This is a genomic window from Megasphaera vaginalis (ex Srinivasan et al. 2021), from assembly GCF_000478965.1.
Taxonomy (GTDB): Bacteria; Bacillota; Negativicutes; order Veillonellales; family Megasphaeraceae; genus Megasphaera; species Megasphaera vaginalis.
Genome location: NZ_AWXA01000028.1, coordinates 1 through 57,671 on the forward strand (window position 1 = coordinate 1; position 57,671 = coordinate 57,671).

The window sequence follows — 57,671 nt, forward strand, 5'->3', positions numbered from 1 at the left end:
TTTTATTGGTTGTCATTTCTGAAAGCAAACAGCTCCATCGTGACAAAGTGGTATAGCCGCTTCGTCTCTTTATTGACAGCCACTCGCTTATTTACCGAATAGACACCTGTCGTACAGAAATTTTATCCCGTTAACGCCTTTGCCGCGACAGTTGACGGCGCAATTCATTTTATACTGTTTTTTACCCTATCGTCATACTATAAGACCTGAATTTATAGTATAACTTTGTATTACCTAATATTCTCTAACTGCGATAAAGGAGGTTTATCCGATGAATACGATACAGTCATCAAATCAAAGTTCCCATTCTGCCGAATTCGTTTCTCAGCTGTCGCCGGAAGAACAGGTGATTTTGGAAGAACACAAGCGATTATCGTCGCAAATTCTCTTCAAAATTATCCGTCAAGAAGGAGAAGAAGAATTGACGCGTTCGCTGCAGTCCCTTGCCTTTTCGGCGTTGGCTGCCGGTATTTTCGTTTCCTTTTCTTTTTTCTTTCGTTCCGTTTTTTATATGTATACTACACATACTGTCGTAACTAGCTTCGGTTACACCGTCGGCTTTATCATCGTCATTTTAGGGCGCATGCAGCTGTTTACAGAAAACCCGATCACAACGATGGTCCCGCTGTTAAGCGAATGGTCCTGGTCTCGTCTGCTGCAGGTTTTACGCCTTTGGACGATCGTCTTCCTCTTCAATGTTCTCGGGACGGCCCTTGCCGCCTACTTCCTGACCACGCATTACGCCGTGTCGCCGGATCTCGCGGCAGCCCTTCATGCCGTGGCGTCACACATAATGTCCGCTCCGGCTCCGGATAATATCATCCGCGGCATTCCTGCCGGTATTCTCATTGCCGCCATCGTCTGGGCCATGCCGCAAGCCGGTCATTTCAGCCTTTTCATGATCATGTTTTTCATCTACTTCATTTCACTGGGCGGCTTTGCGCACGTTATCGTCGGCTCCTGTGAGATGGCTTATGAAATCTTTCTCGGGCAAGCCACCTTATGTGACGGTCTCTTCCGCTTCCTTCTCCCTACAGGATTGGGAAATATTCTCGGCGGCACAGTTGTATTCACCTTGTTAATCTATGGCCAGATCAGTAAAGAAATACGGTCATAGCTGCCGGATATTCTCCTGTCAGGGCCGTTACCGCCGATAATGGCGCGTAACGGCTTTTTATTCATTAATCACAATTTTCAAAAAAAATACCGATGCGTCAACAAAACGACTAAAGAAAAACAGATTTTCCTGTCGTCGACGGCGGCACAGCCGTTTATCATGCCTTCCGTCACTACAGGACAGCCGTCATGGTACCACTCGGATCGCTCCTTCCGTCATCAGACCGTCTCTTTACGAATATAGTCACTGCCGGCAATTTCCTCTACGACATTCTTCATTTGCAACTGCAACAGCAGCCGCATTAATTCGGGAACGGGTAATGACGTTTCCGCCGCCAACTGTTCCGCCGTAACGCTCTCGTCGGGCCGTATCTTCTCCAGTAGCGCCTGCTCTGCAGAGGTAAGAGACGCCTGCATGCTGCGCGTCTCAGAACGCACACTATCCCATCCGTATTCAGCCAGAATATCCTGCCCGGCCGTCAAAGCGATCGCCCCTTTGCGCAACAGTTGATTCGTTCCCTTACTCATTTGTGAGTAAATACTGCCGGGTACGGCGAAAACATCACGCCCTTCTTCCAGCGCGAAATCCGCCGTAATCAGCGAGCCGCTGCGAAGATCGGCTTCAATGACGGCGACACCGCGCGACAATCCGGCAATAATACGGTTGCGAGCGGGAAAGTTTTGAGCCAACGGTTCCATACCAAACGTGTATTCGCTGATAACGGCGCCGCCTTGTGCCAGTATATCGGCAAAAAGGCGCTTATTTTCCGGCGGGTAACAGCGATCCAGGCCGTTGGCCGTAACGACGACGGTCTGTCCCTTGCCCTTCATCGCTCCGATATGCGCCTTGGTATCAATTCCTCTGGCGCCGCCGCTGACGATTACAACGCCGCTTCGCCCCAACTGCTCCGCCAGCGTTTGCGCCGTATTCAGTCCGTACGGCGTCGCTTTGCGGGCGCCGACGAAAGCCACGATTCGGTCCGTTTTGGGCAAATGCCCTTGGCAATAAAGAAGGAGCGGCGGATTATACGTCTCTTTGAGCAAGACCGGATAGGCTTCATCCCAAAGGGTAATCAGCTTGGCTCCGGCAGTCTCCAATTTTTCCTGAAATGTTTCCTTCGCAAAGGAAGCGCGCATTGCCTGCAGAGAATCGGCAGCTTTCGGCGGCAAAATTTTTGTTTTCCTGATTATCGAACCGTCGGCCTGCCATATCTGCGCCAAAGAGCCAAAACGGCGCAGCAGCTGCAGTAGCCGTTTGCCGCCCAGCTGCGGTACGGAGAGCAGTGCTGCCAGATAGATTTTGTCTTCCTCTGCACACGGTGCCACGGTTTCACATCCTCTGCAGCGTATCACGATAACTTACCGCTTCGGCAATGTCCTCTTCGCTGATAATTTCCCGCTCATGAAGATCCGCGATGGTACGGGATACTTTGATCAGTCTGTCGTAACTGCGCGGACTCAGTTTCAGCTTTTCGAACACGTCGGACAGCAGTTTTTCCGCTTTTCCCGCCAATGGGCACGTATCCTTGATTTCCCGGTGACCCATATGGGCGTTGCAGGATATGCCGTATGATTTCAGCCGCTCTTCCTGTACCCGGCGAGCGGTAATAACGCGATCGCGAATATCTTCCGACGCTTCTTGCGGCAACTCGGTCTTTAGCTCCGCATATTTCGGCCGCTCAATGCGAACATGCAGATCGATGCGATCCAACAAGGGGCCCGATATTTTTCGAATGTACCGTCTGATCTCACCAGATGTACAGGAACAAGCATGGTCCTTATCGTTCAAATAGCCGCACGGGCAGGGATTCATGGCGGCGATCAGCATAAACCGGGCCGGATAGGTCAAAGTAGCGTTGACACGCGATAAATTGACGATGCCGTCTTCCAATGGCTGCCGCAGCACTTCCAAAACATGTCGCGGAAATTCGGGGAATTCATCGAGGAAAAGAACGCCGTTATGGCTGAGCGTCACTTCCCCCGGCTTGGGAATCGTACCGCCGCCGACCAGCCCCGCCGGAGAGATCGTGTGGTGGGGACTGCGAAAAGGTCTCTCCGAAATCCGCTCATTTTCCTTAAACAACCCGGCAACACTGTATATCTTCGTCACTTCCAACGATTCCCGCAGATTCATTGGCGGCAGAATCGTCGGCAGTCGCTTTGCCAGCATGGTTTTCCCCGCTCCCGGAGGCCCTACCATAAGCGCATTGTGGCCGCCTGCCGCAGCTATCTCCAAGGCCCGTTTCGCCACAAACTGTCCTTGTACTTCCGCAAAGTCGACGGAGTAAGCCGCTTTTTTCCGCTCACTTTGCTGCCGGTGACGGCGCGGCACTTCCCGCACTTTCGCCAAATGCCGTACGACCTGACTCAGCGTCTCGACGCCATAGACTTCCACAGCATCGCAGAGAAGGGATTCCGCCACATTTTTCTCACTGATCAGGACCCGCTCAAATCCCGCTTCGGCAGCTTGGAGTACCATGGAAAGAATGCCGGAAACCGGCCGTATCGTTCCATCAAGAGCCAATTCACCGATAAAGACCATTTTAGCACAAGACTCCGGCAACACTTGCCCGCTCGATACCATGATGCCGGCAGCAATAGCCAGGTCAAGACCGGCACTGTCCTTTTTCAGATCGGCAGGTGCTAAGTTGACGGTAATGCGACGCATGGGAAACTCGTAACCGCTGTTTTTGACGGCAGCCCGCACGCGTTCTTTCGACTCCTTTACCGACGTCGCCGCCAAGCCGACGATTTCAAAGGCAGGCAGTCCATTGGCTATATCCGTTTCAACGGTAATGATATTGCCGTGAAGACCGAATACGGTAGCCCCGTAAATTCTTGCAAACATCATTCGCCTCCTACTCTATCCAAAACGCATTCACCACATGATGAACCAAAGGCTGTCGCGGCGGATGAGCGAAAACCTCGATGACATCAAAGCGGCAGGGACTCTGCCACATACCGCGCGCCGCCAGATACGCTTCCGCCGTATACCGCAGCTTTGCCTGTTTACGTCGGCTGACGGCTTCGCAAGGTCGGCCATAAGACAAGGACCGCCGTGATTTTACTTCAACAAAAACTACGGTTTCCCCATCCTTGGCAATAATGTCAATTTCACCGCAGGCGCAGCGAAAATTTCGTGTCAATAGCCGATATCTTTTTTTCTCTTGTAAATAAGCGGCAGCCAGATCTTCTCCCGATTTCCCCCACACTTTGTCAGTATCCATTCCTCCACTCCTTCCTTTTTATCCCTACTATAGCAAACGAAAATGAGAATAAGATTAGAATTCGATTAAAATTTGATGAGAAACGCAAGTTTTTCTGATAAATACGCCATTCGCGACGCATATTTTAATGCCCCATGCAACAAAATATCGATACACGTTTTCGAAGGAACGACGTCCATTTCCGTCCTCCCCAACGCCTTAACGAACTCAAAAAAAAGGTTGCAAGAGAATAACGAAAGGTCGTTATTCTCTTGCAACCTTTTATAAAGATAAATTTGCATTCAATTTTGGCAAAATGACGATTTTATCCTTGCTGAAAGCAGTCTTCGCTTTACTGCTTCATCCTTTATTTTTCGTGCTCTCCGCCGCTTCTGATCACAATAAACGATTCCTCCGTGTCTATGTTTTTACAGCTTTGTCGCCATCGAGAGATGCTTTTTCATATTCCGGATAAGAGACACGATTCCGAAGCCGCACCGGCCATCATCAAATCATAGAAAAAACCTTGCAACAATGTTCCCCGTACCAAATCCGTCAAGATGATATTGCTCACTAAAACAGTGATAAATCCGGTCATAATGAAAAGCGAAATCCCAAATCGTTTCATATAAACTCCTTTCTGAAAACCAATGCTTATCCTTCATTATCCTTACAATCAAATTATGACACAGCTTTTTTATCATTACCAATGCTCTTTGTTTTCGATAAAGTATACGTTCAAAGCATAAAAAAACCGCGTCCGGCCGATGCGGCGTACGACGCAGTTTCATTTGTTATCTCTCTTTATCATTCGCTGTACAGTTTTGTACGAAGTCGATAAATTTTTTTGTCGTAATACTGAATTTCTGCCTCCTCTTCCAGGCCAGCACACTCCGTTGTTCCAACATTGGAGATAAGGGCCGACTGCAAAACAGCTGATTGTCCAAATACGGGACGGCGCCTTCGATGGAAATGGAACGGCACATATGTCGTTTTACCATGATCATACTGATCATCTGAAAGTTATTGGTAAAGACAATATTCATTTCATTGATTTTATTGCCGAACCAGTTCATCAACTCTCCCTGCACCTTCAGCCGCCGTGGAACAGCAAGGGGTATGGGACCGATCAGATCATCTACACAGATATTCGCCTTGGCGGCTAAAGGATCATCCCGGCGCATAAACACAACCCACCGATCTGCTTCAGGCATGCGAATGTAATTAAACAGTTCGACATCAATCGGTTCCATCAAGAGACCGATATCGGTTAGGCCCTGCTCCATCCGCTTTTCCACGACATCGGCATTAGCTGTATAGAAATCAAATGTTACGTGCGGATATACTGTGCGGAACGACTGAATAAGCTGCACAAAGTATTCACACGATTTAAAAATACCGCAGCCAAATGTAATCGTTCCATTGATCAGCGAATCCTGTTCTGTCAATTCCCGTTCCGTCTTCTCAATTAACTCCGTTATTTCCTTCGCCCGCTGCTGTAGCAAAATGCCTTCTTCCGTCAAGGTTATTTTGCGTTTGCCGCGGCTGAACAAAACAACGCCCAACTCTTCTTCCAACTGACTCAATTGTCTGGACAACGTCGGTTGTGTAATATGTAAAGCATCGGCGGCTTTAGTAATCGTTTCTTCTCTGGCTACGGTCAGAAAATACTGCAATACACGAAGCTCCATTAGTCCCCTCCATATCTGAACACGTCCTTTATCAACTGTTCTCTCTTATGATATACCGTATCACACCTACTTCGCCTTGTCCAACGTTGCCGGGAAAATTTTCTCTGCATTTCGCATTTTCCCGGCAACGGGCATAACATAAGAGCACACAACCCAAACGCAAGGAAAAACGACAGCACTAACCGTCGCTTTTTAAGAAGACGTAAGCGACTACAAAAAAAACGACTCAATCACTCGAGTCGGTTTTTTATTCTCCTTAAAATTTACGGGAGTCCAAAAATCGGATAACCGTCGCCGGATTCCCTACAGCAACAGCGTAATCGGGAATATCGGCAGTAACTACGGAAGCAGCACCAATGACTGCATGCCGGCCGACACATGTGCCCGGCAAAATGGTGGCACCTGCCCCGATCCAAGCGCCTTCTCTGATTACGATCGGTTTACAAACCAACACTTGACGTTCATATGCATCATGATTATTGGAAAGCAACTGAACGTTTGCAGCAATCAGGACATCGTCTTCAATCGTGATTCCGCCTCTTGCCATGGCCAGGAGGTTACTGTTGATATACACGCCCTTTCCAATACGCATCTTGTGCAATGCCGTGCCATGCAGAGGAGCGACAAGACGACTTCCCTCGCCCAATCTGTTCCCAAACAATTGCTGCAGCAACCCGTCATACGCAGCCGTTAAGGGCATCGTATGATTCAGAGAAAACAACTGCTGTTCCTCTCGTTTCCGTTCTTCTTTTTCATCTGTCGTGTAGTTCCTCATGTCGACGTTTAATCCGGTACATTTCATTTCTCCCATCCCGTGCCTTTCAAGTATGATAATCCTTACTACATGCCGTTCATTATGGCATATAATTTCGAATCCAGCCAATACTTAGCAGCAGATGTAAACGCATACAGGAAAAGCATGGTGCACTTCGACGATACAACAGGCATCGTCCCTATCCATCACCGGGAGCCGTGATGACGGGCCCCACGCTCACGGCACACGTTATTTCGTCATCTCTTTATACGTCGGAAGCCATTTCACCTTGCCAATGCAATCGTCGGGATCCGTCACATCGACGGTATTGACCCCTTCCTCACCTGCTGCGGCCACAACATTGCGCGCAATCGTTTCAGAAAACGAGTGCAACTTGGACACAGGCGGCAACACAGCAGCCCCTGCGGCTGCCGGATCGACGATACCGCCCAGAGAATGAGCCGCGGCGGAGATCATCCGGTCCGTCAGCAGCCGCGCTCGCGCGGCAATAACACCAAGCCCGAGCCCGGGATAAATTAAGGCATTATTCGCCTGTCCAATTGTATACGTTATTCCTTGATAACGGACCGGCGGCGTCGGCACGCCGGTGGCAACCAACGCCCTCCCCTGCGTCCAGGCAAGCAGATCGGCAGCCTTGGCTTCAGCCAGCTCCGTCGGATTGCTCAGAGGGAAGATAATAGGCCGTTCCGCATAAGAAGCCATTTCTCTGACAATACCTTCCGTAAAGGCGCCGCCTTGTGTCGAAGTACCGACCAGAATCGTCGGCTGAACAGCTCGCACTGCCGCAGCCAGATCCGTTATCTCATCGGAATGGAGAAATTCATCACGCCGCCTTGCAAAAAGCCGTTGTTCCGGCGTCAAGTCAGCCATATCTTCAAATAAAAGCCCCTGCCGGTCAACGAGATAGAAGCGCTTTTTTGCTTCCTCTTCACCAAGTCCCTGCGCACACATTTCCTGGCAAATACGCTTGACAATGCCGCAGCCAGCCGTACCGGCGCCGAAACACAAATACCGTTGGGCCGCCAGCGTTTGCCGGGAAACACGGAGTGCGCCCAAAATACCGGCTAAAGTGACGATCCCGGTACCTTCGATATCATCATTAAAAACGGCATATCGTCCTTTGTACTGATAAAGGATCTTGGCGGCATGATCTCTGCCGAAATCTTCGAAATGAAGATAGAGATGCGGGAAGATTCGTTCCGCCGTTTCAACGAAGGTGTGGATAAACGCATCATAGGCCGCTCCTTTCACGCGACGTTCGTGCAGCCCCAGGTAAAGCGGATTATCGATCAGACTTTGCCGATTCGTCCCGGCATCGATAACGACCGGAAGGACCCGAGAAGGATCAAGTCCGGCAGCGGCCGTATAAACCATGAGTTTGCCGGTAGAAATGCTGACACCGTTTGTCCCCCAGTCGCCAATGCCGAGAATCGCTTCCGCGTCGGTAACGACAATCAAGTCGATAACTCTGCCGTCAGCCGCATTACACAACGCTTCTTCAATTTGTTCAGGATGCTTGATCGTCAAATAAGCCGCATTCTGCGGTGTAATAAAAAATTCGCTGTAGTTGCGAATGCTTTCGGCAATGCCCGGATCATAAACGATCGGCAGGAACTCTTCCAGATGATGGCTGAACAGGGCATAGAACAGCGTCCTGTTACGACTGAATAGATTCATCAGATAATGTCTCTTTTCACTCCTATCGGGTTTCATCAGGACATTATCATAAGCCTGCTTTTCTTGTTCGGCCAAAGTCTGGACCGTCGGCGGCAAAATGCCGACAAGCCCGTACGCATGTCGTTCTTCTTCCGTAAAAGCCGTTCCCTTATTTAAAAAGGGATCATTCAATAATTCGTACCCTTTTTTCCTCATCATACCCTCCTATAGTTACGAATAGCTGCGAAATTCTTCGCGCTCCACAAGGCTGTCTTCTTGCGAAGAGAATCCCTTTCCTGCAAAGAAAGAACTGTTCAAACAAAAATGAGATGGCCGATAAAAATAACCAAGGTCAGAGAAAATGCGCTCATAGCCGTTGTATTCATGACGACTTGCGTAGCATAATCAGGATAATTATCAAATTCCATCGCATACATTGCCGTATTAACGGCCGTCGGAACGGCGCAGTAAATCAGAAAAACGAGAGCGCCGACGGCAGTAAAGGTTCCCGGCAGCAGCCAATTGGCCCCAAAAATGATGCCGAGTCCGACAAGAGGCACCAGGAAAAATTTCAACAAACTTACGATCCAAACATCGGGATCAAGCCATTTTATTTTTGTCTGTGAAATCTGTACGCCAACGGCGAACATGGCAACAGGCGTAATCGCACCGCCGGCCATCTGCATAATCGGCCAGAAAGAAAAGCGGTCTGCCGGAATATTGAACAGTCGACAAAAAACGGCTGCGGCAAAGACATAAAGCATCGGTAGTCGTAACGTTGCTCGCAATGCATCTCTGGCGGAAAGCCGTCCGCGTCCGGCCTGATACAGTCCCAACGTATTCAATCCCACGCTTTGGATGACGAAGATGATGATCCAAATGACAAGCGCTTCAGACAAATAGGGCGTATCGCCGTTGACAACAAAGGGTTCGTGAGAAAAAACCAGAACGATCAGCGCCACGCCCAGATTGCCCGTATTGTTAAACATGAATGCGTTGCGGCACGATTGCAGCATCCCTTCATCATAATGGCGCCATTTGCTGACGCCGTCGGCAATGAACAGCGATAACAGCAACAGGAGAAAAACGCAGCCAATGATCCGCGGACTCGTCGTGGGAAAATCGGTTTTATATATATTCGTAAAAACGAAACACGGAATGATCAGATAAAAGAGCAGCTTAGATATGGATTTGACGGCAATATGGTACTTTCTATCCACTAAAAAACCGATTAAAACCAACAGAAACAACGGTAACATCGTATATTCAAGAATATAGAAAAAGACCATTTATACATCCCCTCATCCTTAGCATTCACCTGTAACCCCATTATTGTTTATCATAGGCGTTTTTCCGCAAGTTGTAAACTCCATATCGAAACAGTTCGCGCCTCCTTCCAAATCCCCTTGGTAACGCAAAATAAATGTCTCTCACGCCGGCGAGAGACATTTATTTTACAGTTTATAAATCATGAAATATATAAGGAGAAGCAGCAAGATGATGGAGACGATCCGAATCAACGTTCCCGTCGTAATAAAAAAAGAGATTTTCTTCCCCTTCGGATGCCCTTTCACCGTCTCCTCTCGTCTGTCATTTTCCATCGTTATACGCCTGGCCACGCCATTTCTTTGCCGCCCAGGATATGGGCATGAAGATGCCGGACTGTTTGCCCGGCCTTTTCACCGGTATTGAAAATGACGCGGTAGCCGTCTTCCGCCAATCCTAGCAAGGATGCGACTTTTTGAATAGCGAAAAGCATTTTTCCCGCAACAGCGGCATCCGCTTCCGTCAACGCCGCTATACTTTGCACATGCTTTTTGGGAATAACGAGGACATGTACCGGCGCCACCGGGGCAATATCCTTGAAAGCAAAGAAATCATCGTCTTCATAAACTTTCGTGCTGGGAATTTCCCCTTTACTGATTTTACAGAACAAACAATCTTCCATAACTATCTTTCCTCCTTTATAATGCCTGATAATATATCCTTTTCCACGCCCGTAAGAATTACGGGAACGACCGTCCCCTGCACATCGGTACGTAAATTCGTCAGTTGCACACGCTCATACTGCTCGGAAAACCCTTCTCCCCAATTCCCTGACTGCTTTTCGATCAGCACCTGTACCTCCCGGCCGACCAGCTTCTGTAACAATGCCGCTTTTTGGCGCCGCGACAATGCGTTTACGATCTCAACGCGCCTTTTTTTCACGGCATTTTCCACCTGATTCGGCATATCCGCCGCCGGCGTTCCCTGCCGCTGCGAATACGGAAACGCATGAATATGGGAAAAATGCAGACGCCCCAATGTTTCCAACGTCTCGGCAAAAAGCGCCTCCGTTTCGCCGGGAAATCCGAGAATCAGATCTGTTGAAACGGTCAGTCCGCCGATCCGATCTTGCAGCCCTTCGATAAGCGCAATATATCCGTTTTTTGTGTAGTGACGGCCCATGGCCCGCAAAATCGTATCCGATCCCGACTGAAGGGGCAAATGAAGATGAGGACAAATACGCTCGGACGAGTTCATCACGTCGATCAGGTCGTCACGGATTTCCACAGACTCGATCGATCCCATGCGTATCCTGGCAACATCCGTTTCTTCCAAGAGCCGCCGCAAGATGAGCGCCAGCGTCGGCCGCGCCGGCAAATCGATACCGTAAGCGCCGAGGTGGATCCCGGTCAAGACCAATTCCCTAAACCCGAACGCCGTCAATCGTTTGGCTTCGGCAATAACCGCATCAGGCTGACGCGATTTCAAGCTTCCCCGCGTGTACGGAATAATGCAGTAGGTACAGAAATTATTACATCCTTCCTGTATCTTCAAATCAGCCCGCGTATGCGCTACTGCCGACGGATATAAAGGAATTTCTTCGAAAACGTCACGTCCTGCCGCCCCCATAATATTGTGAACTGCCCTTACAGCAGCTCCTGAACGCCGCTCCAACAGAGAATCGACGATGCGAACGATCTCTTTCTTTTCATTGGTACCGACAACGGCGTCAACGTCAGGCATTGCCGCCAACACGTCGGGGCTCAGCTGAGCATAACAGCCGGTCACGACGATAAGCGCCGCCCGATTGAGCTTTTTGGCGCGACGAATCATTTGCCGCGATTTTTTTTCTCCCATCTGCGTGACGGAACAAGTGTTGATAACATATACATCGGCAACATCATGAAACGCCGCTTCCTGAAATCCCTTCGAAAGAAACAATCCTCTCATGCTGTCCGTATCATATTGATTTACTCTGCACCCCAAAGTAGCAAAGGCAATTGATGGCATTTTACGTAAATCCTCTTTCATACATAATAATGGAAACCGCTGTCAGCGCCGCTGTTTCCGCCCGCAATATCCGCGGCCCTAAAGAAACGGTATAGCAATGCGGCGCTGTATGGAGCAAGGAAATTTCAGATGGCGAAAAGCCGCCTTCCGGTCCGATACAAATGACGACATCACCGGTTTTGACAAGATTGCAGACCGTTTTAAAAGGCAGGACTTCTTTTTCGTACGGCACAACAAAAGAAGCCGCGCCGTACTGTCTTACCAACTCCTGCAACGTCAACACCGAGCCGACAACGGGCACATCCGTTCTGCCGCACTGTTTTGCCCCTTCTAAGGCGATGCGCTGCCACCTCACGACACGGTCGTGCCGGCGGTTTTCGCTTAATTTTACTACACAATGCTCCATTTGTACAGGAATCACCGTATCTGCACCCAGTTCCGATGCTTTTTGTACCAGCCAGTCGAATTTATCATTTTTTAAAATGGCGGTAGCAACGATAATCTTTCCGTCCTGCCGTCTGGGGGCTGCAATCTGTTTCTGCATCTTCATTTGCGCAAGGCTCCCGTCCCAAGCGGCAATAACGCAGGCGAACACGGCGCCGGTACTGTCGGCCACTTCAAGAATATCGCCGAGTTCATGACGCAACACGGTCATCGCATGGTGCGTATCTTCTGCCGACAAGGAAAATGTATCGGTAATCGGATGATTGATAAATATACGTCTCATTTCCTTCTCCTCAATAAGACGGCATACCAGCCGTCGCTCAATTCTGCACGGCACCACGCCAGGGATGCAGTCGCAGCCGCAGCCTTCACCTCGTCAATACGCTCATCGATAATGCCGCTGACAATCAGATAAGCACCGTCTTTCATATAGACGCCGACAGTCGGCAGAAGACGCAAAACGGCATCGGTCACCAAATTGGCAACAATGACGTCAGCCTTCATGCCGTCAGCCGGGATAGTCGACAGTAAATCGCCGGTTGACGCTTCCGCAACGGGCGAAACGTCGTTTAACCCGATATTGACGACAGCCTGCGCCACAGCCTGTTCGTCAAGATCAATTGCAGCTACATGAGCGGCGCCCAATTTGGCGGCGGCGATAGCCAAAATACCGGTACCTGTTCCGATGTCAAAGACCAGGTCGCCACCGTTGACTACCTCTTCAAGAAATCGTACGCAAAGCGCCGTCGTAGCATGAAGCCCGCTGCCGAAAGCCAAGCCGGGATCAATGCATATCGCCTCTTCTCCTGCAGGCAGGTTGACGGATTCCCAGGCGGGCACGCACCAGAAATGATCGGATATCTGCGTTGCCTCAAAATACGCTTGCCAACGATACAACCAGTCTTTGTCGTCGACAATCTGCGCCGTAAGTTGAAAACGATGCCAGTGCGGATTAATCGCCTCAATCCCATGCAAACGCTGCCGCAACTGCTGCAGTGCCGCCACATCGCCATCAGCAAAATATGCCGTTATCCCGACAGTCGGAGATACCCGCCCGTCTTCGTCAAAAACGCAGCCGCTGCCGCCACATTCGTCCAAGACCACGGCAATGAGATCCGCTGCCCGTCTGTCGGCTATGAGATGTATTTCATTCCACTTCATAGAAAATTCTCCTTGCAGTAAAAGATGCTGCAGAACCTGTCGGCCTGCAGCATCAGTATACCATGTATATTACATTCCAGGAACTATTTTCGGACGGCCCATCCACGTACGGATGGCTTTCTTCAACTTATCCCAGAAGCTTTCCTTTTTTTCTTTCCTTTCGTCCTTCGCATCGTTCTTACTGCTTCGTTTCGGCTTATCTCCATTATCCAGCCACGTTTCTCCGCAAGCGGCGGCAAACTGCTTCAAGAGCTCGCGTTGCCTGTCATTAAGCCGCTTCGGCGTTTCTACCGTAATGCGAACATGGTGATCGCCGCGCCGTTCCTTTACACCCAGGTACGGGACGCCATGCCCTTTGATTCGGAAAAGCGTACCGGTCTGCGTACCTGCAGGAATTTTCAAATCGATCTTGCCGTCAATGGTATCGACACGGATCGTCGTCCCCAACGCGGCTTGTGCAAAGGTAACCGTTTCTTCGGACAGCACATCATTGCCGCGCCGCACGAAAGCTGCATCTTTGCGGACAAAAATATATACATACAAATCACCATGACTGCCGCCGCGCGTCCCCGGCTCCCCTTCGCCGGCAACGCGAAGACGGGCTCCGTCATCAACGCCGGCAGGGATCTTGATCTTCAATTTCTTGCGAATCTTGACTGTTCCCGTGCCGTGGCACATTTTGCACTTGTCATGAATGATTTTACCGCTGCCGCCACAGTGAGAACACGTACGGACATTGACCATCTGGCCGAACGGCGTATTCTGTACGACCCGTTCCTGGCCCGTGCCATGGCAGACGGGGCAGGTTTCCACCTTGCTTCCCGGTTCGGCGCCGCTGCCGTGACAATGATCACACGTATCCTCTTTCGGAACTTGGATCTCCATCTCCGTACCGAAAGCCGCCTGACGGAACGATATATCTACGTCAAAGCGCAGATCGGCGCCTCGCTGCGGGCCATTGGATTGCCGCCGCCCCTGACCGCCAAAGAAAGAATCGAAAATATCGCCGAAGCCGCCGAAGTCGCCTTGACTGAAGCCGCCGAAGCCGCCTTGCCCGAACCCGCCAAAACCGCCTTGCCCGAAGCCGCCGGCAGCGCCGTTTTGAAAAGCGTCCATACCGAATTGATCGTATTGGGCCCGCTTTTCCTGATCGGACAACACACTGTAAGCCTCATTGACTTCTTTAAATTTTTCTTCCGCCGCTTTAGGGTCGTCCCGGTTCTTATCAGGATGATATTTGATGGCCAACTTTCGGAAAGCCTTTTTGATATCGGCATCGCTGGCATCTTTCGGTACGCCGAGAACTTCATAATAATCTCTTTTGCTCATTGGACAACCCCTCTTACATCATTATTATTTCTGATCATCGTCGACGACTTTATAATCGGCATCAACTACTTTTTCGCCGCCTTGCTGCGTCTGCTGTTCGTCGGCGGCATTGCCGGCCGCCTGTTGCGCCTGCTGTGCTTGCTGCTGCGCGCCTTCAGATTGTTTATACATTTCACTGGTCAGGTCGTAGAGAGGTTTCGTCAAGGCTTCGGAGGCCGCTTTAATTTTATCGACATCATCGGCTTTTATAGCTTCCTTCAAGGCGGCAATCTTATCCTTTATTTCAGAAACCTTACCTTGATCGGCTTTATCGCCGAAATCCTTGATCGTCTTTTCCGCCTGATAGATCAGAGAGTCGGCGTTATTCTTAGCTTCAATGCCTTCTTTCCGCTTCTTGTCTTCCGCTTCATGAGCTGCGGCTTCCTTGACCATACGGTCGATTTCACTCTGATCCAAGCCCGAAGAAGAAGTGATGGTAATCTTCTGTTCCTTGCCCGTGCCGAGGTCTTTGGCGGAAACGTTGACAATACCGTTGGCATCGATATTGAAGGTTACTTCAATACGGGGAATACCGCGAGGCGCCGCCGGGATACCGGAAAGCTCGAAACGTCCCAAGGTCTTGTTATCACTGGCCATTTCACGTTCACCCTGCAGGACGTGGACGTCAACAGACGGCTGATTGTCGGCCGCCGTCGAGAAGACCTGGCTGCCCGATGTCGGAATCGTCGTGTTCCGTTCAATAATTTTTGTAAATACGCCACCCAACGTTTCGATACCGAGAGACAACGGGGTAACGTCGAGAAGCAGAACATCTTTGACATCGCCGACGAGAACGCCGGCCTGAATGGCGGCGCCGACGGCGACGCATTCGTCCGGATTAACGCCCTTATTCGGTTCTTTGCCGAGAATCGATTTGATAGCTTCCTGTACAGCAGGAATACGGCTGGAACCGCCGACGAGAATGACCTTATCGATTTCATCGATGGAAAGGCCGGAATCGGCAATTGCCTTGCGAGTCGGTTCCATCGTGGCATGCACCAGATCGGCCGTCAATTCGTTAAATTTAGCGCGCGTCAAATTCAGATCCAAATGCTTCGGCCCTGAAGCATCTGCTGTAATGAAAGGCAGATTGATATTGGTCGAAAGGACGGTGGACAATTCGATTTTGGCCTTTTCGGCAGCTTCCTTCAGACGCTGGTCGGCCATCTTGTCCTGCGACAGATCAATGCCCGTCTGACTCTTAAATTCACTGACCATCCAGTTCATCACAGCAGCGTCAAAATCATCGCCGCCAAGGCGGGTATTGCCGTTCGTAGCCTTAACTTCAAAGACGCCGTCACCCAATTCGAGGATCGATACGTCGAAAGTACCGCCGCCCAAGTCAAATACAAGAATCTTGCCGTCGCCGCCCTTATCGAGACCGTAAGCCAATGCGGCGGCCGTCGGTTCGTTGACGATGCGCAGTACATCAAGACCGGCAATTTTACCGGCATCCTTTGTGGCCTGACGCTGACTGTCGGAGAAATATGCCGGCACGGTAATAACCGCTTGCGTCACCTTTTCTCCCAAATAAGATTCCGCATCTTCTTTCAGTTTTTGCAGTACCATGGCCGAAATTTCCTGCGGTGTGTACTTCTTGCCGTTCGCTTCTACCGTATAGCTTTCACCCATATGGCGCTTGATGGACGCGATTGTATTTTCCGGATTGGAAACCGCCTGCCGTTTCGCCAACTGGCCGACCAACCGTTCACCGGTCTTTGAAAAGCCGACGACAGACGGTGTCAGGCGCGATCCTTCCGTATTGGTAATAACCGTCGGTTCGCCGCCTTCCATAACAGCAACTACCGAATTCGTCGTACCCAAATCAATCCCAATTACCTTTGCCATTGTAAATTCCTCCTCTTATCCTTCGGTTCCGAAATTAACCGTTAAACACTACTTTTACCATTGCCGGACGCAACGTCTTTTCGCCGATCAGGTATCCGTTCTGCAATACTTCCGCCACCGTATCATCGGCATACTCTTCATGGGCTATACGCATGACGGCCTGATGATACAACGGATCAAAAGGCTTGCCGAGGGCTTCCATCTTTGTGACGCCTTCCTTAGCAAGTACTTCAACCAACTGTTTGTAAATCATATCATAACCTGCGACGAATGACTTCATCTCCTCAGTCAGTTCATCTTGCGGCGTCTGCAAGGCCCGCTCGAAATTATCGAGAACCGGCAGGATTGACAGCAACACTTCACTTTTGACCAGTTCCGTCAGCTGCAATCGCTCATTGGCAGAACGCTTTTTAAAGTTGGCAAAATCCGCCTGAAGGCGAAGATACCGATCCTGCGCTTCCTGCAAAGCGCTGTCGTCCCGACCTTGTTCGGCCTCCGCTTCGGCAACTTCCGTTTCCGCTGCCGTCGCTTCATCAGCCGTATTGACCACATCCTCCTTCACTGCTTCCGTCTCGCTCGTTTCCTGGTTCACTTTCGTTTCTTCTTCATTCATACCTGCGGCGACCTCCTACCTCTCTTTATGATAATGCTCCAAAATACTTGTTACATGTTCTTTCATAAAATCAAGCAAGCCGATGATTTTTGCGTATTCCATCCGCGTCGGTCCTAAAACGGCAACCTTGCCGAGAACCATATCATTGGCTTTAAATGTTGCCTCGATAATGCTGCAATCGCTGATCGGGGCCAGTCGTGTTTCTTCGCCAATCCGTACAGTAACGGACTGGCCCGTACTATTCTCATCATACAGCAGATCAATGACGGCGTCCCGCTCTTCCAACATGCTGAAAATGGACTTGGCCTTATCCACATCCTGAAACTCGGGCTTATTCAAAAGCTCGATCGTACCGCCTTTATAAAGCTGGTGACGGCGCAACGACTTATGCACGGCTTGAAAGGCCATGCGATACAATTCGACATCATCAACGATATTGCCGTGAAACGTATTCAACAACTCCATATCGATAGCAGCGAGCGGCGTCCCCGACAAATAATGCGTCAGCTTTTCGGCGATAACATTCAACTCGTCAATATCTACCCCGTCAGGCTTCAGGTACGTACAGCTTTCGACCTGACCCGAGTCGGTGACGACAAGCATAATCACGCGCCGGTTGTCGAGAGGCAAAAACCGAATGTACTCCAACAATGACGTCGGCTGCTGTGAAGCCATGACGAGAGACACATTATGGGTAATTGTCGATAACAATTTGGCCGTTGACTGAAATATCTGATCGACATCATCCATCTTGCCGATAAACCATGAACGGACAAACTCTTTCTCCTCTTTGGAAAGCTGCGCCGGTTCCAAAAGACAGTCAACATAAAAACGATAGCCTTTGATCGACGGAATCCGTCCTGCCGACGTATGCGGCTTTTCCAGGTACCCCATCATCTCCAGGTCAAACATTTCATTCCGTATCGTCGCGGCGCCGACACCCAAATCATACTTCCTGGCAATCGTCCGAGACCCGATGGGCTCGGCAGAGGTGATGTAATCCTGAATAATAGCCTGCAATATTTTTTGTTTTCTGTTATTCAGTTCCATCGTACCACCTCTGTTTTCTTTCCTCTATTAGCACTCTTCTTGCAGAGTGCTAAGGACTATATAAAAGATAACATGATCGGAATTGTTTGTCAATAGATTTAGTCAAAAAGTCAAACTTTTATTTTCCCTTACTTTGTCCTTTTGTCGAAAGCCTCTTCTCCACTCATCCCGTTTTTTGTCGACAAACTGCAACCATCCCTTTTGACGGCCGCTACTATCCGACAAAAAAAGAGACCGCCCGTGGACAGTCCCTCTTTTTCTCGCAAAACCGGCATCACATGATCTGAGCAGCGACTCATTCTCCTTCATGCCGTTTAATTCGATAACTCGTCAAAGCCGCCATTGCACATAACAAAATATCCAAACTCCAAATCAGCGTATAACTCCCTGTCTGTTCAATTAGAACGCCGCCCAGCCAAGAGCTGATGAAAGCGCCGATCTGATGACAGACGAACGTCATGCCGAAGAGAAACCCGATCGTCTTTGCCCCAAACCGTCGCGACACGATTTCCGACGTCGGCGTAACCGTCGCATCGCCGGTAAGCCCCAGTATCAATGCAAAGATGATGGCTGTCGTAAGATTTTTTGGCATAGCGAACATAAACAGGGCAACGATCACGGCGCGAACTGCGTACTCCGTTCCCAAGACGTTCTTCAGTGAAAATTTGCTGCATAAGAAGCCGGATAACACCGATCCCGCCATCGTAGCCACGCCGAAAAACGTATAAATACCGGCGACGACGCCTGCCGTTATACCGTATGAAACGAATTGCGTTACAAGATGTGTCTGAATGATGATCATATGAAAACCGCACGTACTGAACCCAAGCATTAAGCGCCGAAAATCGGCTTCGCGCAAGGCCGTGCGCAAGAGACGCAGCGACGACTGCTCAGCGCCTGACGCCGCTGCCGAATCCGCTCCATCGACAACAGTGTTCCCCTGCATCATACGAATCCAGAAAATAATGGGGAAAATCAAAAGGGTCGGAATCGCTAATACCCACAATGAGCCGGCTACACCGATCTGACTGTTCAGCAATTGGAGTACAGGCGATAAAACCGCACTGCCGATACCGCTGGAAGCATTCAATATACCTGACGCTGCCGAGGCTTTTTCTTTACCGATAATCGGCGAGATCGTCCCCATGAGAATGCCGAAACAAAGCGCACCGCTACCGGCCCCAAGGCAATTCCGAAAGTCAGAAACAAGGTCAGCACACTACGGCAAAAAGGGGTAAATATGAGCCCGGCCAAAAACAAAACGGTACCAATACACAAAACGAGGGTGTTCGATCTCTTTAAGGCCAAAGCTCCCCAAAGCGGCTGCGTTATACCGTAAAGCAACTGCGTAACCCCCATGACGAAACTGACATCGGCATAATGAATTGCCGTAAACGAGGACAACGCCGTAATAATCATACCAAAATTCGCACGTAAACCGCCACGAGACAAGCAGCTGCAATCAGAACGACAACGCGTTTTGCCTTGTGTCCTTGTCCTTCTGTGATCGCCATCATCATTCCCCCTCTTACATATATCGCGCAATCGCATTCGATAGTATAGCAAAAGGCGGTCTGCCTGACAAGGCGAAGTTGATCCTTATTTTCTTTTTATCGTTCTCATCGGCGGCAGGCAAAAATCGATTCTGCAAAATTGTCGAAAGCCGGCCGGCCGAAAATCTCCGCTTAACGCGTATGTGTCCAGAGCTCATGACATCTATACTCCCGCACAAAAAAAGCAGCACTTCCGTACTCATGCGTAAAGTACGGAAATGCCGCTTGCTCCATCAGGCTGATGGAGAAGAACTTTTCGCCCGATCAAATCTTACAACCGCCAAATTCCGGAGAACAGCCGCTGATATCGGCTTTGAATTCTTCTTTGCCGAATTTTTTGCTCCACAGGCCGTGCAAATTGCAATAGGCATAAACGATACCGGATTCAGCACCTTCAAATGTCGTTTCCGGAGCCTGACCGGGGAACAATTTGTGAATTTCCATTCTGTGTCCGCTAGATAAAGCAATCCATTGGATGTAATGTTCGTCAGTCATCGGATGTTCTACGGAACCGACAGTAACATTCACTCTGCCGCCTTCCACTTTTACGTCAGGAACGTGTTTTTCCTGTGCCGCATCAGTCGAACCGGCAACCAATTCCACCATCGGATCACCGCAACAGGAAAGCGTTCTGCTGTCGCCTTGTACGGTTACTACGATATTTCCACATTTTTTACATACATAGAATTTTAATTCGTCCATGATAGCACCTCCAAAAGATATATGGTGTATGACAATTGTCGTATACGCTACGTACTTAAAACTAATTAATAATTGTTTTCTGTTATTATTATATAGTACTACGGAAAATAACGCAAGTATATTTACCTCAAATTGACAAAACATTTTGGTTGCATATCATCGCTCACAGTATATACAATAACCGCTGCCGGCCTGCTTTATAAACAGGCACTCCATACAACGCAACAAAAACGAAACGGGGAAACTGTTGCCAATTGCGCCACAGGTCCACAGCATGCGCGGAAAATGCCGTCGATTGAGCACTGCGCCGTCAATCCGCATTCTCCTTTTTAACGGCTGCATTGCAGCCATGTACGGCGCATACAGTCTGTGCTTCCCCTTATTTCAGTTTTTCTTCCCACTCCTCTTCCTTGAATCCCGTAAGAACAATATTTCCATACAAAACCAGGGGCCGCTTCACGAGCATGCCGTTCGAAGCCAGTAACTCGAGTTGTTCGTCTTCATTCATTCCGGCCAGTTTTTCTTTTAAGTTCATTTGTTTATACAACTGGCCGCTCGTATTGAAAAATTTTTTTAACGGCAGCCCACTCTTTTGCTGCCATTCCTTCAACTCTTCAACGGTCGGGTTCTCCTGAACAATATGCCGGTCCGTATATACCTTTTGCCGTGCATCCAACCACTTTTTCGCTTTTCTGCAAGTCGCGCACCGCGGATATTCCAAAAACACCATGATAACACCCTCTCCTTCTGCTAACCCGTACGTTTTCACATATGAAAAATTGAATCAATAATATACTACACGCTGTGAATCGTTGTCTTTTTTTGCAAAAAAAGACAGTCTCACGTCCGAAAACTGTCTTGCTGCAAAAACAACTGAGACCGGCTTATTGACAACCTGCTTCTCCTGTCCCGGCTGCATCATCCAGACGCTTCTCCGACATTTTTTCAGGCGCCGCCAAAACGATATTAAGGAGTAACGCCGTCAAGGTCCCCGTAGAAATCCCGGAGGAAAAGATCATTTGCAGCATGCCCGGAAGATTCCGAAGTATTTCCGGCTTTACAGTTACTCCGATGCCGAGGGCAAAAGAAACGGAAATAATCAGGAGCTCCCGATCACCTAAATGAATACTCGCCAGCGTTTTGATCCCCTGGGCCGCTACAAGGCCGAACATAATCACACCTGCGCCGCCCAGGACGGCCGACGGCATCACGGCAATCAGGGCGCTGAGTTTCGGAAAAATCCCCAATATCGTGAGAATCGCGCCTGCCAGCACCATAACTCTGCGGCTGGCAACCTTTGTCAGTGCGATCAGGCCGACATTTTGTGAAAAAGCCGTATTCGGTCCGGCGCCGAAAAGTCCGGCGAGCAAGGATCCTACACCGTCACAAAGAACCCCGGAAGCCACCCTGTCACTCGACAATTTTTCGCGAGACGATTCTCCGATGGCAATCATGATCCCTACGGTGCCGATTGTGGAAACCAGATAAGCCGGAACAAACGCCAAGGTAGAGGCCAGATCGAAAACGAATCCGTAGCGAAATATATTGGGAACAGCCAGCCATTCTGCCGTCGCCACCGGTGTCAGATCCACCATCCCCAAGGGTATGCAAAGAATATACCCTGCGACCATACCGATAAACACGGCCGCCGTACTGCTTATGCCCTTGCCGTAATGATTCAACAAGAGCGTCAGCAGCATGATGGAAAAGGATACGGCAAGATTTTCAAGGGAACCATAATCCTTGGCGCCCACGCCGCCGGCGGCCCAATCGATGCTGACCGGCAAAAGAGTAATCCCGATCAAACTGACAACGGTACCGGTAATCAGCGGCGGAAAAAATTTCATCAGCGGCCTGATAAAACGGCTCAGTACGATTTCCACCAGAGAACCGGTCATCGTCGCCGCCACGATCCCGGCCACGCCGAACTGAGCGCCGACGCTGATAGACGGATTGACAAAGGTAAAATCAGTCCCCATCATGCCGGACACACGGGATCCGACTGGACCGAAACCGCGAGATTGAAGAACCGTCGTAATCCCTGAAACAAAAATAGTGGCGCTAACCATCAGCGACGTCTGCTCAACAGACATGCCCAAAGCCGAGCAGACGACAAGCGGCACGGCGATGATTCCGGCAAAAGCTGCCAAAATGTGTTGCAAGGCCAAGATCAAGGCCATCCTGACGGGAGGCCTGGACTCAATGCCATATAGCAGCTCATCACCGGTTACGACCGTTTCCTTTTCAACATCACATTCCATAAACTGACCACCGTCCAATTGTAAGCTATTATAATGAATACGTTATTCTATCACACTTTTTACGGTCAATGCCAATGGCGCCGCGTTACAGTTCATCAGTCAGCTCCCTGATCTTTTCCTTGGCCTGCGTCAATACGGCGTCGCCCTGCGGCGTAACGGAATAATATTTACGGACCTTCCCTTCCACTACACGCTCCGCTACCGTCACCAAACCGGCCTTTTCCAAATTGTGAAGAATGGGGTATAACGTGCCGGCACTTATTTCATAACCATGCTGCCGCAATTCGGTGATCATCCATGACCCATAAACAGGATCCTTCTTTGCATGGTGAAGAATATGAATTTGTATAAAGCCTAAAAAGAGTTTTCGTAAGATCGCATCTTGCACGTTGATTCCTCCTGTGTTATATTAATATCGAAATCCGATAACGATTTTAGATATCTAGTTTCGTTATTAAGTTATTACTAAGATACCATAGATAAAAAATAGCGTCAAGGAGGCCCCATGATGCACCCGATTATTAGCACAGAAGCGCTCTCTTTTCAAAAAATGCTGCATTACCCGGACATGGCTATTGAAAAAAACGCCGTCACCTTCATCAGCGGCCCCAGCGGCTGTGGAAAAAGCACTTTGCTGAAGCTGTTTAATGCCACACTTTCCCCGCTGACAGGCTGTATACGATATAAGGGAACCGATATTTCCCTTATCAATAAAATTACTTTGCGAAGAGCCGTTTTGCTAGTCAAACAGACTCCCTACTTATTTCCCGGAACTATTTATCAAAACTTCCTATCTTACCACACTATCCAGGAACGGGCCTGTCCCGACAAAGAAAGCCTGCGCGACTATCTGTCTGTCTGCTGTATGCCGGCAGCATGGAAAACGGAGTGCCGGACACTGTCAGGCGGCGAACGACAGCGAGTCTTTTTGAGCATCGCCCTCAGCCTGCGCCCGGAAGTACTGCTTTTGGATGAACCTTCTTCCGCGTTGGACAAAGAACTGTCAGTCCGTGTTCTCGACAATATTGTCCGGTTTGCCAAACAGAATCGCCTGACGTTAGTGATCATCAGTCACGACACGGATTTACAATCTTCTTTTGCCGAACATACGATTACATTGAGGTGAGAATAATGGCAGAAATTACACCGCTCAGTATAGATCGATTTCTTCTCATATATCTGCTTTTGCTGATTATATTGATGATAATGAAAAAATGTAAAATACGTCAGAGCCGCCTGCTGCTCCTGGGCAGTCTGCAAATGACGGTCCAACTGGTATTGGCAGGATGGTTGCTGACCTATATTTTCAACAACGCCGAACCGTTGTACACGGTCATGTATGTACTCGTCATGATCGGCTTCACCATCCGCCGCGTCTTGTCAAAAAACCGCGAGCTGAATAAAAAGTTCCGCCTTTACATCGCGCTGACCTTGTCCATTTCCGGCATAAGCATCATCGTCTTTTTCATTACCTGCGTCATTAAGGAAAATTTTTTCAATCCTCAATATGTCATCCCGCTCAGCGGCATGATCTTCGGAAATGTAATGACCGGTTTGAATCTGGGCTTGAAAACATTTCGTGAAAGTATCGACGCCGAAGGGGAAAAGATAGAAGCATTGCTGAATTTCGGCGGTACGCCGGACGATATTTTGCGCCCCTTTGTTTCTCAAGCATTGGAAACTGCACTGTTTCCGACATTGAACTCCATGGTAGGCATGGGAATTGTATCCTTGCCGGGAATGATGACCGGTCAGATTCTGGCCGGCGCCATACCTGCCACGGCCATTCTGTATCAAATTGCAATCATGATTGCAATCGCGACGACAGTCTGCTTATCCGTATTCGGCTCGTTGTACTTGGGCTATCGGACAATCTACAATAAGGACGCGCAAATACTCTTTCTCCGCCATTAGCACTGCAAAAGCCGTGTCAATGGCAAACCGCTGCAGTCGCACCATGACTGCAGCGAAACCTGTACCGCACCGTCTGCTCGCCGCAGTCCTTACGACAGTGTCGCAAAAAAAACGATAAAGGTAGCCATACTGGGATATATAATGGTATTGCCACCGTCGTACATACTACACAGTCATCAACAGTCCCCATATTCCGTGAAAAAAGCGCAGACGTCTCCTTTGCTCATTACGGCAACATATCTATCGTTTCTCTCTTTGAAGCACTACTGCGCCGCTACGGCATTATCCACCGGAGAATCAAGCCTTGCAGGCTACGACATAACGACAATGTAGGACACGCTCATCGCAAAAACAACGAATATTGTTATGTCTGCTATCGCGTTCATTCACTGACCGATTTCGCGAAACAACTCACCGTACTCAATCGCAAGTACAACCAGTTTTCTCATGCGTCAGCCGCACAGGAAGTTCCCTCTTGACATCCTGCGTTATCCCAATGTGTAACATATCGTTAACAAAACAATGCCATTTCGGCGCAGATTACAAGGGATTTCTAAAAGATCTCCCCGAACGTATTTTGCTGCAACGAAAGGCCAGTCCAGCGTACGGGAATTCCATAAATACTTACAACAGGCTATCGAAGCCAAAGGCCGCCAAATAGATCATCACAATCATTACCCATGTCGGCAAGCAGAACGGCGGCACAAACAATACTGTCATGCAAATCCGCCTCGCTTCCATGATGGTAGCGTTATTAAGAACAATCTTTTTCCTATAGCGTTTCCGCCGTCCATCTTTCGTAAAGATATAAATCCAGGGATTTTCATAAAGCCACTGAATTCCATACCTAACGAGGACAATCGGCACAACAGGCACGGCAATGTAAAACCAGACTGCGGACCCGCTAAGCTCCAGGCTGTCAAAATCAAATTCATTGATCAGCAGGGCTGCGATAACAAAACGGTAACGACACTAAGCAACGCCATGTACACGGCCCTTTGAGCCGAATAAACTGTATCGCTTACCGACGTCAGCCGCCCATCGATCCGATGCATGAAAACAGGCTCTTCAATCCTGCGTTTCAGAACCTTATCATTGTTGACCAGCTTTCCATTTTCACGATGGTAGGTCTGTTCACCTGAATTGAAAATTTTCTTATAATGGCTGAAGCCGAATGCTGTACTTCCTCCATCCTGAAACATACACGCAAATACGAGCAAATAGAAAACCCTAATACCCCTGTAAGATAAATGCTGTCCATCAACGGAAGTCCGCCTAAAAGGATCGCACCAAAGGTCGCCCCCGAAGCGACAAGAAGAACCACGATTCCCTGAAACCACCATGGAACGGACAGGTAGGAACTGTATTTCTCAGCAAGTACGCTTACTTTGCCGGTCTGGCCGTTCACAGCCGCCTCGATATTACCGCTTATTAGGTAATATCCGGAGAGCAAAACCGGAAATTCTATCACCGGCACAATCTCTGTATTTAAATTAATAGATTTCGTTCCCCAGAGTTGTTCCATCCGTATGCGGTAATTCGCCTCAGCTTCCGCGGTCATTCTCTCTGAAACCTCCGCTTCATCCAAATCCGATACCTTGACCCTGTGACCTGCCACATAGGCAAACTCACACTCCTTGAGATTGTCCAAATCAAATGGTTCCATCGCATCAAGGACAAGATTATTCAATTGCCTGGGACAATTTGATAAATTCTCCTTTCAAGTAGCCGGACGCTTTAAATGCGGTGGCACCACTGCGCTTATTCACCGTACAATGCACCGGTCCCTGAACCATTTTATAGGGAAGATAATATCCTCTTAATGCCGATATTTTAGTTTTCAAATGCTTTGCTTCGGGCTTACCGCTGTTCTGATCACACCACTGGGAAAGCCTTTCTGCCGCCTCATCACGCGTCAAGCCAAAAGGAATGACATACTGCGGAAGCTCGGAGTCCATCGCGTAGCGTTTTCTGATCAGATTTCTCCCGCAGAATTCGCAACGGGATAAGGACTCATTTTTCTCAAAAACGATCGTAGCGCCGCAACCAGAACATGAGGTGGTTTCAAGATCATAGTCCGGCCTTTCCTGATCGTCCCGTTTCTTGAAAAGCAGATCCTTTTCACGTTTGGCATTCTCAATACTTACCTTGCCTCCGCAGTACTGGCAGAGGTACGCCTGATGAACATGCAGGCGCCCGCAGTTGGGGCAATAAATAGTAAGTATGTTCTTTCCCAAGGCCATGCCTTCCTTTTCAATAAACCATTGCATGCCGATAGATTTCCATAAATCAGGAAAAAAATAACTACTACATGTCCAAACTGTGCCAGTTTTTCAGAAAACACTCACGCCAACGCCTTTTCCTGCCGCTAATTTTTCATCTTCACCGTCAGCGCCACCGTCTCCACAGATATTAATCACATCTTGATGATAACGATGCATCACGAATAAAATCTTCACATTCGTTACACAAGGCCGTTGGCAAAGAGAATACTGCCGAAGAATACCTGTCAAAGGCGGATTAAATCCTTAATGCCCAGACCAAATACCCAGCACCTTCTCGGAAAAAGAACTCGCTGACACCAGCTTCTTGAAAAGACACTTTTCGGGCTTGGCAAATCCTCACGCATCGCTGATAACGAGCTGCATAACGACTCTCTGTTATCAACATCCTCAACAAGCAGCATTTCTTTTGCCCCTGTGTAAGGAAATGCAAACTTCGGATCACTCATGCATGAAACGGCCGACCGTACAGGTTTAACCAGCAACCTGTCATCGTAAATGCCGCCGATGATTTTCCCTCTGTAACACAGAATGTGCGCTCCCATCATTGCACGATAGATTACATCGTCCAAATGGGAATAATTGTTCTAAAACGTAATCGAGATGCGCTTTATTGGACGCTTCTCCGCTTCACATGCCTTAATCAGTCTTTGCGAACGGAATCGCATAGGAAGGTAACCGTAAGATCACTCTCCTCATTCAACACCATATTTCAGGCCCAGTTCACTTAACACAAATTGCGCCATCTCTCTTACTTCCCGGTATGTGTCGGACAGAGCCGCTTTGATTGCCGGAAGGTATGCTTCCTGATATTCGTTTAGCATGACATTTAGTGCGTTTACCTTATAGCGCCATAGCTTATCCTCGGGAATATAGAAAAGCTGAGACTGTAGCACCTCGCGTAAATTATTCATAATCGGACTGAACCAGTTCCGAGAGCGTCAAATGAGCCGCCATATCCGAAAATCCCGGAAACTCCTCCTCTTCAGACCACTTATTATGATTGTATGGGCAGACTTCCTGACATACATCGCATCCGTAAACCCAACCGCCAATTTTCTCTCGGCGTGGTTCGTATGGCATATCCCATCCATCCCACGTGGTAAGACAGGACACACATGTGTTTCTGGACATCATGTACGGCTTAATAAGTGATTCGGTCGGACAAGCCTTGACACATAAATTGCATTTATCAGGGCAAGGCTTTAACGTACACTTCTCTCTGTACTCCAACGATTCATCCACAAGAAACGCCTCGAGGTACTGCCACGAACCTTTTTCCGTATAGAAAAAATTATTGCGCCGTATCAGCCCTATCCCTGCTTTCATGGCTGCCCATCGCAAAGCGGTAATCCCGAATTTTCGCTTCGTAGCAACCCGAAGACCGGTACCCTCAAGATAAGACAAAAATGCATCTGTTAGCTGATATCCTTCAGAATCCCGATTTGTTCTGCTGTCGACAAGATAGTACTTCGCGTAATGGGTTTTCAGCTCAGATGGAATCTTATATTTTCCATACCAGTAAGCACAGATGATAACGGATTTAGCCCACGGATATTGCTTAGCCGGATCGGCAAAACTACGCAACTCCTCATATTTTTTTTCTGTTTCCGGAAAATATGCGATTCTTTCTGATAATTTCTCGTCATAACCTGCCATATCTGAAACGGGAATAATACCGCATGTCAGATAACCAAGTTCATGGGCTTTTCTTACAATTTCTTCCGCTGTCATAGAATCGCTCCTTCGAAGCATAGATTGCTTTTTGAAACTTTTCCTGCAAATGTTATCCTGTCTCTCCGATATTCTTAATCTTTTACATGAAGTACGCCGTCTCTATCGGGATATGAATAGAATATCGGAAACTCCGTTTTTTTAATTTTAACCAACCTGGCTTTTTCATAAAAAGCAGGGCGCATGCGAGACAGACGGAGTATCCAGCATAATATGACGCAAGCCTTTACTTACCGCATATCGCCAAAGTACATCATACAGGACAAAGCCTGCCTTTGTGATCGATATTCCTTTTTATAAATAAAGTTTTTTAGTATCGCACGATGATTTTCTTTCAGCATCCCCCCTATCGTACTAATGATTGCGCCGTCGAATCAGTCAATCCAAAACGCGCCGCTATGTTGCTGATAGAATTGACTGATAGGAAGTAAATCAGGCTATTCTTCAAGCGAAAGATTGCTCTCGGCTTTATTGTTTGAATTGCTAATATTAATTATATATTTCCATAATTATGTTTTCTACAATATATTTCAATTCACATAACGTTGACCTAAAATTATGTTTTTTGCACCATAGTCACGAAAAGTCGTTGGAACACGCACATCCAGCATTAATAAAAAACACGAAGATCCTTACAATTATGATAAATCAATTATGCTCCCCGATTATTTTTTCCATCCAAATCATGTTATACCAGCGGCCGAATTTATATCCACATGTATGAAAAGTTCCTATTTTAGAAAAACCAAGGTGCTTATGAAATTGTTCACTGTTACGAGTCAGATATTCATCCTCCACAACGGGATCACCTATACATGCATACAGGTTTAGAATTCCCGCATTTTTAAGAGTCCGCTCCAAAGCTTCATACAATACACGTCCATAACCACGGCCTTTCGCATTATGATCCAAGTAGATCGTCGTCTCGCAAGAATAGTCGTACGCAGCTCTGCCTACAAATGCTCCTGCATAAGCATAGCCTCGAATCACCCCACTTTCTTCGAGAAGGAGATAGGGATATTTTTTTAGCGTACCAGTGATACGGTTCTTGAACTCATCCAAAGACGGCACATCATACTCAAACGTAATCGCTGTATTCTTCACATAGTATTCGTATATTTCAAGCAAACGACAGGCATCTTCTATTGTCACATTTCGTATCATCAGTATCAACTCCCATTCCAATCCCCCATTATTATTCTCACAATTGCAGCGTTGCCATTTGTTTACCGAACAAGCCAGCAAGAACATCCTCTACTATGCTTGCAGGAGGTGTCTTAACGAAGTACTTTGCCGTATCGCCGCTAAGATCACTCAGTTTTATCAGGTTCTTATCAGATTCCTGATACATAATAAGCAGATTGTTACTCTTAAGCCGGGTGCTTATCACGCTGCTATGTGTTGTGACAAAAAGCTGGAAATTCTTTGCAAACGCTACCTGCTGAACAAGTCTCCGAAAATTTACAGGACTTAAATGATTTTCTGGTTCTTCAATAAAGATACCGTCTACATTTTCACCAGAACGCTGCTTTTTCCGACCTCATTATCACCAAGAAAATGCCCATATACATTACCACCATTCCATACCGTGCCGAAATCACTTCATCACCTTCTCCAGCAGAGATTTGCAGCTGTCTACCACATCGTAGATGATATTCCCGCTGGAGATCGCTTTGAAATAAATGTCCCTTCGACGGTGGATCTTTGACTCCTCACTCAGGCGAAGCTGCATCGAATTCATGGAGCCTTTTGTCTCGACTACAAAACAGATATGCTTTACCGTTCCTTTATAGAAAGCAATCAACCAGTCGGGATTACCTGTTTTGTGCTTATTCTGTGAAAAAGTAAAGTTTCCTTTTGACAAATAAAGCAGAGCTTTTCTTGCCACAATCCGAAGAAAATTGTAGGAGGAAAAATCAATGATTACTACAATTTCCAACATCAATGTTCAATATCTTTCAGCCACGGTGCTTCGCCAGTGTCTGGCTGATTCAATCGGTTCTCTTCACAGAAAATAACCATTCTTTATGAGTGATTTTTGTTTCAACGACCTCGCCTTTCTGCTTTGATTTTGTAGGCATCTTTATATCGCCACTTTATTTCCTTTTTCTGCGTAAGACCCCACGCCGTTTTTGTCTGTATGGACTTTCAGAGATTTCAACACCTCCTCCTATTAAAACAGGTTTGAATTTAACCTATTTATTATAATAATAGAATCATCAATACTAAGGAAGTCTCATCTATGAATATAAACTCTGAAATTTTCGTGTCCATCACGGAAGCAAATCAAAACTTTTCTCATGGCCCGTATAGTTGATGAAAAAGGAGCTGTTGTTATCCTAAAAAATAATTCTCCTCGCTATCTTCGACAGTTTGTGATGTACTGACCAAGCCCCTGTCCCATATCAAGGATCCTAAACGTTGCCTACAAATCCATAAGGCATTACTGCTTGGCGTTCCTGTAAGACCTGCGATTCGTTTTATCTTCGGTCTTATTTTCAGAAGACTCTTAGATCGTTTTGTTGAATAGGACTTGAAAGACGATAATTCATCAATGACCGCCGTATCAAAGTCGAATGGAAATCCACTCTTCCCACTAAACCAATCGACATTTTCTCTGTTAATCAGATAGATACCAGCGCTTTTCTTAACGCCTCTTTTCTCTCTGACTCTATACCGATAACCACAGAATATGTTAGTCCCTTTAAGCGCTCCCATTTTTCTATTTCATCAGGCCATGTATCACTTGTTACTCGAAGTGGTGAAATGACTAGAACCTTCCCTACTTCAAATCGGTTATAAAGAGGTTCAGAGATTGCCGATAACGTTATGACGGTCTTTCCTCAATCTAAGCCCATCTCCAAAAATAAAGCAGAAACATCATGAGTAAGAATATGGTTAATTGCAAATTTCTGATAATTATGCGGATTGAACTTCATTTGGCACCACCTCGAATCTCATCAATAATATCTTGAATTATTGCCGTGTTATCAACTACATAGCGGGAAAACCCTGAAGCTGATAACTGTTTCATTCGTCTTTTCTGTAAAGTTCTTAGTTTTTTTTCGGGAGCCTTTAATTCTATAAAAGCCATTCTCCCTTTTGGAAGAAGAACCAGTCTGTCCGGCGCTTCGTCAAACGGATTTCTTTTCGCCCTTTCGATGGGAGCCGATCCCGACAAAATCAACAAACCCACTACCGAAGCTTTCATGAACCTCATCGGCAGCCGGGACTGTGTCATCATCGGTCGTTGCGGAAACTACATTTTCCGTGACCGCAAAGACTGCGTCCGCGTTTTCACCTGCGGAAGTAAAGAAGGCCGGATTGCCATGAAAATGAAATTCTGGCACCTCACGAGAGAAGAAGCGGAAGATGTCGTTTTCCACTCCGACCAAAACAGAAAAGACTACCACAAATTCCACACCGGAGAAAATTGGGGCGAAGCCAAAAACTATGACCTCTGCATCGATGCACTCCGTCTCGGTCACGAAAAAACCGCACGCCTCATTATCGACTACATCTCTGCTGTATTGCCCGGGAGCCGCCCATGAAATACTTGATTCAATTCGGCATCATCATCACTATTTCCTTTCTCGGGGAAATGCTCCATGACTTCCTGCCGCTTCCCGTTCCCGCCAGCATCTACGGCATTATTCTTCTCTTCACTCTGCTCCATTACAAAATTCTCCACGTCGCACAAATCAGAGAAACCTCCATGCTTCTCATCAGCATCATGGCCTTTCTCTTTCTCCCTGCCACGGTCGGACTTTTAGGTGCCTGGGACTACATGAAATCCATGATTATTCCCTATATACTCATCAATATCCTCACCCTCATCATCGGTATCGGCGGTGCAGGACTTTTCACCCAATTTATTCTCACCCGCAAAAAGGAGGCCCGTCATGATTGATTTGCTCGAAGGATCCGTCTATTTCGGTGTATTCCTCGGAATTGCCTCCTACTGGCTCGGTATGTTCCTCCAAAAAAAATTCAAAAGCCCCCTCTTTAATCCCTTGCTCGTCTCAGGTATTATCATCATCGGATTCATACAGCTTACAGGCTATAACTATGAAAAAATGACAGACAGTCTGGACTACATCAATTATCTCCTCACCCCTGCCACCATCTGCCTTGCCGTTCCCCTCTACGAACAGATGAAAACCTTAAAAGACAATATGGCAGCCATATTTTTCGGAATTCTTGCCGGCGTACTCTCCAGTCTGATTTCCATATTCATTTTCTGCCTTCTTTTCGGGTTTGACCATGCCTCGTATGTCACCCTGCTCCCCAAAGCCATTACTACACCGATTGGTATGGGCGTCTCGCAAGAACTGGGCGGATACCCCTCCATCACCGTCGCCTCCATTATTTTCACGGGGATTATGGGAAATATCTTCGGTATCTACATACTGAAATGCTTACATATCACCCACCCGGTAGCCAAAGGGATTGCCCTCGGCACGGCTGCCCACGGCATGGGCACGGCAAGAGCCATGGAAATAGGACCCGTAGAAGGCGCGATGAGCTCCCTTTCCATCTGCATATCCGGTATCATGACCGTCATAGGCGCCAGCCTCTTTGCCCTGTTCCTCTAAAAGATAAAAAGAAAAGGCGTACCCGAAAGGTACGCTTTTTTATTATGGTTTTAGCCTGTTTCGACAGTGAAACTGTCGAAACAAAAAACTACCCGCTATGCGGGTAGAAAACAAAAGGTTATACCAAAAATCACATCTTTATATAATAAAGGTGCTCAAATCCAAAATAACAAAAGAGGTGATTTATGGTACAAAAGACAAATTCATTATCACATACCAAATGGCTATGTAAATATCACATAGTCTTTACACCAAAGTATAGACGAAAAATAATATATAATCAATATAGAAAAAGCTTAGGAGAAATAATAAAGCTATTATGTAAATACAAAGGTGTAGAAATTATCGAAGGACATTTGATGCCTGATCACGTACATATGCTAGTAAGTATACCACCGAAATTATCAATATCAAGTTTTATGGGGTACTTAAAAGGAAAGAGTGCATTGATGATGTTTGAAAAGCATGCGAATTTGAAATATAAATTTGGCAACAGACATTTTTGGGCAGAAGGATATTATGTGAGCACAGTAGGATTAAATGAGGCAACAATAGCCAAATATATAAGAGAACAAGAAAAACAAGATATAGTAAAAGACAAGTTAAGTGTAAAGGAATATGAAGATCCATTTAAAAGGAAATAAAAAGCCCTTTAAGGGCTAAGCCAAAGAGGCAAAAACACTAGGGTTTGAGAAAAGCGAAAACCAGCGCCTTTAGACGCTGGTTGTTCATATGGGCTTATAGCCCTTGTGCAAACCACCCGTTATACGGGTGGTTTTGATTGCAAATAAGGAAGTAAATAATACGGATCACATCCGCTTGATAAAAAACTCGTTTATGTTTCCGCTTTTGCTTGCTTCCCGTCACGCGGAGACAGCTTTTTTGTGTGAGTCATTTCAGTATTTTTTGTTTTTGCTCACACTTATTTCTATTCTTTTGTTTTTACTCATACTTGCCCCTTCCGTCAACCTGTCGGTTGACACCTTCCCCGTGTCCGGGGACGGCTTACGTTTCCTATTCTTTTCTTTATGTACTCATTTAGAATCAGAATATCATGGCAAAACAAAAATACCCCTGCCGTCATTCTTGAGCGGTGGTAATACGGTAATTAGGAGCGATGGCAAGCGAATTGTATTTTTAGGAGCGCAGCGACGCGAAAATGCAATGAGACGCCATACCCGACCAACGGGAGCGGTAAGAATCCGGCATAGGCTACTCATTAAAAGCGTATATAACACCCGTATTCTTTGCCCAGATTCTTCACTTCGTTCAAGAATGACAGGCAGGTATTTAATACCGTTCTGTGACAACCGATTTTTCGTTTCTGCACACTTATTTCCATTCTTTCGTATTTACTCACACTCGCCCCTTCCGACGGCTGACGCCGCCACCTTCCCCGTAGTCGGGGACGGCTTGCGATCTGCATTTTATCGTTTTATGGCAACAATCAAGTAATATATTTAAAAACTATAAATTCTTTCTTCCTTAGCGTCAGCTTCCCCCGAACACGGAGGGAAGTGCCGAGCCTTGCGAGGCGAAAGGGGCATGTGTGCGTACACAGAACAGAATATCATGGCAAACAAAAACATCTCTGCCATCATTCTTGAGCGGCGAGCAAAATCGGAATGATGACAAAGGAAAAACATAATTTGACTCTTAGCGAAGAATCCGGCATAGGATAATCATTAAAAGCGTATATAACACCCGTATTCTTTGCCCAGATTCTTCACTTCGTTCAAGAATGACAGGCAAGTATTAATACCGTTCTGTGACAACCGCTTTTTCCGTTTCCATTCACACTTATTTCCATTCTTTCTTTTCTACTCACACTTGCCCCTTTCGTCAGCTCCGCTGACACTTTCCCCGACAAGCGGGGACAGCTTGCGTCTTGTATACTTTTCTTTATGTACTCATTTAGCATCAGAATATCATGGCAAAACAAAAACACCCCTGCCGTCATTCTTGAGCGGAGAACAGAATTGGAATGATGATGAAAGAAAAAACATCATCTGACTCTTAGCGAAGAATCCGGCAGCGGGTACAGGAAAACACATTTAATATCTCCAACCTCTGCCCGGATTCTTCACTTCGTTCAAGAATGACGGGCAAGTAGTTAATACCGTTCTGCAAAAACTGCTTTTTTCGTTTCTGCTCACACTTGCCCCTTCCGACGGCTTCGCCGCCACCTTAGCCAAGGCAAAGCGTCTCACTCACTTTTACAGCGTCGCTCCGCTCCTCGAAAAGTGGTTCGCTTGCTTCCCGTCATCCGGGGACGGCTTGCAGTTTGCATTTTATTGTTTTATGGCAATAATCAAGTAATATATTTTAAAAACTTTGAATTCTTTCTTCCTCAACGTCATATATGAATTATTTTGCTTTCTTTCATGCAGCATGAAAAAACCCCGGGGAGTTATTTCCCTCGGGGTTTTCTTTTTTACTTCGGTTGTGCCGTTTTTATGAAGTTTTATTTTGCTTTTCTCTTCTCGTTGACACGGACTCTTTCGATGACCGGGTTTCCGTTTTTGTCTTTGGAAATGACATCGATACGGAAACGTTCCAATTCCGGTTCGAATTCCTGAATCAGTTTTTCGTTTACGTTAAGGCCTTTTTGCATGGCTCTGTAAACGAGCTGCGCGAATTCGTAGCGGGTCATCATGCGATCGCCTCGGAAGGTGCCGTCCGGGTAACCTTCGAGCAAGCCCTGTTTCGTGAGCTCTTCGACCGCTTCATAGGCCCAGTGGTTTTTCTCGATGTCCGGGAAGAGTTTCATCTTCATCGGATCGAGTTCCTGTCCCTGACCGACGCCGACAATCGCCTGTCGCAATACTTCGACTTCCGAGCGGAGATCTTTGATCTCTTTCGCCATAGCGATCTTGGAGGTCGTGACGTTATTGCCCTGGCCGAGTTTCACGGAAACGCCCGCGTTCACCATGTTTTCACCGCCGCCGAACGAGCCGCCGACGCTGAACATGGTGTCTTCATTCGGACGATAGTACGCGCCGATAGCAACAGCGTTCGCGCCGCTGTAATTGCCGTAGCCGGCCGCGAAGTCCCATTTGTCATCCGGATCAAAGTCCAGCGGATGGAGAGCGGCAAGCGCAGCTGCACCCGCGCCGACTCGGTTCACACGTCCGTCCAGTTCACTCACTTTGCCGCCGAGAATGGCCAGATTCTGATTGCCCGCGTTCGCAATGGCATTGAGCTGTCTTACGTTCACCGCGTCGGTATCGGCTTTGCCGTCTGCCACGTTGGCGATTACCTTACCGCCGGCGTCAATGCCGTCTTTTTTGACGGACGGGCCGTCTTTGATGGTAAGACCGTCGTTGTTGATCGTTACGTCATTGCCTGCTTTGAAAGTGGCACTGCTTACTCTGGTCAGACCTGTCAGTTCTTTGTTCAGTTTGAGATTGTAACCGACTTTTTTGTTACCGTCCATGATGTCACCGACAACAAGGTTGGTTTCTCCTTGCGCCGCCTCGACTTTCGGACCGGTTACGGTGTATTCTTTACCGCCATTGGCATTCGTGCCTTCGCTGACAGTGACATAGTCACCTGCTACCACAGTAGTATGCTTTTTCGCCGCTTCTGCCGCATTTTGCGATACCGCTTTCAACTGATCTTCTGTCGCTGCGCGGCCGGAGACATATTTGTCAGCATCCCATGTCGTATTGGAGAGTCCTGTGATTTGTCCCTTGCCTTTCGTGCCATCAACAGTGACATCACCTGCTTTGATTTTGTCGCCGAGACTTACCTTGTAGTTGACCGGCTTTCCGTCTTCTACAATTTTTTCAACTTTGACGCCGCTTTTTCCGTCATCTGTGACGGTTACCTGATTCGCATCGACATAGTCCTTAACGGTTTTTCCGGTAACGAGATTTTCATCTTTATCTCCGCCAATGGTCCCGTCTTTCGCGATGTCTACCACATATTTTGTAGACTTGTCCGCTTGTGTTTCAGAGGTAACGGTAATCTGGCTGTTTTCTGCCGCTTCTACAGTGACTTTGCTTCCAGCGACAGTTTGTTGCAGTTTGTACAACTGTCCGCCGTTCACCGCGTCGGTACTGTTTTCAGATACGTCGCCATCTGCCACGTTGGTGATTTTCTTCTTGCCCGCGTTGATACCGCCGGTGGTGACAGACGGACCGCCTGTAATCTTAAGACCGGTTTTGTCGAGCGTTACGTCATTACCTGCTTTGAACGTGTCGCTGCTTACGCTGGTAAGGCCTGTGAGCTCTTTGTTCAGTTCGAGTTTGTAGCCTACCTTCTTGCCATCCTTATCCGTATCGTCGGTAACAGTCAGGTTTTTCTCTCCATCAACTACGGTGAGTTTCGGGCCGTTGACGGTGTAGGTCGTTCCCTTTCCATCTTCCGTTTTTTTCGTAACGGTTACATAGTCACCTGCTTCTACGGTTGTCTTGCTATTTTTGATTTCCGTCTTAAGATCGGTAACAGTTTCATTTTGGGAAATATCAATCTGTTTTCCGTCGATACCGTATTTAATGGTCGAGCCGTCTCTTGTAACGGTCAGTCCCTTATCTTTTACTGCTACATCAAAGGTAACCTCATTACCGTCTTTAATTTCCGCTTCTCCATCAACGCCGCCCGCTTTCAGCTTCCACGAGGTCATCTTAGCGGCAATAGCTTTCGTGTTCTTGTCGATGTTTTCGGTGTTCTTACCGATAGCTTCGGTATTCTTACCGATGTTTGTCGTGTTATCCGTTACCTGTTTCTTGAACTTTGCATCCAAGCCTACGGTAACGGTCGGAGCAGTATCGTTGCCGCCTACGGTCACGGTGGTTTCACCGGCTGTACCGAGGAATTGGATATTCGGCGTCGATGTTTTGCTTAAGGTCAAATTCTTTTTAGTCGTAGCGTCTGCACCGCTAATCGAGAATTTCGCGGAAATATTGGTGACTGCCGTATCTCCGTCATTGATATTTTTCACCAGTTGAGTGTTATTTACACCATACTTGATAGTCGCGCCGTTTCTCGCTACGGTAAGTCCCTGACCCGTTTCTACGTCAAAAGTAACGTCATTATCCGTATTGTTAATCGTTTTTCCGGCTTTTTCCGCGTCTTTGTCTGAAGCAGCCTTCAGAACCCAAGAGTTCATCTTGCCTGTCACAGTCGAGTTGGTATTTATCTGCTTATTGATTTGGTCATTCAGCTTGGTTTCGCTCATGCCGAGCTTCAGGCCGTCATTGTCCACGGTCGCCGTGATATAGTCATCACCCGTGACTTTAACGGTATCTTCGGCTTTCACGGTTTTTGTTCCTGTATTGGCGTCTTTCAGCGTCCAGCCTTTTTTGATGGTCGTGATGTCTTCCTTGTTGGTCGTGACTTTGCCTTCCAACGCTTTCAGCTGTGCGACGTTCACAGCATCATTGTCTTCCGCACCGCCTGCAACATTGGTAATGCGGCGGTAGTTCTGCTTAATCTTTTCATCACCAATCGTATATTCAGAATTGCCGACAGATACTACACCGTTTTCTTTCTTGAAAGCTTCCTTGGATAAGTAAGCTTCTGTTTTTACATCATCGGCAATGTTGGCAAGAGAGTTATTGCCCAAAGCAAGGGAGTTGTCAGCAGCGACACGGGCATGCGAGCCGAGTGCTACCGATTGATTGACTTTTCCTGTGCCGTCCAGTGTCGATGTAATCGCGTAATCGCCCAAGGCCATGGAGCTTTCACCAAGCGCCCTTGCGAAATGACCGATGGCGGTAGAGTTCTTTCCTTCCGCTCTGGCCTGTTTGCCCAATGCATTGGCATAGTGACCGATGGCTTTGGACAAGACACCGACAGCCACTGTATTCGTATCAAAGGCTTCCGCACCTGCCCCGACGGCGGTATTCTGATATCCGAAGGACTTCGCTCCAAATCCGACAGCTGTTGAGTTCTTCGTTTCCTTACCGGCTTCCACAACCGTGTCATCATCCACAGGCGTGTAGTAGTTATTCGAAACACCGGTGTCCGGCGTGGTTCCGTCTGCCGCCTGTTTGCCGATATAGGCTCCTCTGCCGATCGCCGTACCGTTCCATGCGGTGCTGTCCGTCGTCGCTTTGTATCCAAATACGGAAGAATGATTTCCCTCTGCCTTGGTCAGTGTCCCGACAGCGAGAGCGACTTCGCCCAGCGCTTTGGCTCCGCGCCCGTAAGCACTAGAGTCATCCGTTTTGGCTTCCGATTGCACACCGATAGCTAAAGAGTTACTTCCCTTTGCATTTGCACCATACGCCATGGCGACAGCGGTCGAAGCCTGCGCTTTCGCTGCCTGTCCGATGGCTACGCCCCAGCCGCCGGTCGCTTCCGCTTCTCTGCCGATCGCTATATCAGAATATCCGGCCGCCTTTGATTTCCATCCCGTCGCGAAAGCGGATTTACCCGATGCTGCGGCGTTTTTACCGATAGCAACCGCATCTGTCCCCGTCGCTCCGTCGTTACTCCAGTTCGTTCCGGCAGGATTTGCGCTGTCCTCAGAGTTTACTGAGAAATAGTGAATGGAAGGCAACTTGTCAATACGATCACCCAATTTGGTAATCGACTGGTTATTTGTGATATCGAGCTTGCTTCCGTTGATACTGTACTTAATGGTCGAGTTTTCTCTCGTTACGGTGATCCCGTCGCCGGAAGCGTCAAAGGTAACTTCATTACCGTTTTTGATGTCCTGCGGTGTTGTTTCGCCCTTTACTTTCAGCTTCCAAGAACTCATGACGCCACCAGGGCCTTCGGTAATGCCGAGGTCTTTTTTCAGCTGGTTCATGTTCAGCTTGTAAGTGACGTTTCTGTCCGTACCGACAGTTGAGGTCAGCGAGGAGCCGTTCTCCGTTGCTTCCGTTGTTTTGTCTACGGCAGCTTTGAAGGTAACCTCCTGCTTCGTATCTCCGCCGAGTGTAACATTCGCCGAACCCGTTCCGCCGTCTTTCACGGTGAAACCATTTTGCAATTTAGTGATATTCGTTTGGTTGGTTGTTGCGATAGTCTTGACGTCACTCAACTGTTTGAAGTTAACCGCATCGCCGTCTTCTGTACCGGCTGCCACGTTGGTAATTTTCTTACTGCCTGCATCAATGCCTGTAGCGGTTACAGACGGACCGTTTGTAATGGTCAGTCCCGTTCCTCCGAGTGTGACGTTATCACCTGCTTTGAACGTAGTACTGCTTACACTGGTAAGACCTGTGAGTTCTTTATTCAAGCTGAGCTTGTAGCCTATTTTTCTCTTATCCGTTGTGCCTGTTATTGTTTCTTCGTCATCTGCCACAGTCAGGTTGCCGCCGTCTACGGAGAGTGTCGGTCCTTTGACGGTGTATACGGTTCCGTCTACGTTCTGTTCTTTGCCTTCCGTAACAGTTACATAGTCGCCTGCTTTGACTGTGGTTCTCGCTGCTTTCAGCTGGAGTACGTTTACGGCGTCATTGTCGTGGATACCGCCTGCCACATTGACAATACGGCGATAGTTCGCTGCGACGTCCTTATCCCCTACTTTGTACGCCGGATTGCCGACCGAGACGATACCCGCTGCGGCTTTCACTTCTTCATCGCTGAGGTATGCTTTTCCGTCAATCGCTTCTTTCGCGAAAGAGTTGCTGCCGATGGCAACACTGTTTTCATCATAAGCACGCGCGCCGAATCCCAGCGCTACGCCGCCTTTTTTGTACACGATGGTATTCGCGCCGAGAGCCGTTGCGAATTCCGCGCGGGAGTCCGCCCAATGACCGACCGAGGTCGATTCTTTTTCAAATGTACGCGCCTGTTTGCCCAGTGCCGTGCTGTAATTCCCTTTGGCAACCGCCGCGGCACCGACCGCTGTCGTATTGGTGTCATGTGCTTCCGCACCTGCTCCCAATGCCGTCGTTTGGAATCCGAAAGCACTCGCTTTCATACCGATCGCCATCGAGTTTTCGCGTGCCAGTTTTCCCGGACCCGCTACTGTATCATCAGCGACCGGCAAATACGGTTCGCTCGGGTTCCATGCATCCCCCGGATTCGACATGCCCGTACCCAGATGACCCTGCGTTTTGGCGCCGACATAGGCGCCATCACCGATGGCTATTCCGCGACCACCCGTTTCATCTACCGTGCTGTTCGTTCCTACTGCAATTCCGCGGTTCGCCAACGATTTTGCCTGCGTACCGAAACTGATTCCGTTTTCCGCATCCGTTTTCGCAGTCGTGCCAATCGCAATGCCTTGATTCTTGGTTACAGCGGCCTCCTGCCCGATCGCGGTAGCGTACATTGCGGCTTGCGCCTTAGCTTCATTGCCGAGCGCTATATTGGCAAATCCCGCAGCGTCACTCTTCATGCCCAGAGCAAGTGAATAATGCGCGTTCGCGCCTGTGTGAGCGCTTGCACCCATGGCTACTGCAGCATAACCCTCACTTTTTGCTTTTTGGCCGATCGCAATGGCCTTATTTCCTGTCGCGCCGTCATTATTCCAGTTGGTGTCGGCAGGTTTTTTACTGTCATCTGCTTTGACGGAGAAATAGTGAATGGAAGGCAAGTTGTCTACTTTGGTATTCAAGGCCTTCAGCTGCGCAACGTTCACCGCGTCGGTGTCCTGTATACCTGCGGCAAGGTTGGTGATTTGTCTTGTCTTATCTGACGTGCCTACGGATATTGCGCCGTTTCCTGATTTCCATGTCGATGTCGTCTTTGCGGAGGCTTCTCCCGTGAGAGGATCATAGCCGGCAATACCCGCAGCGGTACTTGCTACGGAACCGGTACCCAAAGCCACGCCGCCGTCCTCGCTGACGTTGGCGTCATTGCCGAGGATGGTGACGTTCGATTTTTCGGTTTTCGCTTTCGTTGTCAGCGAGCCGATAATGATATTTCCATTGACGTTTTCCAACTCGTGGTTGTCGCCCAGTATCAGGTTATGACTGGAATCGACAACGGTGTTTCTGTTGCCTGTAACGATGTTATAGGTTACTCTCGGAGTGCTTGGCCCATTCTCGTCAGGTTGCGAATTGGAAATTTCGTTGCCTACGCCGGAAACTTGCGTATAGAGAGCGCCTGACACCAAGTTCCCGTCACCTTCGACGCTCACATGGCTTCTTCCCTTCTGGAAAAGGCCGGTCGGGTCGCCACCGTCTATAGGATCAAGGAAATCCTGCTCTTTTTGCTTATCTTCATCGGTCAGCGCTTCGTTATTATACGCGTCATACACAAAGTTGCCCGTACCACGGACAAACGTACCGTGAGACTCCTCGACTCTGTTCATGTTCCCGATAACTTTATCTTCCCGACCACCATTTTCCGCACTTTGAGCAAATATAGTGTTATCTGATCCGAGAATAATGCTTTGATCAAACTGTCCTTCTTTGGCCTTTAATCCACCGGTATAATTGTCCGAATTTTCACCGACGATGACGCTACCCTGTCCTCTGACAAATGAATGAGCACCTAAAGCAACGGCACCATCGCCATCTGATGATGTATGAGCACCGATAGCAATCGCACCCCGTTTGCTGGCGCCATCATTTTTGTAGTTGCCTTCATTAGGCGCCATGCCTTCACTTTTTACAGAAACGTAGTGCAAGAAAGGCATATTATTATATAAGTATCTGATTCTTGAATCATTTGTACTTACATCCGTCTTAAGACGCCCGATGTCTCCCTCGTTTGTGCGTACCCTCCCGGAAAGATTGGTAATACTTGTGGTATTGGTAGCGATTCTCGCTCCCAGCTTATTTTCCGACGCAACAAGGTCTTTCCATGCTTTGCTCTGGAGAGCTTTCAGCTGCGCCACGTTGACCGCGTCGGTGTTGTCCGTACCGGCAGCGACATTGATAATTTGTCGGGTAATATCCTTTTGCTGATTACCGACAGAAACGGCCGCTTTTGTGGCTTTCCACGTGGAAGTTTCGTCCGCGCCGGCGCCCAACGGATCATAACCGACTTTACCGGCTTTGCCGTAACTCGGAGAGCTATAAGATCCTACGTTGGATTCACTGCCCAACGCCACGCCGCCATCGATATCCGCTCTGGTGTTCGCGCCGAGGGTCACCGCGTCCTTCGCATAGGCTATCGACTTATATCCGAGAGCCGTTGCGTTTTCCAAGGCCGCATTGGCGCTGCTCCCGATTGCCGTACCGCCTTCAGCTAATTGTTTTTGCCAGACATCACCCACATTGGCAGTTCCGCCCAATGCGATCGAGTTTTTGCCGTACGCTCTGGCTTCCCGTCCGATAGCGACGGTATTATACACCGTTGCCGTATCATTTTCATTGCCGGCCATTGCGCTGCGACCGATGGCAATCGTATCACCGCTGTATGCCTGCGCCCCGCCGCTCGAAGATTCGTGGTCACTGCCGATGGCAATCGCACCGAGTCCTTTAGCAGTTGCGTTATTACCGAAGGCAACGGAATCCATCGCCGATGCTTCCGAGCCGAATCCGAAACTCGAGGCATAGTGTGCCTTCGCCTTCGCACCCGTACCGATGGCGGTGGAGTGACGGCCATGTGCTTTGGCATCCGTACCGATGGCAATCGCACCGAACTTTTGTGTGATGTCACTGGTTACGTAGGGTAATTTTGTTTTCGGGTCATATTGAATCGACTTACCTGATTTTGGGGTAAAGCCAGGAGCTGTAGACCAATCCGTCGTGTTATCATCTTCGTCCAAGCCGGCTTCAGCTTGAATCCCGATGGCAATACCTTTATGAACGGCACGTGCGTCGTTCCCGACGGAAACCGACTTGTCGCCCAGCGCCCAGGCATGGTTACCGATAGCGACGCCACCGTCACCGTGATAACCGTCCTTATCCTTGGATCCTCCCGCCAAAGCAGAGCGACCGATGGCAACGCCATGCTTGGCTTCCGCGAATGCACGGTAGCCGAGTGCCATGGAGTGCGCACCGAAAGCCCCGTCGTTATTGACGTTGGTCCAGTCTGATTTGGCATAGCGTTCCAGATAGTCACGGGACGGTTCAATATAGTCCGGACGTACGGCAAAATACCGAAGCGTAAGTCCGTCCTTCTTAAGTTTCTCACCGATTTTACTCGAAACATCATTATAGTAGAAAATACGATTAGCAATCGCATCAGGAAAGTTCGTGGGCCCGTACTCCGCTTTCGCACCGGGAATTTCTCCACCGTGTGCAATCTTATCAAGCAAATCTAGGGCGACTTCGTTCTTGATTTCCTCTTTTTCCTGTTGTGTCAGCGCCTGTACATCTGCCACGCCTCCTGCCAAAAGCGCAGTCATGACAAAGACGGCAAGCAGGCTGTTTTTAACACGTGACTTATTATTCCCGTGTCCTTTCGCCAGCTCGGATGCAACGACCCAGCAGTTTTTCGTCTTACTCCAAATTAACTTATAAATTTTATTCATATTTCCTCCTAAAAAGAGAATCGCAGCTAAAAGCTGCCCCCCCAAAAATATCGACGCTATTATTGTATTATCATTATAAGCCACATGTCAACGTATATCAAATATTTTCTATATAACTATGTATTATTTTTAATCATGCATGATTATAACAGAAAAAATATTTATATTTCAGTCGCTGAAAGGTATCCTTCATTTGAACATAAATCTAGAAAGCCAATTATAGATATAAATAATATTAAACGCTGTTCCTACATTGTAGTTGACTTAGATTGTCGTAGAGATGTTGAATGGGATCATAAAAAAGCAGAAAATGTTTATAACGCTTTAAAAACTTTTAACGTTTTTGATAATATACTTTGTCCCCATATAATTCTTAATTCAGGTAGAGGGTTACATCTATTTTATTTAATAGAAACCGTAAATTTTTATAAAGACAAAATAAAAAAAGAACAACAAATAAGTTTATACCAAGATTGTGCGGCATATCTAAAAGAAAGTTTGTATGAAAAAATCTCTGAATTAAAAGATGCAGATGTCTATGCATTAAAAAATATTGATTTAGATAAAACCGTTGGATCTAATATATTACAAATTATAAGATTACCCCTATCCTATAATAGCTCAGCTAAAGCAAGGGGTACTCTAATAGATATTAACGATTTTCCTAGATATTATCTCGGCTTGTGGATAATTGAACTAAAACCAGAGGAAGATATAAATAAAAGCAACTATGTCCACAAAGCAAACATTGAAAAACTAAGCTTAAAAAGAATTGATGATTATAAAACATTAATTAAGATAAGGAAAGAAAATAATACACTTGTTGGCAGTAGAGATAAAATAATGATTCAAGGCGCATGGACAATTATTAATGGAAACCTATCTAAGGATATTTTATATGAAATTGGAAGTTTAATAGGTGGAGGGTTCGAAAAAGAAAGATATATAGAATCAAAATGGAGGAGTGCTATAAGGAATGTAGCTCCTAAATTCAAGAAATTATCCAACAAAAAAATCATGGAATGGTTAGATATTTCAGAAGAAGAAAGTCAGTTTATGTCATGTCTAAAACCTTATACTAAAAAAGAAATCATAGCTCAGCAAAAAAGAGAAGAAAAAGAAAAGTTAATTTTAGCAGTTAAAGAATATTATCATGCTAGTAGAAATATATCTCAAACTGCTAGAAAGTTTAAGTTATCAAGGAATACGGTTAGGAAATATATTAATTTAGAATTTAATTGAATTTAAATACTATAAAAGCTTGATAAGTTGTAATAAAAAAAGAACACCCTTATACAAGAGCATTCTTCCTCAAAATCTACTATGGATGAACTTTACAGTATCCGAAAAAATTATGGAATTTACATGGATAAGGAGGTGAAGGGATAGCCATCTCCTTATTATTTTTAATGTCTTTCTGGTGCAGCTCCATTTAGCCATCTCTTGAGAGAAGCATATCTACTACTATCGACTTGATCTATAACCCAGAACTCATAAGTACTTTTTCCTCTTATTTTTTCATATTCTATGTATGGATAAAGGCCTAAATATTCAAGCCCTTTAAAAGTGCTAGATTCTTCCATTACAGGTAGTATACATGCTTTTCCATTTAACATGCCATCTGCTAACCCCAATTCCCATGGACACCATTTTGAATTAACAATATTTCTAGTAGCGATATAAGATAAGCCTTTACAATTAGATATTCTATTTTTAATAACATTAGCCGTCTTAGGTGATACATTATTTCTATCCAAATTTTTATCATTTATCCAATCTACATATACAGAATAACCTGCGTTGTTAAATAAATCAATTAGTGTTAGTATCAGTTTTTTATCTAAAAAACTATGCGATATAAACAAGTCATATGATTCTTTTTTTAAAAAAACTGTGTAATTTTCATTTAAAATCCTTGTTTCCGATGCATTACTAATTTCTCTTTTAATAGATTCTCTTCTTAAAAATTCATTTGTTAAAATCATATATATTCCTCCTAGAATCTTTTATCTTTTGATAATTTCCAATAATGCAATCCCAAAGGAGTTAACTTGCAAGATTTACTGTTCATAGCTGCAAAATACATATGCTCAGCTCCTACCGGTTCTATAAGACCAACACTTTCATATAATTGAAGATCCTTAAATACTTTAACATTATCATCATTTGCATATGGCTCTTTAATTTCATGATTATCATCAGGCGTATTAGTATATTCATATGATGGGTCTAATCTATATTCGTCATATGGGTCAACAAAATAATCACTTATTTTTCTAAGTATCTGCTTTGAAACTCTAGGTTCAACAGTTCTGATTGGTAAAAATCTAGAAATGTTAGTCTTAAATAACGGTCTTTGTTCCCAAGCCCCAAGAGATTGGTCAACAAAAGAATAAAGACTTGCTGGAGTTATATTACCACCTACATCTGCAGCACCACCTAGTAAACCTTGTATTAATAACTCAGTAAAGATCCCATGTCCTGTAATTCTATCTTCTACAGCATACTCATCTCTATTACTAGCTGTCATTATTGTTACGCCTTGTCCTACAACAGAATCAGTTGTATCAGTAAATCCAGCTTCACCCATTTTTCCTGAAAAACAGCAATCTAATATTATAATTTTATTTTTACTCTTTGACTTGTTAGCCAATCTTAAAATATCTGTCATTGAAATTCCTAAATCCATACCATCATAATCAGGTAAAACAATTTTCCCACCTAATTCTCCTGTTCCATGTCCAGAAAAATAAAATAGTGCGATATCTGATTCTCCTGTTCCAAATAAAGAATTTAATAATTCGTACATTTCTTTTTTGGATGAAACGTTTGGCTCAAATTTCACATCAAAATTAGGACTTCCATCTCCATTTGTTTCTAATAATTTTTGAATCTCATTAGCATCATTTACACATCCCGATAAAGGAGCTGCTGGATAATTATCTATACCTACAACTAATGCTTTATAGTTTTTCATCTTAATACACCCCTTCCTACTTAAAGTGAACTTATCCAATTACTAATATTAGACCACGTCCAATCCATTAATCTTACATATCCACATTCGCTGGGTACTTTTATTCCTGAATGCTCATCATTTCCATATATTCCAACAATAGGTACCCCCTCTTGTTTGGCACAATTCATTTCCCAAATTTGCCCTGATGCATTTTTAGAATTTTTTGTAATTATAGAAATCATTCCATCACAACCTTTAATTCGTGTTCTGCAATTTGTTTTCCACATAGAATCCCAAGGTTTCTTGACAGACATATCCACAAATTCAATGTTACTATTAGGATTTCGAGAGTGTCCTCTTAATAAGTTTCTTAAGCCTTCATCTTCAATAGCAAAACTTATAAAAATTCTTTTCATTTCTGTTTTTTCCTCCTTAATTATCATCTTTTAGTTTATTCATAATTTCCATAAAAATAGAATCAGATAACCACTTCTTGAACTGTTGATTAGAAGTAAATTGCAAGAATAACTCCATGTTGTCCTTCATAATAGCTCTCATTACATCTGCTAACACATTCTCATATTCAATCTTTACATTTCCCTTATCTGAATTTTTAATTGCATTTATAATTCTTTCATCTTTAGCTACCATATCAGGAAGTTCTTTTATTTGCCTTGCTACATTATCCTTATCATTCCAATCAATATTGCCAAAAATATCGTTGAAGTTGGCAATAATGATATCTAATGATTCCATTTCAGGTTCAAACGGTCTTGCAGTTCCAGCTTGATTCGAAGAAGTTTCTCCATCTTCATTTTCTAGAGCTATATTAAGTTCATTTTGTTTTTCAAGTCTATAAGATTCTAAGTCAATTGACTCTAATATTTCATTTATTCCTTTATCATCCCTCGGTGTTGGCAAGCGATGGACAAGCAATTCAAAAAATATTGATTTTTTAGTCCATTCAATTTGACCAATAGGTAAAATTGCTGATAGAAAGTTATAAGTTCGTATGAAGGACTTAACCCCAGATTTAAACTCAACTTGATCTTCCTCGTCTAACTCTTTATATCTTTCAACACAAGTATCCATAATAGGATCAATAAATTCTCTTGATTTATTTTCAAAGAACATATCTATGACTCTATCAACCTCATCTTCTTCGTAAACATTTAAATAATCAAGCTTTCCTAGTATTTCATACAATTTATTTGGATCTGTTCCTTCAATAAGCTTAGTTTCCTTGTAGAATGGCTGAAAAGCATCTTTTATATCATCTGCATCATTTGCAAAATCAAGTACGCAAGTATCTATTTTATTTTCGCAGCATCTATTGAGCCTAGAGAGAGTTTGAACAGCCTTTACATCGTTTAAAATTTTATCTACATACATTGTATGAAGAAGCGGCTCATCATATCCTGTTTGATATTTATCTGCAACAATTAAAAACTTGTATTCATCTTTTTTAAAAACTTCTGGAGTTTCCTTATCTGAAAATCCATTTAATAAACTCTCGGTAACTTTTTTCCCTCTATACTCTTTTTCGCCAGAAAAAGCTACAAGTGCCTTAAATGGACTTTTATGAGCATTCAAGATATCATTTATGGCAAAATAATACTCAATTGCCCTAAGTATAGATGAAGTTACAACCATAGCCTTGGCTTTACCATTTATCTTTTTAGAAGAATTATTAATAAAATGATTAACTATTTCTTCGGATTTTTGCCTAATTGGAAACTCCTGTCCTTCAACAAAATTTCTAATCTTCCTACTAGCTTTTTTAGACTCAAAAAGGGGATTGTCTTTTACGGTTTTATATACTTTATAGTAATTTCCATAAGTTGTGTAATTTTTTAATACATCAAGAATAAATCCTTCTTCTATTGCCTGCTTCATAGAATAAAGGTCAAAAACAGAACCAAACATTTCTATAGTCTTTGCTTTAGGTGTTGCAGTAAAGGCGAAATAAGATGCATTTTCCGGCATTTTTCTAGCTTCAATAATTGCATTAATATAGTCTTCACTATCCATGTCATCTGTAACTTTATAATTACCTGAAATTGCAGTAGAAAGAGATGCCGCAGCTTTACCAGATTGAGAAGAATGAGCTTCATCTATAATAATAGCAAAATTTTTCCCTTTCATTTTACTGCCAACTGTTTCAATAATATAAGGGAACTTTTGTACAGTAGTCGTGATTATTTTCTTGCCATCTACTAGGAGTTTTTCTAATTCTTTTGATGAATCGGAATGAGCAAAGTTTGAAGAAACAGAAATAAAAGATCTGATATTATCAGAAATTTGTTTATCTAAGTTCTTTCTATCAGTTACTACAATGACTGAATCAAAAAGCTTTTTGTAGTCTTTTTCTGCTTCAACTAATCTATAAGCTAACCATGTTATTGAATTTGACTTCCCACTACCTGCTGAATGTTGAATTAAATACCTACCACCTACGCCGTTTTTCTCTACATCCTCTACAAGTCTAGTAACTACTCTATATTGGTGAAATCTTGGAAAAATTAAAGTTTCTTTTGTTTTCTTTGTTTTTGTATCTTTTTTTCTTTGTATATAAACAAACTGAGTAATTAAAGAACGAAGAGTTTTTTTAGAAAGAAAGTCCTTCCACAGATAATCTGTCATAGTCCCTTCGCCAATAGGATTTCCAGCACCACCATCTCCATTGCCCTTATTAAATGGCATAAAGAAAGTATCTTTTCCATTTAATTTTGTAGTAAACGAAACATAATTTTCATCTACTGCAAAATGAGCAAAGCATCTCTTAAACATAAAGAGAGGCTCCCTCGAATCCCTGTCATTTTTGTATTGGTCTTCTGCATCTTTATAGGTCCATCCTGCCCCAGACATCCTACTCTTAAGCTCCATGGTCATGATCGGAAGTCCATTTACAAATACACATATATCAAGCTCAAGTCCAGGATTTGCCTCAGAATAGGTCAATTGATTTGTAACAGAAAAAATATTAGAATTAAACTCATCAAAAGATGACGGTCTTTTCTTATCAAGGGCGTGGTAAAAGAAAATTACTCCCGTTGGATACATCTTGACACCTTCTTTTAAAACATGGGCAACCCCGTCACGAATTAGAGCAGATGAAAGATTATTTAAAAATTTTTGTCTTCCTAAGTCAGTATCTAGTCTGTGCTTGTCGTATGCCGTAGGCTGAGTTTTTTCTATAAAAGAAAATAATCTTTTCTCATCAATAGCATACTTTTTATTAAAAAAAAGCTTCATCTCACTTGGCTTTACATAGTCATATCCAATAGTTTGCAAATATTCTATTATTTGATTCTCAAGAGCCGATTCTGCCTTTTCTGTACGAATACCCATACTTATACCTCCTCATTAAAATTTCCATCTAAAATTACATCGTCTTCTATATCACTTACTTTGTCATATTCAGGGATAACGACATTTCTTACATCAATCTTACCCGTAACTACATCTGATATTAGAGATTGTTTTAGTAATTTTAGGTTATTGATTTGTTGAGCTTGGTTTTTCTCAATTTTATCTATAAGATTAATAATTAATTTGCAATTTTTAATAACTTTTTTCTGCACATCTTTATCAAACATTGGTATTAATAAATTAGAATACTTTTCTGCATTTATATTTTGAATAGTTGATTGGATAAATATTGAGTTTTTCCATTCTTCATAAATTTTTGATTGAGTAAAGTAATAAATATACTCTGAATAAACCAAATCTTTATTCACTCTAGCTCTTATTAAATATCCAGCATAAGCACAATTTCCATCAGTTTCTTTGTAATAGTATGTTTTTCCAACTGTTGCTCCACTTCTAGCAAATAATATATCTCCCTTATTTAATATATATTTTTTATCAAAATTTGAAACGTACTGTTGATCAGTTTCTTTTAAACTGCCATTTTTGTCGATATCAGTAATTCTTACATATCTAAAATCTCCAGATATATCTCCAGATATATTAAGACCGTACTCCATATCATTTTTTAGCAACATTTTTAAACGTATTTTTTCATCTGATTTCATATACTCATTTGCAATTAATTGGGATTTTATTAAATTTATATATTGGATTTTATTTCTATAACCACCTATAAGCCTATCAATTTCCTTAATTTTCCAATCGAGGAATCTTTTGATTTGTTCTTGCTCTTCTTTTGGTGGAACTGGTACTTCCAAAGTTTTTAGAGTATCCCATGATATCCTCATTCTAACGGTTGTTAAGTTTCCACTTTCTGATTCATTCATCATAATCCCTTTACCTAGACCAACCATACCTCTTTGGAAGTCATAATTTCTAAAAAGATATTCCATATAATATTTGTTGTTGTATTTGTTTGTAACTAATGGATAATATACAGGACTAATGGCACCGAAATAATTGGATATTCCTACTGCACCAGCAACAACATTCATGCAATTTACTAGAATATCCCCTTGATAGCAAAGATTATATTTAGTTAAATCTGACTTTGGTTTATTTCCGCCTTTTTCTTTTTTTTCTGAATAAGGAGTAACCCCATATTTTGCACTTAATGATAGAACTTCTTCTGTTTTTATAGGGTCATTCTTTTCCTTTCTAATATCAAATACACTAGCTATTCTTTGTATCTCCCAATGACTTGGCACTTCATTAAGCCATGTGATATCCACCTTTTTATAGTCCTTATATCTCATAATCAAGCCCCACTAAAATTGAATCTAGCAATCCCTCTGATTCTTCTTCCAGTCTTTTTATATCTTCTACCAGTTCTTTTATACTTGGCAATTTTTTAGGCACATAGAAGTATTTTGTAAAGTTTATTTCATAGCCTGTTTGGATAGATTCTTCATCTACCCAGGCATCTTTGTGGTGTGGCAGAACTTCTTTTTCTATAAAGGCTTGTATACCTCCTTCATAGTTTAGTGGTATTTGTTCTGTATCCCTTAAATCTGGGTCATGGGTCATGTTCCCCTTCTTATCTTTTATCACTTCTGCCTTTTCATCTTTTGATACAAATAGGTCTAGTAGTCCCGTTCTATTTAAATTGTTTATGGCAATGCCAGACATTCCTTTAGCTTTTTTGCTAAATTCTTTTTCAAATTTTGCATAGGATAAGTAGTCTTCGTCTCTTTGTAAGTCTTTTAATATTCCTAGATAATTTATCATCTTATCTTTGTCTGACAATTCATTTTTTGATCCCTTTGTGTCTTTCACTCCAAGGTCAGCAAATTCTTTCACTTTCTTTTTATCAAATTTACCTTCAAGAACTCCAAGTTTTTTTAGGATTTCTTCAAACTTTGAGACTGTCTCTTTATTTACACTTACTTTTTGTCTAAGTGGTCTTTCAACTGTTAATTGATAGTAACCAAATTCTTCATTATCAAATATTTTAGAATTTTCATTGTCTTCAAAATTTAAATATAAGTCTAGGATTTCTTTTTGATTTTCTTCGCTTAATTTACAATTCTTCTTACCCATGTTTTTACGAAGAGTGGTTTTAATCTTGGAGGCATCAATAAGTTGAATTTTTCCCTTTCTTCTTTCTTCCTTTCGGTTTGATAAAATCCAAATATAAGTAGCTATACCAGTATTATAAAAAATATTGTTAGGAAGTTGGATTATGGCTTCTATTAAGTCATTTTCTATCATATATTTACGAGCATTATTGGATCCATTACCTACAGCCCCTGCGAACAATGCTGACCCGTCATGGATTTCTACTATACGAGATCCAAGTTCTGTATCTTTCATTTTTGATATATTGTTTAACAAGAATAATAGTTGACCCTCAGATACATCAGGAATCATTCTAAAGTCTGTTTCTTCATTATGACTAGTTATAAACCTTGGGTCTATGATATTCTTTTTTAAATCTTTATCTGCTCCTTGGCCCATCTTTTCAAGGTCAGTTTTCCAATTTTTCCCATAAGGTGGATTTGATAGCATAAAATCAAATTCCTTGCCTTGTAACATATCATTAGAGAGGGTTGAACCAAAGAAAATATTATCTGCATCTCTTCCTTGTCCTTTTAGAAGAATATCTGCTTTTGCTATAGCATAAGTTTCAGGATTTATTTCTTGACCGTATATATGGGTGGTGATATTTTTCCCTTTTTCTTTCGCTATATTCTCAAGCCTTTCTACTGCCACGGTACACATACCAAGAGTACCCGCCGCTCCATCATATAAAGTATAGGGTGCATCTTTTAATTTATTTTCTATTGGTGCTATAGCAATATCTGCCATAAGCTCTATCACATCTCTTGGTGTAAAGTGTTCTCCTGCTTCTTCATTGTTTTCTTCATTAAACCTTCTTATAAGTTCTTCAAACAAGATTCCCATGGTATGGTTATCAAGAGCTGGCTTTATTACATCTCCTTCTGAATTTAAAACAGGGTATGGACTTAGGTTTATATCATAGGATACGAATTTTTCAATTACAGAGCCTAATATCCCCGCTTCTGTCATTGTATCTAATTGATTTTTAAATTTAAATTTATCTAGAATTTCTCTTACATTTGGAGAAAATCCATCTAAGTATTCTTCAAAATTTTTCTTTAAGTTTTGGCTGTTAGTTTCATTTTTTAAATCTTTTAATGTAAACTCAGAAATATTATATATTGGTAAATTTACAGCAAGACCCATAGCTTCTTCAAGATTTTCTGCATTATTTTTTTTGAAAATTTCTTTTAATTCCAAAATTTCTTTTTTCTTTGGTTCTATTACAGAATCAAACCTTCTAATTACTGTCATCGGCAAAATAACGTCTCTATATTTACCTCTTACAAATACATCTCTTAGGCAATCATCAGCAATTGACCATATAAAATTAACAAGCTTAGTATACTCAGCTGTATTTAATTTTTGATTATTCATTACATACCTTCTTTCTTTTCCATTGCAATAATATCCTTAAAATCCACATCTAAATTTTTGCAAATTCTGTAAAGAACCTGCATGCTAACAAATTCACCTTTGGTCATTTTTGCTACAGTTGCAGGTGATAGTCCTACTTTTTCCATTAAATCTTTTTTATTCATATTCTTATCTATCAAGACTTTCCACAAACCGTTATAATTAATTTTCATCATTACCATCCTTAGCCAATTTTACTTTTATTACGCAAAATAAACTTACGCTTTTACGAATTTTTTATTTATTATATTATATCATATATTCATTGGTTTTTTCGAAACATTGCCTCATAAAGCGATTTTTAAACAAAAAAATAAAGGCAGTCCGAAGACCGCCAATACTTGTCTCTGTGTCCTTAATACGCTAATTCTTATTTACCTTAGATTTATCATTTGTTTTAAAGCTTATTATTTTACCTTCACAGCCGTATGAAACAAAGTTAAAATATTCGATTTCTTAAATCATTCCAAAACGCTCTAAAGCATCTTCGATTGCTTTTTCTTTTTCTTCTGGGCAATTTGGCACTCTTTGATTCTCTTTCTTACTAAGATTATAATTTTCTCTTTCTATAAGACCATGTTTCCTTTTTACTTGTGCAATATATAGGCTTGAAACTTTTAAAGCATATTTATCCAATACAAATTTTTTAATTTCTCCGTACGTTGCATCTTTTGAAAAGTCAATTTCTGATAATTCATCTTCCCCGATTTCAATATCTAAATGATGTTCTGTATTTAGTTTGGACAATAGAGCTACCGTCTCAACCCATATGGTTAAGGGGAACATATCCACACTCGTAGTTGGAAACATATCCAACATTGGCTCTCGTTTGTGGGAAGATATCAACGGTTTTGTCTGTTCGTGAGAACATATCAACTCAAATCATTTCATGGTTAATCCCTTATCAATGGCTTCCTGAATAATCTTATGACAACATACCCCCAAAGGATTGTTTTCCTTACAAAGCGAATTTTTCATTGCTCCAGTTATGGCATTTACTTCTTTAACGGTTTTCGCACCATGCTTTACAACTGCTTCAATTACCTGATCTTCTGTGACTTTGCTGCAATAACAAGCATACTTAGGATCTGCATCTTTCTTAAACCAGATAGGAACCCTAACTTGGTCTTTTAAGAATTTTATTTCTTTATCTAAGTTATAGTAAATAACGTCGCAGTCCTCATTCATGCATATCTTATATTGATCTCCATCAACGGCATTACGATAATCATCTGTCACCAAGTGTTCAACGGTTATCCTACTAACTGTTACTCCTTCATTATTACAGACAGGGCAACTCTCCTTTGTTCTATTTAAATTTTATGTGATACATTCACAGCAACATTCATCAATAACTTTCAATTACATAACCTCCATATCTTTAAAACCATTTAATTCAAGGTAAATCCCAACCAATTTTCATTTATAGTTTTTAAATTAAAAAATACCCCTTGATTGTATCGTCAATTATCGGTATCATTCAAGGGGTGAATAGGAAAAATAGTTTATAGATTCTTTACATTCAAAGCTCTAAAAGCATTTAATACTGCGATGATAGTTACACCTACATCTGCAAATATAGCTGCCCACATAGTAGTTATTCCAAAAGCACTCAAAATAAGAACAATTATTTTTATTCCAATTGCAAATACTATGTTTTGATGTGCAATTTTTAGTGTCTTTTTAGAAATCTTCATTGCAGTAGCAATTTTCGATGGCTCATCAGTCATAATTACAACATCAGCAGCTTCAATGGCCGCATCAGAACCTAAACCACCCATTGCTATTCCAATGTCTGCACGAGCTAATACAGGTGCATCATTGATTCCGTCACCAACAAAGGCAAGTTTACCTTTTTTAGATTTTTGCGAAAATAATTCTTCTAGTTTTTCAACTTTGTCTGCTGGCAACAGTTCTGCATAAACCTTATCAAGACCAAGCTCTTTAGCAACTTTTGAACCAATACTTTTATTATCACCTGTCAACATAACTGTTTGTTTAATATTAGCTGCCTTAAGTTCCTTGATTGCTTGTGCTGAATCTTCCTTTACCTCATCGGCAATTACAATGTAACCTATATATTTGTTATTAACAGCAACATGTACAATAGTACCGATCAGCTCTCCCTTGAAATAAGGGATATCCATCATTTTCATAAGTTTGATATTTCCTGCCATAACCTTTTTGCCATCTACTGTTGCAATAACACCATGACCTGATATCTCTTCTACATCTGAAATACGTCCATTGTCTATTTCTTTGCTATATGCACGTTTCAGTGAAAGTGAAATCGGATGATTGGAATAGCTTTCCGCATGTGCAGTTAATTCTAGTAGCTCTTCTTTGGAAACTCCTTCTGGATGAATTTCCTGTACATTAAATACACCTTTCGTTAGTGTTCCAGTTTTATCAAAAACAACAATTTCAGTTTCTGCTAATGCCTCTAAATAATTACTACCCTTGACTAAAACACCTTTTTTTGAGGCTCCACCTATTCCACCGAAGAAACTCAAAGGAATTGAAATAACTAAAGCACACGGACAGGATACCACAAGGAATGCTAGTGCTCTATATATCCAATCACTAAAAGTCGCCCCGTCTATAACAAGAGGTGGTATAATAGCTAGAAAAACTGCAATTATAACCACAACCGGTGTATAATATCTCGCAAACTTCGTAATAAATTGTTCTGAATTGGATTTTTTACTACTTGCATTTTCAACTAAATCAAGAATTTTACTTACAGTAGATTCTCCAAATTCCTTGGTAACCTCTGCTGTAATAACCCCATTAATGTTGATGCACCCACTTAGGATATCACTTCCAACTTCTACTTCACGAGGAACAGATTCGCCTGTTAGTGCCGATGTATCAATCATTGAACTTCCCTCAATTACCTTGCCATCAAGAGGAATTTTTTCTCCTGCTTTAATTACAATAATATCTCCAATTTGTACTTCATCTGGGTCAACTTTGACAAGTTCATCACCTTTTTTAACATTTGCATAATCTGGTCGAATATCCATAAGGCTTGCAATTGACTTTCTCGACTTGCCAACTGCATAGCTTTGAAACAGTTCTCCAACTTGATAAAACAGCATAACTGCAACACCTTCAGGATACTCACCAATAAAAAATGCACCAATTGTTGCAATACTCATTAAAAAACTTTCATCGAAAACTTGACCTTTAAAAATATTTTTTACAGCTCTTTTTACAACATCTCCAC

General features: G+C 44.4%; 45 protein-coding genes and 5 pseudogenes (1 of these 50 running past the window's edge). 8 read left to right on the forward strand and 42 right to left on the reverse strand.

Features of this window, described 5'->3' with window-relative positions; all coding sequences use genetic code 11:
* The first annotated feature begins 271 nt into the window (after positions 1 to 271).
* Positions 272 to 1,117: a formate/nitrite transporter family protein gene (locus HMPREF1250_RS05010; protein ID WP_023053581.1), complete on the forward strand. Its 846-nt coding sequence runs from the start codon at positions 272 to 274 to the stop codon at positions 1,115 to 1,117.
* A gap of 218 nt (positions 1,118 to 1,335) precedes the next feature.
* Here the strand turns inward: HMPREF1250_RS05010 and dprA are convergent, their stop codons facing one another.
* The 22 genes and pseudogenes from dprA to HMPREF1250_RS05110 form a co-directional block, all read right to left on the reverse strand.
* Complete coding sequence (dprA, locus tag HMPREF1250_RS05015; RefSeq protein ID WP_023053606.1) at positions 1,336 to 2,442, reverse strand: DNA-processing protein DprA; 1,107 nt, start codon at positions 2,440 to 2,442, stop codon at positions 1,336 to 1,338.
* Positions 2,443 to 2,446: 4 nt separating this feature from the next.
* Positions 2,447 to 3,964, reverse strand: a complete 1,518-nt coding sequence (locus HMPREF1250_RS05020; protein WP_023053571.1) for a YifB family Mg chelatase-like AAA ATPase — start codon at positions 3,962 to 3,964, stop codon at positions 2,447 to 2,449.
* Positions 3,965 to 3,974: 10 nt separating this feature from the next.
* Entirely contained in the window at positions 3,975 to 4,343 is a 369-nt protein-coding gene (locus tag HMPREF1250_RS05025; RefSeq protein ID WP_023053573.1) for a YraN family protein, read from the reverse strand.
* Between the two features lie 439 nt (positions 4,344 to 4,782).
* Complete coding sequence (locus HMPREF1250_RS11560) at positions 4,783 to 4,950, reverse strand: hypothetical protein (RefSeq protein ID WP_023053595.1); 168 nt, start codon at positions 4,948 to 4,950, stop codon at positions 4,783 to 4,785.
* A gap of 166 nt (positions 4,951 to 5,116) precedes the next feature.
* Positions 5,117 to 6,013 carry a LysR family transcriptional regulator gene (locus HMPREF1250_RS12145; RefSeq protein WP_023053622.1) on the reverse strand — a complete coding sequence of 299 codons (897 nt, stop codon included), beginning with the start codon at positions 6,011 to 6,013 and terminating at the stop codon, positions 5,117 to 5,119.
* Between the two features lie 256 nt (positions 6,014 to 6,269).
* Positions 6,270 to 6,815 (reverse strand): acyltransferase, encoded by a 546-nt coding sequence (locus HMPREF1250_RS05035; RefSeq protein ID WP_196806851.1) that lies wholly within the window; start codon positions 6,813 to 6,815, stop codon positions 6,270 to 6,272.
* A 201-nt stretch (positions 6,816 to 7,016) separates the two neighbouring features.
* Positions 7,017 to 8,663: a malolactic enzyme gene (locus HMPREF1250_RS05040; protein ID WP_231391284.1), complete on the reverse strand. Its 1,647-nt coding sequence runs from the start codon at positions 8,661 to 8,663 to the stop codon at positions 7,017 to 7,019.
* Between the two features lie 95 nt (positions 8,664 to 8,758).
* On the reverse strand, positions 8,759 to 9,733 hold the full coding sequence (locus HMPREF1250_RS05045) for an AEC family transporter (protein ID WP_023053556.1): 975 nt from the start codon (positions 9,731 to 9,733) through the stop codon (positions 8,759 to 8,761).
* 165 nt (positions 9,734 to 9,898) lie between these two features.
* Complete coding sequence (locus HMPREF1250_RS11565; RefSeq protein ID WP_023053546.1) at positions 9,899 to 10,045, reverse strand: hypothetical protein; 147 nt, start codon at positions 10,043 to 10,045, stop codon at positions 9,899 to 9,901.
* A gap of 2 nt (positions 10,046 to 10,047) precedes the next feature.
* The gene (locus tag HMPREF1250_RS05050) at positions 10,048 to 10,392 is read right to left on the reverse strand and encodes a histidine triad nucleotide-binding protein (RefSeq protein WP_023053557.1); all 345 of its coding nucleotides are present in this window, start codon (positions 10,390 to 10,392) and stop codon (positions 10,048 to 10,050) included.
* 2 nt (positions 10,393 to 10,394) lie between these two features.
* Complete coding sequence (gene mtaB, locus HMPREF1250_RS05055; RefSeq protein ID WP_023053602.1) at positions 10,395 to 11,720, reverse strand: tRNA (N(6)-L-threonylcarbamoyladenosine(37)-C(2))-methylthiotransferase MtaB; 1,326 nt, start codon at positions 11,718 to 11,720, stop codon at positions 10,395 to 10,397.
* A gap of 1 nt (position 11,721) precedes the next feature.
* A complete protein-coding gene (locus HMPREF1250_RS05060) occupies positions 11,722 to 12,447 on the reverse strand; it encodes an RsmE family RNA methyltransferase (protein WP_023053562.1) in 726 nt (241 codons plus the stop codon).
* Positions 12,444 to 13,325 carry a 50S ribosomal protein L11 methyltransferase gene (gene prmA, locus HMPREF1250_RS05065; RefSeq protein WP_023053576.1) on the reverse strand — a complete coding sequence of 294 codons (882 nt, stop codon included), beginning with the start codon at positions 13,323 to 13,325 and terminating at the stop codon, positions 12,444 to 12,446. Before prmA ends, HMPREF1250_RS05060 begins: the two co-directional genes overlap by 4 nt.
* A 69-nt stretch (positions 13,326 to 13,394) precedes the next feature.
* Complete coding sequence (gene dnaJ, locus HMPREF1250_RS05070; RefSeq protein WP_023053583.1) at positions 13,395 to 14,654, reverse strand: molecular chaperone DnaJ; 1,260 nt, start codon at positions 14,652 to 14,654, stop codon at positions 13,395 to 13,397.
* Positions 14,655 to 14,678: 24 nt separating this feature from the next.
* Positions 14,679 to 16,541: a molecular chaperone DnaK gene (gene dnaK, locus HMPREF1250_RS05075; RefSeq protein ID WP_023053607.1), complete on the reverse strand. Its 1,863-nt coding sequence runs from the start codon at positions 16,539 to 16,541 to the stop codon at positions 14,679 to 14,681.
* Positions 16,542 to 16,575: 34 nt separating this feature from the next.
* Positions 16,576 to 17,154 carry a nucleotide exchange factor GrpE gene (grpE, locus tag HMPREF1250_RS05080; protein ID WP_023053617.1) on the reverse strand — a complete coding sequence of 193 codons (579 nt, stop codon included), beginning with the start codon at positions 17,152 to 17,154 and terminating at the stop codon, positions 16,576 to 16,578.
* 15 nt (positions 17,155 to 17,169) lie between these two features.
* On the reverse strand, positions 17,170 to 18,204 hold the full coding sequence (gene hrcA / locus HMPREF1250_RS05085) for a heat-inducible transcriptional repressor HrcA (RefSeq protein WP_023053610.1): 1,035 nt from the start codon (positions 18,202 to 18,204) through the stop codon (positions 17,170 to 17,172).
* 295 nt (positions 18,205 to 18,499) lie between these two features.
* A pseudogene (locus HMPREF1250_RS12270) lies at positions 18,500 to 19,378 on the reverse strand (MFS transporter); the annotation flags it as partial.
* 643 nt (positions 19,379 to 20,021) lie between these two features.
* The gene (locus HMPREF1250_RS05095; RefSeq protein WP_023053598.1) at positions 20,022 to 20,459 is read right to left on the reverse strand and encodes a desulfoferrodoxin family protein; all 438 of its coding nucleotides are present in this window, start codon (positions 20,457 to 20,459) and stop codon (positions 20,022 to 20,024) included.
* A 379-nt stretch (positions 20,460 to 20,838) separates the two neighbouring features.
* Positions 20,839 to 21,189, reverse strand: a complete 351-nt coding sequence (locus HMPREF1250_RS05100; protein WP_023053620.1) for an arsenate reductase family protein — start codon at positions 21,187 to 21,189, stop codon at positions 20,839 to 20,841.
* A 154-nt stretch (positions 21,190 to 21,343) separates the two neighbouring features.
* Complete coding sequence (locus HMPREF1250_RS05105; RefSeq protein WP_023053552.1) at positions 21,344 to 22,720, reverse strand: nucleobase:cation symporter-2 family protein; 1,377 nt, start codon at positions 22,718 to 22,720, stop codon at positions 21,344 to 21,346.
* A gap of 85 nt (positions 22,721 to 22,805) precedes the next feature.
* On the reverse strand, positions 22,806 to 23,108 hold the full coding sequence (locus HMPREF1250_RS05110; protein WP_023053592.1) for a PadR family transcriptional regulator: 303 nt from the start codon (positions 23,106 to 23,108) through the stop codon (positions 22,806 to 22,808).
* A gap of 117 nt (positions 23,109 to 23,225) precedes the next feature.
* Here HMPREF1250_RS05110 and HMPREF1250_RS05115 point away from each other — a divergent pair, with 117 nt between their 5' ends.
* Together HMPREF1250_RS05115 and HMPREF1250_RS05120 are read left to right on the forward strand one after the other, a co-directional pair.
* Positions 23,226 to 23,846, forward strand: a complete 621-nt coding sequence (locus HMPREF1250_RS05115; RefSeq protein WP_023053569.1) for an ABC transporter ATP-binding protein — start codon at positions 23,226 to 23,228, stop codon at positions 23,844 to 23,846.
* Between the two features lie 5 nt (positions 23,847 to 23,851).
* Positions 23,852 to 24,634: an ABC transporter permease gene (locus HMPREF1250_RS05120; RefSeq protein WP_023053613.1), complete on the forward strand. Its 783-nt coding sequence runs from the start codon at positions 23,852 to 23,854 to the stop codon at positions 24,632 to 24,634.
* A 1,081-nt stretch (positions 24,635 to 25,715) separates the two neighbouring features.
* Here the strand turns inward: HMPREF1250_RS05120 and HMPREF1250_RS05130 are convergent.
* The 8 genes and pseudogenes from HMPREF1250_RS05130 to HMPREF1250_RS12280 form a co-directional block, all read right to left on the reverse strand.
* Complete coding sequence (locus HMPREF1250_RS05130; RefSeq protein WP_231391285.1) at positions 25,716 to 26,300, reverse strand: hypothetical protein; 585 nt, start codon at positions 26,298 to 26,300, stop codon at positions 25,716 to 25,718.
* A gap of 16 nt (positions 26,301 to 26,316) precedes the next feature.
* Positions 26,317 to 26,904, reverse strand: a complete 588-nt coding sequence (locus HMPREF1250_RS05135; RefSeq protein ID WP_023053618.1) for a hypothetical protein — start codon at positions 26,902 to 26,904, stop codon at positions 26,317 to 26,319.
* Between the two features lie 332 nt (positions 26,905 to 27,236).
* Positions 27,237 to 27,537: pseudogene (locus tag HMPREF1250_RS12220) on the reverse strand (TfoX/Sxy family protein); the annotation flags it as partial.
* Positions 27,538 to 27,822: 285 nt separating this feature from the next.
* Entirely contained in the window at positions 27,823 to 28,650 is an 828-nt protein-coding gene (locus tag HMPREF1250_RS05140; protein WP_023053611.1) for an epoxyqueuosine reductase, read from the reverse strand.
* Positions 28,651 to 29,298: 648 nt separating this feature from the next.
* On the reverse strand, positions 29,299 to 29,814 hold the full coding sequence (locus HMPREF1250_RS05145; RefSeq protein WP_036242763.1) for a GNAT family N-acetyltransferase: 516 nt from the start codon (positions 29,812 to 29,814) through the stop codon (positions 29,299 to 29,301).
* Between the two features lie 37 nt (positions 29,815 to 29,851).
* On the reverse strand, positions 29,852 to 30,151 hold the full coding sequence (locus tag HMPREF1250_RS12275) for an AAA family ATPase (RefSeq protein ID WP_081696494.1): 300 nt from the start codon (positions 30,149 to 30,151) through the stop codon (positions 29,852 to 29,854).
* Between the two features lie 96 nt (positions 30,152 to 30,247).
* Positions 30,248 to 30,592, reverse strand: coding sequence for a hypothetical protein (locus HMPREF1250_RS12015; protein ID WP_071784758.1), 345 nt, complete (start codon positions 30,590 to 30,592; stop codon positions 30,248 to 30,250).
* Between the two features lie 993 nt (positions 30,593 to 31,585).
* Positions 31,586 to 31,861, reverse strand: a complete 276-nt coding sequence (locus HMPREF1250_RS12280; RefSeq protein WP_023053615.1) for a VRR-NUC domain-containing protein — start codon at positions 31,859 to 31,861, stop codon at positions 31,586 to 31,588.
* Here HMPREF1250_RS12280 and HMPREF1250_RS12285 point away from each other — a divergent pair.
* The 4 genes from HMPREF1250_RS12285 to tnpA all read left to right on the forward strand — a co-directional run bounded on the left by HMPREF1250_RS12285 (position 31,860) and on the right by tnpA (position 33,889).
* Entirely contained in the window at positions 31,860 to 32,201 is a 342-nt protein-coding gene (locus tag HMPREF1250_RS12285; RefSeq protein ID WP_051356062.1) for a cytidylate kinase-like family protein, read from the forward strand. The genes HMPREF1250_RS12280 and HMPREF1250_RS12285 overlap by 2 nt on opposite strands.
* The gene (locus tag HMPREF1250_RS05170; protein WP_023053619.1) at positions 32,198 to 32,560 is read left to right on the forward strand and encodes a CidA/LrgA family protein; all 363 of its coding nucleotides are present in this window, start codon (positions 32,198 to 32,200) and stop codon (positions 32,558 to 32,560) included. Before HMPREF1250_RS12285 ends, HMPREF1250_RS05170 begins: the two co-directional genes overlap by 4 nt.
* On the forward strand, positions 32,553 to 33,245 hold the full coding sequence (locus HMPREF1250_RS05175) for an LrgB family protein (RefSeq protein WP_023053550.1): 693 nt from the start codon (positions 32,553 to 32,555) through the stop codon (positions 33,243 to 33,245). The genes HMPREF1250_RS05170 and HMPREF1250_RS05175 overlap by 8 nt, the downstream gene beginning before the upstream one ends.
* A gap of 185 nt (positions 33,246 to 33,430) precedes the next feature.
* A complete protein-coding gene (gene tnpA, locus HMPREF1250_RS05180) occupies positions 33,431 to 33,889 on the forward strand; it encodes an IS200/IS605 family transposase (RefSeq protein WP_023053558.1) in 459 nt (152 codons plus the stop codon).
* 1,820 nt (positions 33,890 to 35,709) lie between these two features.
* Here the strand turns inward: tnpA and HMPREF1250_RS12030 are convergent.
* Positions 35,710 to 44,025 carry an S-layer homology domain-containing protein gene (locus tag HMPREF1250_RS12030; RefSeq protein ID WP_419177282.1) on the reverse strand — a complete coding sequence of 2,772 codons (8,316 nt, stop codon included), beginning with the start codon at positions 44,023 to 44,025 and terminating at the stop codon, positions 35,710 to 35,712.
* 33 nt (positions 44,026 to 44,058) lie between these two features.
* Positions 44,059 to 44,574: pseudogene (locus tag HMPREF1250_RS12290) on the reverse strand (ESPR domain-containing protein); the annotation flags it as partial.
* 135 nt (positions 44,575 to 44,709) lie between these two features.
* Between HMPREF1250_RS12290 and HMPREF1250_RS05190 the strand changes: the two are divergent.
* Positions 44,710 to 45,816 carry a hypothetical protein gene (locus HMPREF1250_RS05190; protein WP_155914496.1) on the forward strand — a complete coding sequence of 369 codons (1,107 nt, stop codon included), beginning with the start codon at positions 44,710 to 44,712 and terminating at the stop codon, positions 45,814 to 45,816.
* A 164-nt stretch (positions 45,817 to 45,980) separates the two neighbouring features.
* Here HMPREF1250_RS05190 and HMPREF1250_RS05195 read toward each other — a convergent pair whose 3' ends face one another.
* The 10 genes and pseudogenes from HMPREF1250_RS05195 to HMPREF1250_RS05240 form a co-directional block, all read right to left on the reverse strand.
* Positions 45,981 to 46,559, reverse strand: coding sequence for a TIR domain-containing protein (locus HMPREF1250_RS05195; protein WP_023053572.1), 579 nt, complete (start codon positions 46,557 to 46,559; stop codon positions 45,981 to 45,983).
* Positions 46,560 to 46,570: 11 nt separating this feature from the next.
* Positions 46,571 to 47,551: a caspase family protein gene (locus tag HMPREF1250_RS05200; RefSeq protein ID WP_023053590.1), complete on the reverse strand. Its 981-nt coding sequence runs from the start codon at positions 47,549 to 47,551 to the stop codon at positions 46,571 to 46,573.
* A gap of 20 nt (positions 47,552 to 47,571) precedes the next feature.
* Positions 47,572 to 47,949, reverse strand: a complete 378-nt coding sequence (locus HMPREF1250_RS05205) for a TIR domain-containing protein (protein ID WP_036242767.1) — start codon at positions 47,947 to 47,949, stop codon at positions 47,572 to 47,574.
* Between the two features lie 16 nt (positions 47,950 to 47,965).
* Positions 47,966 to 50,884 carry a type I restriction endonuclease subunit R gene (locus HMPREF1250_RS05210; RefSeq protein ID WP_023053568.1) on the reverse strand — a complete coding sequence of 973 codons (2,919 nt, stop codon included), beginning with the start codon at positions 50,882 to 50,884 and terminating at the stop codon, positions 47,966 to 47,968.
* Between the two features lie 2 nt (positions 50,885 to 50,886).
* Positions 50,887 to 52,221, reverse strand: a complete 1,335-nt coding sequence (locus tag HMPREF1250_RS05215) for a restriction endonuclease subunit S (RefSeq protein ID WP_023053600.1) — start codon at positions 52,219 to 52,221, stop codon at positions 50,887 to 50,889.
* Positions 52,211 to 54,403 carry a type I restriction-modification system subunit M gene (locus tag HMPREF1250_RS05220; protein ID WP_023053604.1) on the reverse strand — a complete coding sequence of 731 codons (2,193 nt, stop codon included), beginning with the start codon at positions 54,401 to 54,403 and terminating at the stop codon, positions 52,211 to 52,213. The genes HMPREF1250_RS05215 and HMPREF1250_RS05220 overlap by 11 nt, the downstream gene beginning before the upstream one ends.
* A complete protein-coding gene (locus HMPREF1250_RS05225; RefSeq protein WP_023053603.1) occupies positions 54,403 to 54,615 on the reverse strand; it encodes a helix-turn-helix domain-containing protein in 213 nt (70 codons plus the stop codon). Before HMPREF1250_RS05225 ends, HMPREF1250_RS05220 begins: the two co-directional genes overlap by 1 nt.
* 283 nt (positions 54,616 to 54,898) lie before the next feature.
* Positions 54,899 to 55,261 carry an RNA methyltransferase gene (locus HMPREF1250_RS05230; RefSeq protein ID WP_231391287.1) on the reverse strand — a complete coding sequence of 121 codons (363 nt, stop codon included), beginning with the start codon at positions 55,259 to 55,261 and terminating at the stop codon, positions 54,899 to 54,901.
* 63 nt (positions 55,262 to 55,324) lie between these two features.
* Positions 55,325 to 55,795 (reverse strand): annotated as a pseudogene (locus HMPREF1250_RS12225) (Csac_0668 family 2Fe-2S cluster-binding (seleno)protein).
* 152 nt (positions 55,796 to 55,947) lie between these two features.
* Positions 55,948 to 57,671: pseudogene (locus HMPREF1250_RS05240) on the reverse strand (heavy metal translocating P-type ATPase); it runs 358 nt beyond the window's last position.

Bases quoted from the DNA above. Each gene is read 5' to 3' on its own strand.
- HMPREF1250_RS05010 (WP_023053581.1), top strand. From the start codon at position 272: ATGAATACGATACAGTCATCAAATCAAAGTTCCCATTCTGCCGAATTC.
- HMPREF1250_RS05020 (WP_023053571.1), bottom strand. From the start codon at position 3,964: ATGTTTGCAAGAATTTACGGGGCTACCGTATTCGGTCTTCACGGCAAT.
- HMPREF1250_RS05025 (WP_023053573.1), bottom strand. From the start codon at position 4,343: ATGGATACTGACAAAGTGTGGGGGAAATCGGGAGAAGATCTGGCTGCC.
- HMPREF1250_RS11560 (WP_023053595.1), bottom strand. From the start codon at position 4,950: ATGAAACGATTTGGGATTTCGCTTTTCATTATGACCGGATTTATCACT.
- HMPREF1250_RS12145 (WP_023053622.1), bottom strand. From the start codon at position 6,013: ATGGAGCTTCGTGTATTGCAGTATTTTCTGACCGTAGCCAGAGAAGAA.
- HMPREF1250_RS05035 (WP_196806851.1), bottom strand. From the start codon at position 6,815: ATGAAATGTACCGGATTAAACGTCGACATGAGGAACTACACGACAGAT.
- HMPREF1250_RS05040 (WP_231391284.1), bottom strand. From the start codon at position 8,663: ATGATGAGGAAAAAAGGGTACGAATTATTGAATGATCCCTTTTTAAAT.
- HMPREF1250_RS05045 (WP_023053556.1), bottom strand. From the start codon at position 9,733: ATGGTCTTTTTCTATATTCTTGAATATACGATGTTACCGTTGTTTCTG.
- HMPREF1250_RS11565 (WP_023053546.1), bottom strand. From the start codon at position 10,045: ATGGAAAATGACAGACGAGAGGAGACGGTGAAAGGGCATCCGAAGGGG.
- HMPREF1250_RS05050 (WP_023053557.1), bottom strand. From the start codon at position 10,392: ATGGAAGATTGTTTGTTCTGTAAAATCAGTAAAGGGGAAATTCCCAGC.
- mtaB (WP_023053602.1), bottom strand. From the start codon at position 11,720: ATGCCATCAATTGCCTTTGCTACTTTGGGGTGCAGAGTAAATCAATAT.
- HMPREF1250_RS05060 (WP_023053562.1), bottom strand. From the start codon at position 12,447: ATGAGACGTATATTTATCAATCATCCGATTACCGATACATTTTCCTTG.
- prmA (WP_023053576.1), bottom strand. From the start codon at position 13,325: ATGAAGTGGAATGAAATACATCTCATAGCCGACAGACGGGCAGCGGAT.
- dnaJ (WP_023053583.1), bottom strand. From the start codon at position 14,654: ATGAGCAAAAGAGATTATTATGAAGTTCTCGGCGTACCGAAAGATGCC.
- dnaK (WP_023053607.1), bottom strand. From the start codon at position 16,541: ATGGCAAAGGTAATTGGGATTGATTTGGGTACGACGAATTCGGTAGTT.
- grpE (WP_023053617.1), bottom strand. From the start codon at position 17,154: ATGAATGAAGAAGAAACGAAAGTGAACCAGGAAACGAGCGAGACGGAA.
- hrcA (WP_023053610.1), bottom strand. From the start codon at position 18,204: ATGGAACTGAATAACAGAAAACAAAAAATATTGCAGGCTATTATTCAG.
- HMPREF1250_RS05095 (WP_023053598.1), bottom strand. From the start codon at position 20,459: ATGGACGAATTAAAATTCTATGTATGTAAAAAATGTGGAAATATCGTA.
- HMPREF1250_RS05100 (WP_023053620.1), bottom strand. From the start codon at position 21,189: ATGGTGTTTTTGGAATATCCGCGGTGCGCGACTTGCAGAAAAGCGAAA.
- HMPREF1250_RS05105 (WP_023053552.1), bottom strand. From the start codon at position 22,720: ATGGAATGTGATGTTGAAAAGGAAACGGTCGTAACCGGTGATGAGCTG.
- HMPREF1250_RS05115 (WP_023053569.1), top strand. From the start codon at position 23,226: ATGATGCACCCGATTATTAGCACAGAAGCGCTCTCTTTTCAAAAAATG.
- HMPREF1250_RS05120 (WP_023053613.1), top strand. From the start codon at position 23,852: ATGGCAGAAATTACACCGCTCAGTATAGATCGATTTCTTCTCATATAT.
- HMPREF1250_RS05130 (WP_231391285.1), bottom strand. From the start codon at position 26,300: ATGGAACCATTTGATTTGGACAATCTCAAGGAGTGTGAGTTTGCCTAT.
- HMPREF1250_RS05135 (WP_023053618.1), bottom strand. From the start codon at position 26,904: ATGCAATGGTTTATTGAAAAGGAAGGCATGGCCTTGGGAAAGAACATA.
- HMPREF1250_RS05140 (WP_023053611.1), bottom strand. From the start codon at position 28,650: ATGACAGCGGAAGAAATTGTAAGAAAAGCCCATGAACTTGGTTATCTG.
- HMPREF1250_RS05145 (WP_036242763.1), bottom strand. From the start codon at position 29,814: ATGATACGAAATGTGACAATAGAAGATGCCTGTCGTTTGCTTGAAATA.
- HMPREF1250_RS12015 (WP_071784758.1), bottom strand. From the start codon at position 30,592: ATGTTGGAAATTGTAGTAATCATTGATTTTTCCTCCTACAATTTTCTT.
- HMPREF1250_RS12285 (WP_051356062.1), top strand. From the start codon at position 31,860: ATGAACCTCATCGGCAGCCGGGACTGTGTCATCATCGGTCGTTGCGGA.
- HMPREF1250_RS12280 (WP_023053615.1), bottom strand. From the start codon at position 31,861: ATGAAAGCTTCGGTAGTGGGTTTGTTGATTTTGTCGGGATCGGCTCCC.
- HMPREF1250_RS05170 (WP_023053619.1), top strand. From the start codon at position 32,198: ATGAAATACTTGATTCAATTCGGCATCATCATCACTATTTCCTTTCTC.
- HMPREF1250_RS05175 (WP_023053550.1), top strand. From the start codon at position 32,553: ATGATTGATTTGCTCGAAGGATCCGTCTATTTCGGTGTATTCCTCGGA.
- tnpA (WP_023053558.1), top strand. From the start codon at position 33,431: ATGGTACAAAAGACAAATTCATTATCACATACCAAATGGCTATGTAAA.
- HMPREF1250_RS05190 (WP_155914496.1), top strand. From the start codon at position 44,710: ATGCATGATTATAACAGAAAAAATATTTATATTTCAGTCGCTGAAAGG.
- HMPREF1250_RS05195 (WP_023053572.1), bottom strand. From the start codon at position 46,559: ATGATTTTAACAAATGAATTTTTAAGAAGAGAATCTATTAAAAGAGAA.
- HMPREF1250_RS05200 (WP_023053590.1), bottom strand. From the start codon at position 47,551: ATGAAAAACTATAAAGCATTAGTTGTAGGTATAGATAATTATCCAGCA.
- HMPREF1250_RS05205 (WP_036242767.1), bottom strand. From the start codon at position 47,949: ATGAAAAGAATTTTTATAAGTTTTGCTATTGAAGATGAAGGCTTAAGA.
- HMPREF1250_RS05210 (WP_023053568.1), bottom strand. From the start codon at position 50,884: ATGGGTATTCGTACAGAAAAGGCAGAATCGGCTCTTGAGAATCAAATA.
- HMPREF1250_RS05215 (WP_023053600.1), bottom strand. From the start codon at position 52,221: ATGAGATATAAGGACTATAAAAAGGTGGATATCACATGGCTTAATGAA.
- HMPREF1250_RS05220 (WP_023053604.1), bottom strand. From the start codon at position 54,403: ATGAATAATCAAAAATTAAATACAGCTGAGTATACTAAGCTTGTTAAT.
- HMPREF1250_RS05225 (WP_023053603.1), bottom strand. From the start codon at position 54,615: ATGAAAATTAATTATAACGGTTTGTGGAAAGTCTTGATAGATAAGAAT.
- HMPREF1250_RS05230 (WP_231391287.1), bottom strand. From the start codon at position 55,261: ATGTTGGATATGTTTCCAACTACGAGTGTGGATATGTTCCCCTTAACC.